The 57,268-nt window shown below is 71.5% G+C and carries 44 protein-coding genes (1 of these 44 only partly in view); 22 read left to right on the forward strand and 22 right to left on the reverse strand.

The genetic code is table 11. The features are described from left to right. Nucleotides 1–852: 852 nt before the first annotated feature. The 3 genes from ACH4SP_RS34950 to ACH4SP_RS34960 form a co-directional block, all read right to left on the reverse strand. Nucleotides 853–2,586, reverse strand: a complete 1,734-nt coding sequence (locus tag ACH4SP_RS34950) for a BCCT family transporter (protein ID WP_398421092.1) — start codon at nt 2,584–2,586, stop codon at nt 853–855. Nucleotides 2,587–2,657: 71 nt separating this feature from the next. Then, nucleotides 2,658–3,944, reverse strand: a complete 1,287-nt coding sequence (locus ACH4SP_RS34955) for a M14 family metallocarboxypeptidase (protein WP_398421094.1) — start codon at nt 3,942–3,944, stop codon at nt 2,658–2,660. Next, nucleotides 3,941–5,965 carry a Xaa-Pro dipeptidyl-peptidase gene (locus ACH4SP_RS34960; RefSeq protein WP_398421096.1) on the reverse strand — a complete coding sequence of 675 codons (2,025 nt, stop codon included), beginning with the start codon at nt 5,963–5,965 and terminating at the stop codon, nt 3,941–3,943. Before ACH4SP_RS34960 ends, ACH4SP_RS34955 begins: the two co-directional genes overlap by 4 nt. Nucleotides 5,966–6,215: 250 nt before the next feature. On the opposite strand from ACH4SP_RS34960, the gene ACH4SP_RS34965 reads away from it, so the two are divergent. The 3 genes from ACH4SP_RS34965 (at nt 6,216) to ACH4SP_RS34975 (ending at nt 9,942) form a co-directional block, all read left to right on the forward strand. Further along, on the forward strand, nt 6,216–7,733 hold the full coding sequence (locus ACH4SP_RS34965; RefSeq protein ID WP_398421097.1) for a M1 family metallopeptidase: 1,518 nt from the start codon (nt 6,216–6,218) through the stop codon (nt 7,731–7,733). A 235-nt stretch (nt 7,734–7,968) separates the two neighbouring features. Next, on the forward strand, nt 7,969–8,979 hold the full coding sequence (gene sph / locus ACH4SP_RS34970; RefSeq protein ID WP_398421225.1) for a sphingomyelin phosphodiesterase: 1,011 nt from the start codon (nt 7,969–7,971) through the stop codon (nt 8,977–8,979). Between the two features lie 192 nt (nt 8,980–9,171). Beyond that, nucleotides 9,172–9,942, forward strand: a complete 771-nt coding sequence (locus ACH4SP_RS34975; RefSeq protein WP_398421099.1) for an SDR family oxidoreductase — start codon at nt 9,172–9,174, stop codon at nt 9,940–9,942. Nucleotides 9,943–9,986: 44 nt separating this feature from the next. Here the strand turns inward: ACH4SP_RS34975 and ACH4SP_RS34980 are convergent, their stop codons facing one another. After that, entirely contained in the window at nt 9,987–10,871 is an 885-nt protein-coding gene (locus tag ACH4SP_RS34980) for a LysR family transcriptional regulator (protein ID WP_398421101.1), read from the reverse strand. Nucleotides 10,872–11,121: 250 nt separating this feature from the next. On the opposite strand from ACH4SP_RS34980, the gene ACH4SP_RS34985 reads away from it, so the two are divergent. Both ACH4SP_RS34985 and ACH4SP_RS34990 read left to right on the forward strand, forming a co-directional pair. Next, nucleotides 11,122–13,578 (forward strand): polysaccharide lyase 8 family protein, encoded by a 2,457-nt coding sequence (locus tag ACH4SP_RS34985; RefSeq protein ID WP_398421103.1) that lies wholly within the window; start codon nt 11,122–11,124, stop codon nt 13,576–13,578. Nucleotides 13,579–13,715: 137 nt separating this feature from the next. Further along, entirely contained in the window at nt 13,716–14,906 is a 1,191-nt protein-coding gene (locus ACH4SP_RS34990; RefSeq protein WP_398421105.1) for an NAD(P)-binding protein, read from the forward strand. Between the two features lie 377 nt (nt 14,907–15,283). Here the strand turns inward: ACH4SP_RS34990 and ACH4SP_RS34995 are convergent, their stop codons facing one another. Beyond that, complete coding sequence (locus tag ACH4SP_RS34995; RefSeq protein ID WP_398421226.1) at nt 15,284–16,189, reverse strand: GlxA family transcriptional regulator; 906 nt, start codon at nt 16,187–16,189, stop codon at nt 15,284–15,286. A 216-nt stretch (nt 16,190–16,405) separates the two neighbouring features. Here ACH4SP_RS34995 and ACH4SP_RS35000 point away from each other — a divergent pair, with 216 nt between their 5' ends. Next, the gene (locus tag ACH4SP_RS35000) at nt 16,406–16,999 is read left to right on the forward strand and encodes an MBL fold metallo-hydrolase (RefSeq protein WP_398421106.1); all 594 of its coding nucleotides are present in this window, start codon (nt 16,406–16,408) and stop codon (nt 16,997–16,999) included. A 45-nt stretch (nt 17,000–17,044) separates the two neighbouring features. Here ACH4SP_RS35000 and ACH4SP_RS35005 read toward each other — a convergent pair whose 3' ends face one another. Continuing rightward, on the reverse strand, nt 17,045–18,856 hold the full coding sequence (locus tag ACH4SP_RS35005) for an AMP-dependent synthetase/ligase (protein WP_398421108.1): 1,812 nt from the start codon (nt 18,854–18,856) through the stop codon (nt 17,045–17,047). A gap of 168 nt (nt 18,857–19,024) precedes the next feature. Between ACH4SP_RS35005 and ACH4SP_RS35010 the strand changes: the two genes are divergently transcribed. Further along, entirely contained in the window at nt 19,025–19,777 is a 753-nt protein-coding gene (locus tag ACH4SP_RS35010; protein ID WP_398421110.1) for a MerR family transcriptional regulator, read from the forward strand. Between the two features lie 68 nt (nt 19,778–19,845). On the opposite strand, the gene ACH4SP_RS35015 is transcribed toward ACH4SP_RS35010, so the two are convergent. The 6 genes from ACH4SP_RS35015 to ACH4SP_RS35040 all read right to left on the reverse strand — a co-directional run bounded on the left by ACH4SP_RS35015 (nt 19,846) and on the right by ACH4SP_RS35040 (nt 28,335). Next, nucleotides 19,846–21,357: a carotenoid oxygenase family protein gene (locus ACH4SP_RS35015; protein WP_398421112.1), complete on the reverse strand. Its 1,512-nt coding sequence runs from the start codon at nt 21,355–21,357 to the stop codon at nt 19,846–19,848. Between the two features lie 141 nt (nt 21,358–21,498). Continuing rightward, nucleotides 21,499–23,673, reverse strand: coding sequence for a 3-hydroxyacyl-CoA dehydrogenase NAD-binding domain-containing protein (locus ACH4SP_RS35020; RefSeq protein WP_398421113.1), 2,175 nt, complete (start codon nt 23,671–23,673; stop codon nt 21,499–21,501). A 43-nt stretch (nt 23,674–23,716) separates the two neighbouring features. Then, complete coding sequence (locus ACH4SP_RS35025) at nt 23,717–24,931, reverse strand: acetyl-CoA C-acetyltransferase (protein WP_398421115.1); 1,215 nt, start codon at nt 24,929–24,931, stop codon at nt 23,717–23,719. 46 nt (nt 24,932–24,977) lie between these two features. Further along, nucleotides 24,978–26,120 carry an acyl-CoA dehydrogenase family protein gene (locus tag ACH4SP_RS35030; RefSeq protein ID WP_398421117.1) on the reverse strand — a complete coding sequence of 381 codons (1,143 nt, stop codon included), beginning with the start codon at nt 26,118–26,120 and terminating at the stop codon, nt 24,978–24,980. A gap of 14 nt (nt 26,121–26,134) precedes the next feature. Then, a complete protein-coding gene (locus ACH4SP_RS35035; RefSeq protein WP_398421119.1) occupies nt 26,135–27,160 on the reverse strand; it encodes an LLM class F420-dependent oxidoreductase in 1,026 nt (341 codons plus the stop codon). Next, the gene (locus ACH4SP_RS35040) at nt 27,160–28,335 is read right to left on the reverse strand and encodes a CaiB/BaiF CoA transferase family protein (RefSeq protein WP_398421121.1); all 1,176 of its coding nucleotides are present in this window, start codon (nt 28,333–28,335) and stop codon (nt 27,160–27,162) included. Before ACH4SP_RS35040 ends, ACH4SP_RS35035 begins: the two co-directional genes overlap by 1 nt. 143 nt (nt 28,336–28,478) lie before the next feature. Here ACH4SP_RS35040 and ACH4SP_RS35045 point away from each other — a divergent pair, with 143 nt between their 5' ends. Further along, nucleotides 28,479–29,651 (forward strand): saccharopine dehydrogenase family protein, encoded by a 1,173-nt coding sequence (locus ACH4SP_RS35045; RefSeq protein ID WP_398421123.1) that lies wholly within the window; start codon nt 28,479–28,481, stop codon nt 29,649–29,651. Between the two features lie 53 nt (nt 29,652–29,704). Here the strand turns inward: ACH4SP_RS35045 and mmpA are convergent, their stop codons facing one another. Both mmpA and ACH4SP_RS35055 read right to left on the reverse strand, forming a co-directional pair. Then, nucleotides 29,705–29,878, reverse strand: coding sequence for a morphogenic membrane protein MmpA (gene mmpA / locus ACH4SP_RS35050; RefSeq protein ID WP_398421124.1), 174 nt, complete (start codon nt 29,876–29,878; stop codon nt 29,705–29,707). 51 nt (nt 29,879–29,929) lie between these two features. Further along, nucleotides 29,930–30,640 (reverse strand): endonuclease V, encoded by a 711-nt coding sequence (locus ACH4SP_RS35055; RefSeq protein WP_398421126.1) that lies wholly within the window; start codon nt 30,638–30,640, stop codon nt 29,930–29,932. Between the two features lie 74 nt (nt 30,641–30,714). On the opposite strand from ACH4SP_RS35055, the gene ACH4SP_RS35060 reads away from it, so the two are divergent. Then, on the forward strand, nt 30,715–31,014 hold the full coding sequence (locus tag ACH4SP_RS35060) for a YciI family protein (protein WP_398421128.1): 300 nt from the start codon (nt 30,715–30,717) through the stop codon (nt 31,012–31,014). Nucleotides 31,015–31,256: 242 nt separating this feature from the next. Here ACH4SP_RS35060 and ACH4SP_RS35065 read toward each other — a convergent pair whose 3' ends face one another. Further along, the gene (locus ACH4SP_RS35065; protein WP_398421130.1) at nt 31,257–32,360 is read right to left on the reverse strand and encodes a WD40/YVTN/BNR-like repeat-containing protein; all 1,104 of its coding nucleotides are present in this window, start codon (nt 32,358–32,360) and stop codon (nt 31,257–31,259) included. 159 nt (nt 32,361–32,519) lie between these two features. Between ACH4SP_RS35065 and ACH4SP_RS35070 the strand changes: the two genes are divergently transcribed. The 5 genes from ACH4SP_RS35070 (at nt 32,520) to ACH4SP_RS35090 (ending at nt 38,236) form a co-directional block, all read left to right on the forward strand. Beyond that, on the forward strand, nt 32,520–32,828 hold the full coding sequence (locus tag ACH4SP_RS35070; RefSeq protein ID WP_398421132.1) for a GNAT family N-acetyltransferase: 309 nt from the start codon (nt 32,520–32,522) through the stop codon (nt 32,826–32,828). 17 nt (nt 32,829–32,845) lie between these two features. Further along, entirely contained in the window at nt 32,846–33,304 is a 459-nt protein-coding gene (locus ACH4SP_RS35075) for a (4Fe-4S)-binding protein (protein ID WP_398421134.1), read from the forward strand. 159 nt (nt 33,305–33,463) lie between these two features. Continuing rightward, nucleotides 33,464–33,874 carry an SsgA family sporulation/cell division regulator gene (locus ACH4SP_RS35080; protein WP_398421136.1) on the forward strand — a complete coding sequence of 137 codons (411 nt, stop codon included), beginning with the start codon at nt 33,464–33,466 and terminating at the stop codon, nt 33,872–33,874. Between the two features lie 398 nt (nt 33,875–34,272). After that, the gene (locus tag ACH4SP_RS35085; RefSeq protein ID WP_398421228.1) at nt 34,273–35,910 is read left to right on the forward strand and encodes an ABC-F family ATP-binding cassette domain-containing protein; all 1,638 of its coding nucleotides are present in this window, start codon (nt 34,273–34,275) and stop codon (nt 35,908–35,910) included. 43 nt (nt 35,911–35,953) lie between these two features. Continuing rightward, a complete protein-coding gene (locus tag ACH4SP_RS35090; protein WP_398421138.1) occupies nt 35,954–38,236 on the forward strand; it encodes an excinuclease ABC subunit UvrA in 2,283 nt (760 codons plus the stop codon). A 124-nt stretch (nt 38,237–38,360) separates the two neighbouring features. Here the strand turns inward: ACH4SP_RS35090 and ACH4SP_RS35095 are convergent, their stop codons facing one another. Continuing rightward, the gene (locus tag ACH4SP_RS35095; protein ID WP_398421140.1) at nt 38,361–39,050 is read right to left on the reverse strand and encodes a FadR/GntR family transcriptional regulator; all 690 of its coding nucleotides are present in this window, start codon (nt 39,048–39,050) and stop codon (nt 38,361–38,363) included. Between the two features lie 219 nt (nt 39,051–39,269). Between ACH4SP_RS35095 and leuA the strand changes: the two genes are divergently transcribed. The 5 genes from leuA (at nt 39,270) to ACH4SP_RS35120 (ending at nt 45,359) form a co-directional block, all read left to right on the forward strand. Continuing rightward, nucleotides 39,270–40,976 (forward strand): 2-isopropylmalate synthase, encoded by a 1,707-nt coding sequence (gene leuA / locus ACH4SP_RS35100; RefSeq protein WP_398421230.1) that lies wholly within the window; start codon nt 39,270–39,272, stop codon nt 40,974–40,976. Then, entirely contained in the window at nt 40,973–41,800 is an 828-nt protein-coding gene (locus tag ACH4SP_RS35105; RefSeq protein WP_398421142.1) for an ABC transporter ATP-binding protein, read from the forward strand. Before leuA ends, ACH4SP_RS35105 begins: the two co-directional genes overlap by 4 nt. A gap of 109 nt (nt 41,801–41,909) precedes the next feature. After that, on the forward strand, nt 41,910–42,689 hold the full coding sequence (gene ddaH, locus ACH4SP_RS35110; protein ID WP_398421144.1) for a dimethylargininase: 780 nt from the start codon (nt 41,910–41,912) through the stop codon (nt 42,687–42,689). A gap of 122 nt (nt 42,690–42,811) precedes the next feature. After that, nucleotides 42,812–43,789, forward strand: a complete 978-nt coding sequence (locus ACH4SP_RS35115) for an acyl-ACP desaturase (RefSeq protein WP_398421146.1) — start codon at nt 42,812–42,814, stop codon at nt 43,787–43,789. Between the two features lie 643 nt (nt 43,790–44,432). Then, nucleotides 44,433–45,359, forward strand: a complete 927-nt coding sequence (locus ACH4SP_RS35120) for a chitosanase (RefSeq protein ID WP_398421148.1) — start codon at nt 44,433–44,435, stop codon at nt 45,357–45,359. A 100-nt stretch (nt 45,360–45,459) separates the two neighbouring features. Here the strand turns inward: ACH4SP_RS35120 and ACH4SP_RS35125 are convergent, their stop codons facing one another. The 3 genes from ACH4SP_RS35125 to ACH4SP_RS35135 all read right to left on the reverse strand — a co-directional run bounded on the left by ACH4SP_RS35125 (nt 45,460) and on the right by ACH4SP_RS35135 (nt 49,020). After that, nucleotides 45,460–46,749: an SDR family oxidoreductase gene (locus ACH4SP_RS35125; RefSeq protein ID WP_398421231.1), complete on the reverse strand. Its 1,290-nt coding sequence runs from the start codon at nt 46,747–46,749 to the stop codon at nt 45,460–45,462. Nucleotides 46,750–46,978: 229 nt separating this feature from the next. Then, nucleotides 46,979–48,631, reverse strand: a complete 1,653-nt coding sequence (locus ACH4SP_RS35130) for a GMC family oxidoreductase (RefSeq protein WP_398421150.1) — start codon at nt 48,629–48,631, stop codon at nt 46,979–46,981. 98 nt (nt 48,632–48,729) lie between these two features. Further along, nucleotides 48,730–49,020, reverse strand: a complete 291-nt coding sequence (locus tag ACH4SP_RS35135) for a WhiB family transcriptional regulator (protein ID WP_398421152.1) — start codon at nt 49,018–49,020, stop codon at nt 48,730–48,732. 115 nt (nt 49,021–49,135) lie between these two features. Between ACH4SP_RS35135 and ACH4SP_RS35140 the strand changes: the two genes are divergently transcribed. Then, nucleotides 49,136–49,873 carry a hypothetical protein gene (locus ACH4SP_RS35140; protein WP_398421154.1) on the forward strand — a complete coding sequence of 246 codons (738 nt, stop codon included), beginning with the start codon at nt 49,136–49,138 and terminating at the stop codon, nt 49,871–49,873. Nucleotides 49,874–49,916: 43 nt separating this feature from the next. Next, nucleotides 49,917–51,365: an NAD(P)/FAD-dependent oxidoreductase gene (locus ACH4SP_RS35145; RefSeq protein ID WP_398421156.1), complete on the forward strand. Its 1,449-nt coding sequence runs from the start codon at nt 49,917–49,919 to the stop codon at nt 51,363–51,365. Between the two features lie 75 nt (nt 51,366–51,440). On the opposite strand, the gene ACH4SP_RS35150 is transcribed toward ACH4SP_RS35145, so the two are convergent. Continuing rightward, the gene (locus ACH4SP_RS35150) at nt 51,441–52,511 is read right to left on the reverse strand and encodes an ATP-dependent DNA ligase (protein ID WP_398421158.1); all 1,071 of its coding nucleotides are present in this window, start codon (nt 52,509–52,511) and stop codon (nt 51,441–51,443) included. 150 nt (nt 52,512–52,661) lie between these two features. Between ACH4SP_RS35150 and ligD the strand changes: the two genes are divergently transcribed. Continuing rightward, nucleotides 52,662–53,696 (forward strand): non-homologous end-joining DNA ligase, encoded by a 1,035-nt coding sequence (gene ligD, locus ACH4SP_RS35155; RefSeq protein WP_398421160.1) that lies wholly within the window; start codon nt 52,662–52,664, stop codon nt 53,694–53,696. A gap of 129 nt (nt 53,697–53,825) precedes the next feature. Here ligD and ACH4SP_RS35160 read toward each other — a convergent pair whose 3' ends face one another. Beyond that, nucleotides 53,826–55,982 (reverse strand): OmpL47-type beta-barrel domain-containing protein, encoded by a 2,157-nt coding sequence (locus tag ACH4SP_RS35160; RefSeq protein WP_398421232.1) that lies wholly within the window; start codon nt 55,980–55,982, stop codon nt 53,826–53,828. Between the two features lie 69 nt (nt 55,983–56,051). Beyond that, nucleotides 56,052–57,268: the end of a ThuA domain-containing protein gene (locus ACH4SP_RS35165; RefSeq protein WP_398421162.1), read on the reverse strand. Its footprint extends 1,315 nt past the window's final position; only the last 1,217 of its 2,532 coding nucleotides appear in the window; its start codon lies off the right edge, out of view; the stop codon is at nt 56,052–56,054.

The following is a 57,268-nucleotide window of genomic DNA, read 5'->3' on the forward strand; positions in this document are numbered from 1 at the left end:
CTGGGGCAGAGCCGGAGCCGGGCCGGAGCGGAGCCGGGGCAGGAGCGGGGCCGGATCGGGGCCGGGGCCGGAGCTGGGGCTGGGGCTGGGGCGGGGGCGGGACGGGCTGGGGCGGGGCTGAGGCTCCGTAGGCGGGGCACGGCCGGGCGGATTCGTGGGTCTGCGCGGGTGGGTGGGGGCTGGCGCTGCCTGCGGCGCAGGCCCCTCCCCGCCCCTTCCCGAAACCGCTGCGCGGAGCGTCCTCAGTCGCCGGACGGCTCTTCAGAGCCGTCCGGCGACTGAGGGGTGGAGACCCGGAGACTGGGCCCGGGACCGGGACCAGGATCCGGGACCGGGGCCGGGGCCGGGGCCGGGGCCGGGGCCGGGGCCGGGGCCGGGGGCTGGGGCCGGGGGCTGGGGGCTGGGGGCTGGGGGCTGGGGGCTGGGGGCTGGGACCAGGATCCGAGGCCGAGGCCGGGGCCGGGGCCAGGGCCGAGGCCAGGGCCGAGGCCAGGGCCGGGGCCAGGGCCGGGGCCAGGGCCGGAGCCAGGGCCGAGGCCAGGGCCGGAGCCAGGGCCGAGGCCGAGGCCAGGGCCGGAGCCGGGGCCAGGGCCAGGGCCGGAGCCAGGGCCGGAGCCAGGGCCGAGGCCAGGGCCGGAGCCAGGGCCGGAGCCAGGGCCGAGGCCAGGGCCGGAGCCAGGGCCGAGGCCAGGGCCGGAGCCAGGGCCGAGGCCAGGGGCCAGGGCCAGGGCCAGGGCCAGAGGCGGATCCCAGGCCCCCGCGCAAAGCGGGCCCGCCCCCTCGGGGGCAGCCCACGTGCCCCCCTCGGGGCGCCCACACCTCCTCAGTGCGCCCCGCCAGCCCCGCGCCCCCTCACGGCGCCTTGGTCGCCCCCTCCGGCTCCGGGGTCGTGTCCGTGCCGTTGCCCGGGCCGATGCGGATTTCGAAGTCGCCGTCGTAGTGCTTGTGGCCTTCGATGACGGCTGCTTCGACCGCCTCGACTCCCATTTCGCCCCGGACGATCAGCGGGTCCTTGCGCAGGTCGCGCATCAGGGCCCAGCACATGCCGATCATGACTACCGCGAACGGTGCCGCGACGAGGATCGTCAGGTTCTGGAGGCCCTTGAGGGCGTCGTCGTCGCCGTCGCCGATGAGGAGCATGATCGCGGCGACCGCACCGGTCACGACGCCCCAGAAGATGACGACCATCCTGGTCGGCTCGAACGAGCCCTTCTGGGAGAGCGTGCCCATCACGATGGAGGCCGCGTCCGCGCCGGACACGAAGAAGATGCCGACCAGGATCATGACGAGGATGCTCGTCACCGTGGCGATCGGGAACTCCTTGAGGAGGCCGAAGAGTTGGCCCTCGGGGGTCGACTCGTCCGCCAGCCGGCCCGCGTCCTTCATCTTCATCGCCGTGCCGCCGAAGACCGCGAACCACAGCAGGCTGACCGTGCTCGGGACCAGGATGACGCCGCCGACGAACTGGCGGATCGTACGGCCGCGGCTGATGCGGGCGATGAACATGCCGACGAAGGGCGTCCAGGAGATCCACCACGCCCAGTAGAAGACCGTCCAGCTGCCCAGCCAGGTGGCGACCTCCTTGCCGCCGGTCGCCTCGGTGCGGCCGATGAGCTGCGGGAGGTCGCCGAGGTAGGCGCCGATGGAGGTGGGGAGGAGGTCCAGGACGATGACGGTGGGGCCGGCGATGAAGACGAAGACGACCAGCAGCAGGGCCAGCACCATGTTGGTGTTGGACAGCCACTGGATGCCCTTCTCGACGCCGGAGACGGCGGAGGCGACGAAGGCGACCGTCAGGACGGCGATGATGGAGATGAGGAGGCCGGTGCCGGCCTTCTCCATCCAGCCGAGCTCCTTCATTCCGCTGCCGATCTGGAGCGCGCCCAGGCCCAGCGAGGCCGCCGAGCCGAAGAGCGTCGCGAAGATGGCGAGGATGTCGATGAAGCGGCCGACGCCGCCGTTGGCGTGCTTCTCACCGATGAGCGGGGTGAAGACCGCGCTGATCGTCTGCCTGCGGCGACGGCGGAAGGTGCTGTACGCGATGGCCAGGCCGACCACCGCGTAGATCGCCCACGGGTGCAGCGTCCAGTGGAAGAGGGTGGTGGCCATGGCGGTCTGCATGGCCTCCGCCGGGTCGGCGGGGTGCGTGCCGGGGGGCGGGGAGGAGAAGTGGCCCAGGGGCTCGCTCACTCCGTAGAACATCAGGCCGATGCCCATGCCGGCGCTGAACATCATCGCGACCCAGGAGACCGTCTTGAATTCGGGCTTCTCGCCCTCCTCGCCGAGGGTGATCTTCCCGTACCTGCTCACCGCGAGCCACAGCGCGAAGACCACGAAGGCGGAAGCAGCCAGTATGAACGCCCAGCCACCGTTGTGGATCAGGCCGTTGAGCAACTTGCCGGAGACGTCCTCCAGGGACTTGGTCGCGAGGGCACCCCACAGGACGAACGCGAGCGTGAGCACGGCGGTGACGCCGAACACGATCCGGTCGGTCTGTGGCCTGTGTGTGGTGTGCGGGCTGCCGGGCAGGTCCGCCATGACTGGCGAATCTGTCCGGCCGCCCGGCGGCTGGTCGTCGTGGGACACGTGGTCACCTTTCGGGTAGGGAGGATTCCCTGCCGCTACCCGGTATCACAGGTGACGCACGTCACGGTCGGCTAACAGTGCGTGTCGGGTTGACCACTTGTGATCCGGTATGCGGCTTTCGGGTCGAGAAGGAGGGGGACCAAGTCCCGCTGGGACTGCCGCAAGGAGACGTACGCACCCCCTCGCGCAGGGGTGAATGTGACGCCGTGCAGGGCGAGTTCGTCCCGTACGTCAGCGAACTGAGCCTTCGTCAGCCGGTAGCCGCAGGGCGGGTCGGCGAGGACTTCGGAGGGCTCGGCGGGGTCGTTGTCGGCGCCACCCAGATAGACGGGTCCCCGGTCGGCGAAGCCGGCCAGTCTGGCGCGGGTGGTGGCCCTCTCGACGGGACCCCGCCGCTCCGCCACGTACCCGAGCGCACCGGTGAGGGACGTGGCGTGGGACGCGACCCTGCGCCGCTGGTTGAGGGCCTCGTCGCGCTGCTCGGCCTCGCTCAGCGCGTCGACCCTGCTCTCGATGAGCAGGCCGACGGAGTGCTTGATCCCGGCCGCGTTGCGCAGGATGCGCTCCTGCCCGTCGCCCGCGACCTGCTGGGTGGGTTCACCGGTGACCGGGTCCGTCCAGATGCCGTACGTGCCGGTGCTGAAGCCGGATTCGTGGGCGGCGGGGCGTACGTAGTCCTCGGAGAGCCTCTTCGACTCGGCGTGGACGTGGGCGTCCGTGTTGAGGTTGCGCGGCCACAGGTCGAAGAGGTCCTTGTCGTAGTAGGGGGGCGTGGCTCCGTACTCGTGGAGGTCGTAGATCAGGTCGGGCTTGTGGTCGCGGACCACGGCCGCCATGGCACGTCCCTCGGCGGTGGCCAGCGCGATGTGGTCGCGGTTGATGTCGACGCCTTCGGAGTTGCCGCGGGTGTTGGCGGCGCGGCCGTCCGGGTTGGCGGTCGGGACGACCAGGACGGTGGTCTTCCGGAGGAAGTCGCGGGTCCGGTGGTCCGTGGCGTACGCCAGGTCGCGGACCTTGCTGAGGCAGGCCTCGCGCCCGGCCGGTTCGTTGCCGTGCTGGCTGCAGACCAGGAGCACGGTGGAGGCGGTGCGCCGGCGCTCGCCGATCCGTACGAGCTGGAGCGGGCGGCCCTGCTTGGTGGTGGCGACGGTGGAGACGGAGACGCGGGAGCTGTCGCGGTCGACGGCCGCCAGGAACTCCTGCTCCTCGGGCTGGGTGGTCCAGCGGGCGCCCTGGGTGGTTTCGAATCCGGTACGGGGCGGGGTGCGGCCGGAGTCCCCCGCCTGGGCGGGCGCGGCCACCAGCGGGACCGCGAGGGCGGCCGCGCCGAGCAGCGCCCCCAGGACGCGGGGCCTCATCGCTGTGCTCCCGGCAGGTGGGATCCGGGCAGTTCGGCTCCCGGCAGCCGGGAGATGTCCTGCGGCACGGGGATCCCGTCACGGGCTCCCGGCGCCAGAGGCGCGGCCGCGGCGTTGCCGGAGGTCGCCCGCGCGAAGGCGCGGTCGCCGCCGACGACGGGCAGCTTCGCCGACGTTCCTGCGAGGTCGACGGCCAGGGTGGGGCGGGTGTCCGGGGCTTCGACCAGTCCCGCGTCCGTACCGCCGACGATCAGGGCGAGCCGGTGGCCGGCCGGGACGACGTGGTCGGAGGCGGCGAGGTCGATGGTGATCTCGTACTTCTTTCCGGGGGTGAGCTGGCGTGCCTTGCCGTCGCCCTTGTAGTGGGCGAGGCTCGCCCAGCCGCGGCTGAAGACGGTGAAGCCGACCTGGGCGGGGTTGGCCCTGGTCTCCTTGAAGCAGGAGCTGTCGCCGGGGGTGCTGGAGCCCCAGCAGGTGCGCTCGGGGAGGGTGGTGATGCCCTCACCGGCCGCCCCGTAGTTGCGGATGGTGTCGGGGCCGAGGTCGACGAGGACGGCGCTGAGGTGGGCGCTGGTGGTGGACGGCGTGACGCTCAGCGTGACCTTGCCCGAGCCGGAGAGGTGCAGGTCGCGGGAGAGCGGCTTGGTGGCGAAGCCGGACTTCTCCGGGGTGCCGGTGTCGATCTTCGCGGCCCAGTCTGCCTCGTCGAGCTTCGGGTCGTCCGTGAAGGTCTCCACCGTGCCGGGCTTCGCCGGTTTCCGGCCGAGGGTGCCGACACCGGGCGAACTGCCCTTCTGCGGGCGGAGTTCGGTGGTCTCGGTGGAGCGCGGCGGCCAGACCTTGTCGGTGGACCACTGGTCGGGGGCGCGCTCGATGTCGGCCATCGGCTCGTCGTCGATGCCGTTGTCGTAGCCCATGAGTTCGTGGTCGAACCAGCGGTGCAGGGTCTTGACCCACTCGGCCCGCCGGAAGTCGAACGGGTCGACGTGCCCGGTCTGCGACAGCCACACCTTGCGCTCGACGCCCTGCTCGGCGAGTGCGTCCCACCACTTGCCGAAATGGTTGGTGCGGACGTTGAGGTCCTGCATGCCGTGCACGGCGAAGACGCTGGCACGGACCTTGCGGGCGTCCGGCACGAAGTCGCGGTCCTCCCACATGTCGGTGCGGTTGCCGTTGAGGGGCGCACCGTCGGCGAGGTACTTCTTCATGGGCTTGCAGCGGGCGGTGGCCTCGGCGCTCTCGACGTATCCGGCGAGGTCGTCGGGGCCGCCGTCGTAGAGGTCCGCGCCCTGCTGGAAGTAGTAGTCGTACCAGGAGGAGATCGCGCCGATCGGCACGATGGTCCTGAGCCCTTCGACGCCGGTCGCGGCGGTGCCGTTGGCGACCGAGCCGTCCCAGCTCTTGCCGATCATGCCGGTGCTGCCGTTGGACCAGTTCGCCCGGGTGCGCTCGCTGCCGGTACGGGTGGTGTAGCCCTTGCCCCGGCCGTTCAGCCAGTCGACGACGGCCTTGGCGGAGGCGACCTCGGAGCTGCCGCCGATGTCGACGCAGCCGTCGGAGCGGTTCGTGCCGGTGAAGTCGACGGCGACGTAGCCGTAGCCGCGCGGCACGAAGTAGTTGTCGTAGAAGAGCGGGAACTGGACCGGGTCGCCCTTGGCGTCGTACGTCTTCTTCTGGCTCTCGTTGCCTCGCCCGCAGCAGGAGTAGTACGGGCTGGCGTCCATGATCACCGGGATGCGGCGGCCCGAGCGGTCGAGTTCGCGGGGGCGGACGATGTCGACGGCGACGCGGTCCGTGCGGCCGTCCTTGTCGCCGTCGACCCGGGTGTCGACCCAGACGGACTCACGGATGGCCTTGTCGTACGCGTACACGGGCTTGCTCTCGCGAGCGCGGCCGGCCGCCTGCGCGTCCGCGGCGGAGGTGCCCGGGGCGGCCGAAGCGGCTGAAGCCGTCGGGTCGTCCACCTCCGCCGCCGCACCCGAAGGGGCCAGCAGGACGGCCGTCATCGCGGCCACGGTCATGGGGACGAGCGTTCTCCATTTCGGGCGCCTGGCCCGCGCTGCTATCGGCATGGGCGACGGTAACCCGGTCAACTCCCGTGCAAAAGAGGGCAGGAGCGAGCCCCACGCGCCGCGAGAAGCCAAAAGGGATACGGGGTCACATGTCGGCCGTATGGCGATCGTGTGACAGTAGCGACCATGGACATGACTGGTGGCCGAGGGGCTGAATAGAGTGCCAACAGATCGTTCCACCAGACCACTTGGAGCACTCGTGCACCGCAGAATCATCGCCCCGGGCGTGCTCGCCGCGGCCACCCTGTTGCTGGCGATCCCGGCATCGGCCGCCTCGTTCTCCCCGGGCGCGCCGGGCATCGGCGACCCCTACTACCCGGCCAGCGGCAACGGTGGCTACGACGTGTCCCACTACGACCTGCGTCTGAAGTACCAGCCGAAGACGGACCTGTTGGAGGGCACGGCCACCCTCGTCGCCACCGCGACGCAGGACTTGTCGCGCTTCAATCTGGACCTGGGTCTCGCGGTCAGCGAGGTGCGGGTGAACGGCAAGAAGGCCACGTTCGCCAAGGAGGGCGAGCAGGAGCTGGTCGTCACGCCGGTCACGCCGCTGCAGAAGGGCAAGGCGCTCTCGGTCGTCGTCAAGTACGCGGGCAAGCCCTCCGAGGTGAAGATCGGCGGGTACACCGCCTGGGCCCGCACCCCGGACGGCGGCGTCGCCGCGCAGGAGCCGGAGTCGGCCTCCTGGTGGTTCCCGAGCAACGACCACCCGCTCGACAAGGCCACGTACGACGTGTCGGTCTCGGTGCCGGACGGTCACCAGGCGATCTCCAACGGCGTGCTGCAGTCGCAGAGTTCGAAGCTGGGCTGGACCCGCTTCGCCTGGCGCTCCAACAAGCCGCAGGCCCCTTACCTGACCACGCTCGCCGTCGGCAAGTTCGACATCACCACCGACAAGACCTCGTCGGGGCTGCCGGTCCTCAACGCGTACAGCAAGGACCTCGGCGAGAACGACGGTGCGGCGCGGGCGAGCATCGAGCGCTCGACGGAGGTCCTGGAGTATCTGGAGGGCGTCTTCGGTCCCTACCCGTTCAACTCGGTCGGCGGCTACGTCCCTAACGTGACCAGCGGTTTCGCGCTGGAGACGCAGACCCGCCCGTTCTACAGCCCCAAGCAGTTCGCCAACGGCGCCAACGTCTCGGTCGTCGTGCACGAGCTGGCCCACCAGTGGTACGGCGACAGCGTCTCCGTGCACCACTGGAAGGACATCTGGGTCAACGAGGGCTTCGCCCGCTTCAGCCAGTACCTGTGGTCGGAGAAGGAGGGCGAGGGCACGACGGCGGAGCTGGCCGACTACGCGTACGCCTCGCATCCGGCCGACGACCCGTTCTGGCAGGTCAAGCCGGGTGACCCGGGTGCGGACAAGCAGTTCGACGGCGCGGTGTACGACCGGGGTGCGATGGCCGTCCAGGCGCTGCGCAGCGAGGTCGGCGACGACGCGTTCTTCCAGATCCTCAAGGGCTGGCCGACCCAGTTCAAGTACGGCAACGCCAAGGTGTCCGACTTCGTGAAGTACGCGGAGAAGATCTCGAAGAAGCCCCTCGCGGAGCTCTTCGACACCTGGCTGTACCAGCCGGTGAAGCCTGCCGCCTCGCCCACGGCCACGGCGAAGGCCAAGACCGCTCGGTCGTACTCCGCCGCCGGTGCGCAGTCGAAGCCCGTGCAGCCGAAGTCGTGGAAGAAGATCGCCGCGACGAACACGGTCCACGACCACTGAGCGAGGGCCCGCCGAGGGCCGACCACCGCGCCGCCGTCCGCCGACCTCCGCTCCACGGGTCGGCGGGCGGCGGCGCTCTGCTGTGCCGCGTGTGGCGGAGTTGTGCTGCTTGTGGGCGGGAGGACAGGTGCACGGTGCGCATTGTCTACCGGGAAGTAACCCGTGCTGATTTGATGTGCGGCACCGGTGTTCCGCACCTCTCGCCCCACACTTCCCACGGGAGAACTCTGTGCCGATCCCCACACGTCGACGCGCCCTCACCGGCGCCGTCGCCACCGCCGTCGCCGCGGCGGCCACGCTGGCCGTCACCGCCCCGGGCGCCGTCGCGGCCCCGGCCGCACCGGCCGCCCAGGCCGCCTCCGCCGACGTGCCGAAGCTCCAGGTCCTCTCGTACAACGCCTTCATCTTCAGCAAGACCCTCTACCCCAACTGGGGTCAGGACTTCCGGGCGAAGGCGATACCGGCGGCGCCCTTCTTCCAGGGGCACGACGTCGTCGTCCTCCAGGAGGCCTTCGACAACGGGGCCTCGGACGAGCTGGGACGCAACGCCGCCGCCCAGTACCCGCACCAGACGCCCGTCGTCGGCCGCAGCAAGAGCGGCTGGGACGCGACCGGCGGTTCGTACTCGACGACGACCCCGGAGGACGGCGGGGTGACGGTCTACAGCAAGTGGCCGATCGTCCGCAAGGAGCAGTTCGTCTTCAAGGAGGCGTGCGGCGCGGACTGGCACTCCAACAAGGGCTTCGCGTACGTCGTCCTGGATGTCAACGGTGCGAAGGTGCACGTCGTCGGCACCCACCTCCAGTCGACCGACCCCGGCTGCAAGGCGGGCGAGGCGGCGGCCAAGCGGAGTGCGCAGTTCAAGCAGATCGACGCGTTCCTCGACGCGAAGAAGATCCCGGCGGGTGAACAGGTCCTGGTGGCAGGGGACTTCAACGTGGACTCGCACAGCCCCGAGTACACGTCGATGCTGAAGGACGGCGGGCTGGACGGCGCGGACGCCCGTACCGGGCACAAGTACTCCTTCGACACCGCCGACAACTCGATCGCCGCCGAGCGCTACCCGACCGACCCGCGCGAGGACCTCGACTACGTCCTCCCGCGCACGGGCCACGCCCGCCCGGCGGGCTGGACGAACGACGTCGTCAAGGAGCAGAGCGCGCCCTGGACGGTCTCCAGCTGGGGCAAGTCCTACACGTACACGAACCTGAGCGACCACTACCCGGTGGTGGCGTCCGCGAAGTGAGGTGACGTGACCACGGGTGGACGGCCGCGCCCGCGAGGGCGGTCCGGCCGGTGCCGGTGAGTTCCGGACGGCAGCAGGTGTCATAGGAATCCCCTATGGCACCTGCTGCCTTTTCGTCTTTGCCTCTCGTTCCTTTCCGATCGACTCTTATTCCGTCGAGCGGACGAATGCACAATCGAGAGGACCGGTGGCATGACCACTGCGGAGAACGGATCAGAAACACGGGAACTCGCGGGAAAGCGGGCCCTGGTCACCGGCGGTTCGCGCGGGATCGGAGCGGCCGTCGTGCGCCGGCTCCTGGACGCGGGCGCCGAGGTGCTCACGACCGCCAGGTCGGCGACGGGCACGGTGCCGGAAGGGGCCGCCTTCGTGGCGGCCGACGTACGGACGCGGGCCGGCGCGGAGGCGCTCGCCGCGGCCGCGCAGGAGATGCTCGGCGGGGTGGACGTCCTGGTCCACAACGCGGGCGGGGCGCGACCGCACACGGGCGCATCGGCCGTCCCCGACGAGGAGTGGCAGGACGCGCTGGACCTGAACTTCCTGGCGTCGGTACGGCTGGACTCGCTGCTGGCACCGGGCATGCGGGAACGGCGTTCGGGGATGATCGTGCACGTCTCCTCGGCCGCCGCCCGTCTCGCGCCGCCACCGTTCCTGCACTACACGGCGGCGAAGGCGGCGCTGGAGAACTACAGCCGGGGGCTGGCATCGGAGCTGGCCCCGTTCGGCATCCGGGTCAACACCGTGACGCCCGGCAGAGTCGCCACCCCCGGCGGCGATCTCACGCGGGAGCAGTGGGCGCGCCTGGACCCGGCGCGGGGCCGGAGCAACGCCACCGCGCCGCTGGGGCGCGACGGCCGGCCCGACGACATCGCCGAAGCGGTGCTGTTCCTCGTGTCCGACCGGGCGAGCTGGGTGACCGGGAGCAATCTCGTCGTGGACGGCGGCGAATTCGCCAGGGGCTAGCGCCGACGGAATTCCGGAAACCAGTTCTGAAGGAATTCCATTTCCTACGAGGGCGCGGGCTCGGACCAGGTTTCCTGACGCAGGAGTTCGAGCAGCGCCGTCTCCGCCGGGCCCGCGTCGTGCCGGAGCACGGCAATGACGGAATGGGAAACGGCCGGGAACACCGGGCGCACGAGGTGCTCGTGACCGTGGCACACCGCAGAGGCCGGGACGAGCGTCACTCCCAGACCGTGGGCGGCCCAGCGCACGGCTGTCGCCGTCCGGGACACGCGGGCGGCCGTGGTCGGGGTCGGATCGTTGTCCCGCAGCACGCTCAGCAGCACACCGTCGAGCGCGCTGTCCCGGTCGAACCTCACCCACGACTCCCCCGCCAGCTCGCGCAGCTCGACCCGGTCCGCGGCGAGCAGCCGGTGTCCGGCGGCAAGGACCACGACGAACTCCTCTTCGCCGAGGTGGTGGGCACCGGCGGGGCCCTGCTCGCCCGCGGCCATCAGGGCGAGGTCCAACACGCCCCGGCGCCCCAGCTGTTCGAGTTCGGCGGAGCTCGGCTCCTCGAAGACGGTGACCTCCAGCCGCGGGAAGCGGCGGCGCAGCGCGCCCAGCGCACGCGGCAGCTGCCGCGTGCCGAAGCCCATCTGCACCGCGACCAGCAGCTCGCCCACCAGCTCGTCGGCGCCGGCCCGCGCCGTCGCCCTCGCCCGCCGCGACGCGCTCACCGCGACCTCCGCCTCCCGCAGGAACGCGCGGCCGACCACGGTGGGCACAAGACCGGTCGGCGTGCGGGCGAACAGCTTCACGCCGAGCTCCCGCTCCAGGCCGCGGATCTGCTGGGACACCGACGGTTGAGCGACGTGCAGCAGCTCCGCAGCCGCCGTCACCGAGCCCTGCTCCGCGACGGCCAGGGCGTACTCGTACTGACGAAGACTCATCGGCTCCCGGCCCCTCGCTGTGGACCTCGGGCCACCCCGTTGTCATCGCCGTCATCGTAGGTGACCACCTCGCGGCGGCGCCCGGCCGGTGAACTGCGGGCGGCTCCGTTCCGTCGCTGTCGTGCACTTCCTCCGCCATAGAAAACAACAGAAACATTCCGGATCCCCTTGCGGCCGGACAGCAAGCGCTTACATGCTGGCGCGCAGCCCGTACGCACTTGAACCCCGCACCCCGCAGGGAGAGTTCCGCATGCGCACTTCCGCTTCCTTCAGCAACTCGGACGGCACGGTCTCCAGACGCGCCCTGCTCGCGGCCGGATCGGCCGCCGCGCTCCTCCCCGCGGTGTCCCTGGCCGGGGCCGCCCCGGCGCATGCCGCCGACCCCTTCGGGCCACCGGCCCCCGCACCTGCCGCCGACGCCTTCGAGCCGCTGCTCGCGCGGGCGCAGCAGCTCCTGACCGGCGGTGCGTTCGACCCTGCCGACCCGGACTTCCGTGCCGCGCTCACGGCGCTCGACGCCTCGGCCTCGGCCCTCTGGCAGCAGCTGGACCGCTCGGCCGGGCGCACCGCGCTCTGGCCGGACCTCTCCCCGGTCACCGCCCCCGGCAACTTCGGGCAGAGCTACACCCGGCTGCGTACTCTCGCCACCGCCTGGGCCACGCCGGGCGCCGCGCTCGGCGGGTCTGCGGAGGTCGCGTCCGCACTGGTGGCGGCGCTGCGCTTCCTCCACGACACCGCGTACAACGCCACGCGGCCCGAGACCGGGAACTGGTGGTTCTGGGAGATCGGCGCACCCCGGGCGCTCCTGGACTGCTGTGTGCTGCTGCGCGCGCTGCTCCCCGCCGCCGACCTCACCGGGTATCTGGCGGCGGTCGACCGCTTCTGCCCGGACGCGGACCGCCGTACCAACGCCCCCGCCCTCGCCGAGACCGGTGCCAACCGTGCCGACAAGGCGGTGATCGTGGCGCTGCGCGGACTGCTCGGCCGGGACGCGGCCAAGGTCGCCCTCGCCAGGGACGGCCTCTCCGACGTGCGGGACGGCGGACGCAACAGCCTGTTCCGGTACACCGCTTCGGGCGACGGCTTCTACCCGGACGGCTCGTTCGTCCAGCACGAGTCGGTGGCCTACACCGGGACGTACGGAAACGTGCTGCTCGGCGGCGCGGCCCACATGATCGCCCTGCTGACGGGGTCCGCCTGGGCGGTCGACGATCCGCAGGTGTCGGTGATCCACGAGGCGGTCGAGCGGTCCTTCGCCCCGGTGCTGTTCGACGGGCTGATGATGGACTCCGTGCGCGGCCGGGCGATTTCGCGCGAGCGGGCGGTGGACCACGTCGACGGCGCGGCGACGGTGTCGAGCATCGTCCTCCTCGCCACCGGGGCCCCCGCCCCGTACGCCGCACGCTGGCGCGCGCTGGCCAAGGGCTGGATCGCGCGCAACCGCACCACCCCGTACACCTCGCTGGCCTCCCTTCCCCAACTGGTGCGCGCCAAGGCACTGTTGGCGGACGATTCGGTGCCCGTCGGCGACCGCACCACCGGGCACTTCGCCTTCGCCGACATGGACCGGGTGGTGCACCGCCGCCCCGGCTGGGCGTGCACGCTCGCCCTGTCCTCCCGGCGCATCGCGGCGTACGAGGCGGGCAACGGCGAGAACCTGCACGGCTGGTACACCGGCGACGGCATGACGTACCTCTACAGCGGGGACGACCTCGGGCAGTTCGGCGACGGCTTCTGGCCGACCGTCGATCCGTACCGCCTGCCGGGCACCACGGTCGACACGCGCCCGCGCACGGACCTCGGCACCGGGGGCGGCACGAGAACCTACCGCCCGGCGAACGCCGTCGCGGGCGGCGCCGTCCTGGACGCCGAGTACGGCGCGGCCGCCATGGAACTCGTCGCCCAGGGCAGCACCCTGCGCGCCAGGAAGTCGTGGTTCTTCCTGGACAACGCGGTCGTCGCGCTCGGCTCCGGCATCACCGCGAGCGACGGCCGCACGGTCGAGACGGTCGTCGAGAACCGCAATCTGCACGCGGGCGGCACACCCCGGCTGCTGGTGGACGGCGTCCGTCAGCCCTCCGCACTCGACGGGCCCGCCGGCCTCCACCGCGCGGGCTGGGCACACATCGAGGGCGTGGGCGGTTACGTCTTCCCCGGCAGGACGCCGCTGCGCACTCTGCGCGAGGAGCGCACGGGCACCTGGCGCGACCTCAACACCGGTGCGGACACCGGGGGTTCCGCCACTCCCGTCACCCGCCGCTACCTCACCCTCTGGATCGACCACGGCACTTCCCCCTCCGCCGCCTCCTACGCGTACGTCCTTCTCCCGGGGGCGTCCCCGGCGGCCACCGCCGGCTGGCAGCTGTCCCGGCCGGTCCACATCGCCGCCAACGACGCGGGAGCCCAGGCCGTGGAGGCACGGCGGCTCGGGCTGACCGCCGTCATCTTCTGGCAGCCGGGCACCGCGGCCGGGATCACCTCGTCGGGCCCCGCGTCCGTCCTCGTCCGGCGCCGCAACGGCTCCGTCTCGGTGGCGGTCGCCGACCCCGGCCGCACCCAGTCCACTCTCACGCTCCAACTCCCCTTCTCCGTACGGTCGGTGGTCTCCGCTGACGACACCGTGCGGGTCGTCCCTGGCCGCCGCCCGGTCCTCACCGTCACGGTCGGCGGCTCCCGGGGACACACCCACCGGGCCGAGCTCCGCTGAGCCCGCATGCCGGGGCGCACGTGCACAAGGGCCGCACGCGTACGGGGCCGAAGTCCGTCCGCGGGCCGATGTCACATTCGGGAGGGCCCGCCACGTCCCTTCCGTGAGAGCACGCCACTGCTGCGAAGGAGCTGGTCATGACCGGGAACGTGTCTGTCGTCGGTGGGGGCATCGCCGGGCTGACCGCCGCGATCACCGCGGCGGAGGCCGGGGCGGATGTGGACCTGTACGAGGGGCACGGCTCCCTGGGCGGACGGGGCCGGGCGACTCCCGCCCCGTACACGGCGCATGAGGGCCCGCACGTCTTCTACGCCGACCTGGACCACTGGAAGTGGCTCACCGACCGCGACCTGGTCGGCCCGCTGGGGCGGCCGTCGGTGCGGGACCTGAGGTTCGGATTCGTACGGGACGGGCGGCTGCGGTCGGCGCCGCCGGCCGGTCTTGTACGGATGATGATGCCGGGGCGGCCGCGTACGGCGCCGGTGGACATGACGTTCCACGAGTGGGCCTCGCGGCGGTACGGCGAGGCGGCGGCACGGGCAGCGGCACGGGCGATCGGGGTCGTGACGTACGACGCGGACACCGGGCGGCTGTCGGCGGCGTTCGTGTGGGAGCTGTTCCGGCGGGTGTTCGCGCCGACGGTGCCGACCGTGCGGTGGGTGGTCGGCGGCTGGCAGGCGGTGCTCGGGCGGATGGAGGGGCGGGCGCGGGAGCTGGGCGTGCGCATCCACCTGGAGACCCGGTTGACGGAGCTGCCCGAGGACCGGCCGGTGGTCGTGGCGACCGAACTGGCAGCGGCGAAGCGGCTGTTGGGGGACGACTCGCTGGAGTGGGAGAGCGGGCACGTGGTGCTGCTCGACGTGGCCGTGCGGTCGGACCGGCGGGACCGGTTCATCGCCTTCGACCTGGACGGGGGCGGCTTCCACGAGTCGTACTCGATGCAGGACCCGACCGTCGCGCCGGCCGGCGAGTCGCTGTTCCAGCTGGACATGCCGGTACGGGCGGGCGAGAGCCTCGCGGAGGCGCGGGCGCGGCTGGAGGCGCTGGCGGACCTGACGGTTCCGCGGTGGCGGGACCGGACGACGTGGAGCAGGACGGCGACGGCGAAGGGGCGGACGGGAGCACTGGACCTGCCGGGCCGCACCTGGCGCGACCGTCCTGCGGTCGACCGGGGCGACGGGGTGTTCCTGGCGGGCGACATGGTGGCGGCGCCGGGGATGCGCGGCGAGATCTCGATCTTCAGCGGTATCGAGGCGGGGAGGGGCGCGGCTGCGGCGGCCAAAACGGGTACGGCACCGGGGAGTTCGGGGAACCGGCGTACGGCCTGAGGGGGTCGGGGCGGGGGCAGGGCCAGGGCCGGGGTCGGGGCCAGGGCCGGGGTCGGGGCCTGCGACGAGCACGGACACATGTGCGGGCACGGAGCCCAAGCACGGGGGCCGGGAATCGGGCCGGAACACGGGCTGAAGGCGTCGGCCGGGGCTGAGGCCAGGGGTCGACGCAGAGGGCTGAGGCAGGGGACCGAGGGCTGAATCCGAGGGCCGAGGGCTGAGGGCTGAGGGCCGGGGCCGTAAGCTGCGAGCCGAGGGCCGGAGGCCGGGGCCGGGGGCCGGGGCCGGGGGCCGGGGCCTGGGGCCGGGGCCTGGGGCCGGAGGCCGGGGCCTGGGGCATAGGCCGGGGCCCGCCCCACGCGGATGGCGCGAGGCTCCTACCGCCCCCTGGTGAAGGAGCGCCGGTAGGAGCGGGGCGGCACTCCTCTGCGTCGGACGAACTGTTCGCGCAGGACCGCCGCGCTGCCGTAGCCGACCCTGTGCGCTATCTCCTCGACGGGCAGGTCCGTCGTTTCGAGCAGTTCCTCGGCCGCGGTCAGCCGTAGGTTGACCAGCCAGGCGTGCGGCGTGGTGCCGGTCGCCGCGGCGAACCGGCGGGCGAAGGAGCGTCTGCTCATCAGGGCGCGCCGGGCCAGGTCCGACACGGAGAGGGGCTCCCGGAGGTTCTGGCGGGCCCAGGCGAGTACGTCGCCGAGCCGCTCGTCCTGGCCGTCCTCGGGCACGGGGGCCGCCAGGTACTGCGACTGGCCGCCCTCGCGGTGGGCGGGCAGGACCAGGTCGCGGGCCACGGCGTTGGCGATCGCCGCACCGTGCTCGCGGCGGACGAGGTGCAGGCACAGGTCGAACCCGGCGGCGGCACCCGCGCCCGTGACGACCGGCCCCTCGTCGACGTACAGGGCGTCGGCCTCCACGGTGACGCCGGGGTGACGGCCCGCGAGCAGGGCGGCGAACCTCCAGTGGGTGGTGGCCCGGCGGCCGTCGAGCAGCCCGGCCGCGGCGAGCGCGAACGTCCCCACGCAGTGCGCGGCGACGAGCGCGCCCCGCGCGTGGGCCGCCGCGAACGCATCGAGGACGGCGCCCGGCGGCGGGGTGCGGAAGTCGGCCCAGGGCAGGGCGAGTACGAGATCGGCTGTGGCGAGCCGTTCCAGCCCTTCGGCGACCGTGAGCGGCACGCCGAGGTCGGTACGGAGCCGGCCCGGCCGGTCCGTGCACAGCGCGAAGTCGAAGCGGGGCAGCCCGGGGCGCGGGTCGAAGACCTCGGCGACGACACCCACGGCGAGCATGCCGACGCCGGGCGGGGCGTACGCGGCGATGCGCGTGAACGGAGCTCCAGGAACGGGGTGTTGGGGCGGCTGCTGTCGGGATGCCATGCGCGCGAGTCTGGCACGATTCCCGCGATCGGTGGCAGAAGGGCCACTCGTGCGCTCCCCCGCCCGGACGGGATGCTTGCGGACATGACGACAACGACTGAAGCGACAGAAACGACAGAAGCAACGGCAATGACGGAAGCGCGGCTCACCCGTACCGCCTCCTACACCGTCCTGCACACCGGCTACACCCTCTCGACCGGCCCCGGCGTCGCGGCGACCGTCTCGTACGTCACCGACGGCGACCGGCACGTGATCTTCGACCCGGGCATGGTCCCCGACCGGGACAGCATCCTGGGCCCGCTGGCCGGGCTCGGGCTCGGCCCGGACGACATCACGGACGTGGTCCTCAGCCACCACCACCCGGACAACACGATCAACGTGGGTCTTTTCGGCAGGGCGCGGGTGCACGACCACAAGGCGGTGTACGAGGGCAACCAGTGGACGGACCGGGACGCGGAGGGCCACGCGCTCACGCCGGCGCTGCGGCTGATCCGTACCCCGGGGCACAGCGCGGAGGACGTGACGCTGCTGGCGGGAACGGCGTCGGGCGTGGTGGCGTTCGCGGGCGACCTGTGGTGGCGGCCGAACGGCCCGGTCGTCGACCCCGTGGCCCCCGACCAGTCGCTCCTGCGGGATTCCCGGCTGCGGGTGCTCGCGCTGGCGGACGTCATCGTGCCGGGCCACGGGGCGCCGTTCCCGGCGGACGAGAACGCACCTCTCTAGCGGAGGGGCGGACAGGCCTGGCGGAAGGACGGAGGGGCCGACGGCTCACCCGTACAGGCCGTCGATCTCCTCCCCGTACTTCTCCCGGATCACCCTCCGTCGCAACTTCAGCGAAGGGGTCAACTCCCCCGATTCCGGGCCCCATTCATCGGCCAGCAGCAGGTACCGCTTGACCTGTTCGGTGCGGTTGAGCCGGGCGTTCGCCGCCTCCACCGCCCGTGCGATCTCCTCCCGTACCGCAGGGTGGTCCGCCGTGACCCGGCCCTCGATGCCCCGCGCCGCCGCCCATGCCGGGACGCTCTCCAGGTCCAGGACCAGCAGTGCCACCACGTACGACCGGCCGTCGCCGTGCGCCAGGGCCTGGCCGATCAGGGGGTGTTCCTTGAGGGTGTTCTCGACCAGGGCCGGGGAGACGTTCTTGCCCGTCGACGTGACGATCATTTCCTTCTTGCGGTCGGTCAGCCAGAGGAAGCCGTCCTCGTCGACGCGGCCGATGTCGCCGGTCGCGAACCAGCCGTCCCCGTCCAGGGCCGGTTCGATCGTCCCGTCGGCGCGCAGATAGCCGGGGAAGACGGTCTCCCCGCGCACCAGGATCTCGCCGTCGGCGGCGACCTTCAGTTCCAGACCGTCCAGCGGGCGGCCCACCGAGCCGAGCCGGAACCCCGAGGTCGGGCTGTTGGCGGTGCAGACGCCGACCGTCTCCGTCAGCCCCCACGCGTCCATGATCGCGATGCCGAGGCCCGCCCAGAACCTGGTCACTTCGGGCGGCATCGGCGCGGACGCGCTCGCCGTCCACACCAGCCGGTCGAAGCCCGCGAGTGCCAGCAGCGGGTCGAGCTCCCGCCTGGCCGCCCGGTACGCGCCCTCCAGCTCCGGCGACGGCAGCTCACCGCGCTCGCGGGTGGCGAGGTGGGTCCTGGCCGTCTCTGCCACCTGCTCCAGGGCGGCCCGCCGCTCCTCGGGAAGACCGGCCAGCGCGGCCTGCACACCTGCCGCCATCTTCTCCCACACCCTCGGTACGCCGAAGAACTGCGCAGGTCGCAACTCCCTCACCGTCGGCGCGACTTGGGCGACATCGGTGCACAGGTGCACGTGCGAGGCACGGAAGACCGGAAGGTAGATGCCGAGCATGCGCTCCGCGATGTGCGCGAAGGGGAGGTAGCAGATGTGCTCGATGTGGTCGGGCAGGTCGACGACCCGGTCGAGGGAGAGCGCGTTGCTCACCACCATGCGGTGGGTGACGGGCACGGCCTTGGGGTCCCCGGTGGTGCCGGAGGTGTGGACGACGGTGAGGAGGTCCTCGGCCCGGCTCTCCCGCCAGGTCTTCTCGAAGGCGTCGGGCCGGTGGAGGCGTCCGCCGGACGCGTGCAGCGAGCCGTAGGTGCGGTGCGGCCCCGTCTGGGCCGCCTCCACCACGACCAGCTTCTCCAGGGTGTGCGAAGGGTCCGCCAACAGCGGTTCCCAGCGCGGGAGTTCGGCCGCCCCTTCGACGATCGCGAAGCGGGCCCCGCTGTGCCGGGCGATGTGCGCGACCTGTTCGGCGGCGGCCGTCCCGTACACCGAGACCGGGATCGCGCCGAGGTGCACGAGGGCGAGGTCGCTCAGCCAGTGCTCGGGCCGGTTGCCCATCATCATGAGCACCTGCTCGCCGCGCCGCACGCCCAGCGCCGCGTACCCGGTGGCCAGGACGGCGGCCTTCCTGCGGACCTCGCGCCAGGAGAGGGTGGTCCAGCCGTCGCCTTCCGCCGTGCGCCAGGAGAGGGCGGGCAGGTCGCCGTGGTCCTCGGTGTTGCGCAACAGCAGTGCGGGAAGGGTGAGTTCGGCCGGATCGGCGGGAAGTCGCAGGATCGTGGTCATGGCCACCTCGCGTCGTCATCGGCGTGTCGTCGTCGACCGGGCATTGCCTGAACGTGGAAGGGAGGCTTTCACAACAGTGGTGAGACAGCAATACTGTTGCACTGACTGCCGGCGGAGGATCAGCGGCACAGGAACGACAGAGGATCAGCAGAGGAACGGGGCACCGCCATGACGACGACCACCGGTACCGGGGAGCCGACGCTCACGGTCGACGAACTGGCCGCGCGCGCCGGCGTCACCGTCCGCACCATCCGCTTCTACAGCACCAAGGGCCTCCTGCCGCCCCCGGCGATCGGCCCCCGCAGGGTCGGCCACTACGGTCCCGAGCACCTCTCCCGGCTCGCCCTCATCGAGGAGCTGCAGCACCACGGGATGACCCTGTCCGCCATCGAGCGCTACCTGGAGCAGCTGCCGCCCGACCTGAGCGCGCACGACCTGGCCATCCACCGCGCGGTGGTGGCGTCCTGGGCGCCGGACTCGGCGGAGGACGCCACCCGGGCGGAGCTGGAACGCCGGGCGGGCCGCGCCCTGTCGGACGTGGACATCGACCGGCTGGCCGCGATGAACGTGCTGGAGCGGGCCGGCACCCCGGACACCTTCCGGGTGGATCCGGGGCTGCTGGCGCTCGGCGTGCAGCTCCTCGGCGTACCGATCGCGCACGAGACGATCCTCGCCGCCCGCACCATCCTCATGGAGCACACCCGCTCGGCCGCCCGTGCGCTGACGCACCTGTTCCGTGACGAGGTGTGGAGCCCGTACCGGGAGCGGGAGTCGGACCCCGCGCACGTGGAGGCGATGAAGTCGCTGTCCGCGCACATGCAGCCGATGGTGCTCCAGGCGCTGGTGACCGCGTTCCAGCGGTCGCTGAAGGAGGAGCTGCGGGCGGCGTTCGTCGACGGGGGCCGGGGCGACGGGGCCTGAGGCTACGGGGGCCGGGGCCGCCGGGCCGGACCCCGAGGGCGCCGAGACCCCCGAGGGCGCCGACCGAATCAGGCGTCCGCCACCCAGCTCCCGTGGAAGCCCAGCGGCACCCGTCCCGGCAGGTGGACCCGGGCGACGGGGCGTCCCGAGAAGTCCTGGGCGGAGAGGATCAGCAGGTCGGAGGCGCCCCGCTCGGGGTTGTGGACGTACGCCAACGTGTAGCCGTCGTCCTCCGCCGCCCTCGTGTCGCCCGCGTCCTTCGGTACGAACACCGCCTCCCCCGCCGCCGCGTCACGCGGCAGCCGGTGCACCTGGGAGGTGCCGCGCAGCAGGTCGTGCTTGATCAGGGCGCTGCTGAACGCCTTGTCCGGGGGCACGCCGTCGACGGACTCGTACGCGGCGAAGAAGGTGGCGGCCGCGGCCGAGTAGCCGTAGCGGTGCCGCCGGGACACCATCGCCTCGTTGACCCGCGGGAACTCCTGCGGCCGGTCGTCGAGCCGCCGCTGGGTCACCCGGCCGCGCTTCAGATCGATCGTCCACCGGTCGAGCGAGGGGGTGCCGCTCGCGCCGGGACCGCCCGAGCCCTGTCCCGCCGCGTGGAAGGGCGCGGGGTAGGTCGTGAGGTCGACGACGACCGACGACCCCTCGTCGTACGCGTTGAGGGTGTGCGAGTAGTAGCACGTCTCCGGTACCTCGAACCAGCGGACGGGGCCGCCCTCCCGCTTCATCACGCCGACGCGCGCCGGGTGCCGTTCGTTCCAGACGTACGGGACGAGGTCGCCGCGGGCGGCCCCTTCGGGGTCGAAGGTGATCGGGATGTCGAAGATCACGACGTGCCGCTCGGTGAGCCCGAAGTCGTGCACCATCGGGCCGCCGGAGAGGTCGATGCGCGTCGTGCGGGCGACCTTGCCCGTGCGGTCCACCACCAGGTGCCGGACGTGGTCGGGCTGCATGGGGTGGTAGGTGAGGGCGTGCAGTTCGTCGGCGCGGGCGTCGAACTTGGTGTGTGCGGTGAACGACCCCTTGTGCGTCCCGCCGAAGTCGTACGGGCCGACCGTGCCCAGCTCGTCGTCGAGCCGGTAGGGCAGCGGGCCGCTCTCCTGGAGGGCGAGGATGTGCCCCTTGTACCCCATCACATGGGTGTTGCAGGCATAGTCGTCGGGCGGTACGGGGCCCGGGTAGGGCTCGCCCAGTTTGGCGGCCACGGAGGAGGAGCGGACCCAGCGGTTGCGGTACCACTCCGCGCGCCCCTCACGCAGGCGCACCCCGTGCACCATGCCCTCGCCGCGCATCCAGTGGTGGGCGTTGGCGTCCTCAAGTCCCAGGACGTTGGGGCCGGTTCGGAGGTAGCGCCCGTTCAGCTCGCGGGGGATGCGGCCGGTGACGGGCAGGTCGAACGCGGTCAGTTCCTCGGTGGCGGGGGCGAACGCGCCCTCCAGGAAGGGGTGGTGGGCGGACGCCTTCCCGGCGGGACCCGGCGGCGGGCCTGCCGCTGCCTGCCCTCCGTACGCGCCCAGCGCGCCCGCCGCCGCCGTGACCGCCGCCCCTCGCAGCACGGTCCTTCGCGTCTGTCCGGTCATCGTGCGTCTCCGCTCTCGTCCGTGAATCTCTGTCACAAACGATGTTGGAGCAGGAGGGAGGCGGAAGCAGGAGAGGCAGGCCCCCTGAGGGGGTGGTGCCAGGCCCCCTGTCGGGGCAGGGACCCGGCACCACCGACCGGCTCAGCCGTCGCTGAACTTCTCGCCCTTCTCGGCCTTCTCGACCAGCAGCGCCGTCGGCTCGAACCGCTCGCCGTACGTCGCCGCCAGCTCGCGGGCGCGAGCCACGAAGCCGGGCAGGCCGCCCTCGTAACCGTTGATGTACTGGATGACGCCGCCCGTCCAGGCCGGGAAGCCGATGCCCATGATGGAGCCGATGTTGGCGTCGGCGACGGACGTCAGTACGCCCTCCTCGAAGAGCCGGACCGTGTCGATGGCCTCGGAGAAGAGCATCCGCTCCTGCATGTCGACGAAGGGGATCTCGACGCCCTGCCTGCCGAAGTGCTCGCGCAGCCCCGGCCACAGGCGCGTCCGCTTGCCGTCCTCCCCGTACTCGTAGAAGCCGCCGCCACCGCTGCGGCCGGGGCGACCGAACTCGTCCACCATCCGGTCGATGACCGCGTCCGAGGGGTGACCTGGCCAGACGCCGCCCGCTTCCTCCACCGCCTTCTTCGTCTCGTTGCGGATCTTGCGCGGCAGGGTGAGGGTCAGCTCGTCCATGAGCGAGAGGACCTTCGCCGGGTAGCCGGCCTGGGCGGCGGCCTGCTCGATCGAGGCGGGTTCGATGCCCTCGCCGACCATCGCGACGCCCTCGTTGATGAAGTGGCCGATGACGCGCGAGGTGAAGAAGCCGCGGCTGTCGTTGACGACGATCGGCGTCTTCTTGATCTGCCGGACCAGGTCGAAGGCGCGGGCCAGGGCCTCGTCGCCGGTCCGGTCGCCCTTGATGATCTCGACAAGCGGCATCTTGTCGACCGGCGAGAAGAAGTGCAGTCCGATGAAGTCGACGGGGCGCGAGACGCCCTCCGCGAGACCGGTGATGGGCAGGGTGGAGGTGTTGGAGCACAGGAGCGCGTCGGGCTCGACGACGCCCTGGATCTCCTGGAACACCTTGTGCTTGAGGCCGGTGTCCTCGAAGACCGCCTCGATCACCGCGTCGCAGCCCGCCAGGTCGGCGGGGTCGGCGGTGGGGGTGATGCGGGCGAGGAGTTCGTCCCGCTTGGCCTCGGTGGTACGGCCGCGGCTCAGCGCCTTCGCGAGGAGCTTCTCCGAGTACGCCTTGCCCTTGGCGGCGGCCTCCGGGGTGACGTCCTTCAGGACGACCTCGATGCCGGCGCGGGCGCAGGAGTACGCGATTCCGGCGCCCATCATGCCCGCGCCGAGGACGGCGACCTTGCGGACCTTGCGCGGCTCGATGCCCTTCGGGCGGTTCGCGCCGGAGTTGACGGCCTGGAGGTCGAAGAAGAACGCCTGGATCATGTTCTTGGCGACCTGGCCCGTCACCAGCTCGGTGAAGTAGCGGGCCTCGATGGTCAGCGCGGTGTCGAAGTCGACCTGCGAGCCTTCGACGGCGGCGGCGAGGATGTTGCGCGGGGCGGGGTAGTTGGCGCCGCCCGTCTGCTTCTTGAGGTTCGCGGGGAACGCCGGGAGGTTCGCGGCGAAGCGCGGGTTGGACGGGGTGCCGCCGGGGATCTTGTAACCCTTGACGTCCCAGGGCTGCTGCGACTCGGGGTGGGCGTCGATGAAGGCGCGCGCCTTGGCCAGCATCTCCTCGCGCGTCGCCGCGATCTCGTGGACGAGCCCGTTCTCCAGGGCGCGCTGCGGGCTGTACTGGGTGCCCTGGAGGAGCACCTTCAGGAGGGCGTCGGCGATGCCCATGAGCCGTACGGTACGGGTGACGCCGCCGCCCGCCGGGAGCAGGCCGAGGGTGACCTCGGGGAGGCCGATCTTGGAGCCCGGCGCGTCGAGCGCGATGCGGTGGTGGGAGGCGAGCGCGATCTCGTAACCGCCGCCCAGGGCCGCCCCGTTGACGGCGGCGACGACGGGCTTGCCGAGGGTCTCGATGCGGCGCAGCGAGTTCTTGATCGCGGTGCCGGTGTCGAAGGCCTGCTGGGCGTTCTCCGGGCCGACCTTGATCATGTCCTTGAGGTCGCCGCCCGCGAAGAAGGTCTTCTTCGCGGAGGTGTAGATGATGCCCCGGATGGAGTCCTTCTCGGCCTCGGCGCGGTCGGCGACCGCAGCGATGGAGGCCTTGAAGGCGGCGTTCATGGTGTTCGCGGACTGGTTGGGGTCGTCGAGGACGAGGGTGACGACGCCGGTCTCGTCCTGTTCCCAGCGGATGGTGGTGGGCTCGCTCATGTTCTGGCTTCTCCGTAAGAAGGGGTGGCGGGGACGAGACGGGTCAGACGCGCTCGACGACGGTGGCGACGCCCATGCCGCCGCCGACGCACAGTGTGGCGAGGCCGTAGCGCTTGTCCTGGCGCTCCAGCTCGTCGACGAGGGTGCCGAGGATCATCGCGCCGGTGGCGCCCAGCGGGTGGCCCATGGCGATGGCGCCGCCGTTGACGTTGATCTTGTCGAGGGAGAGGCCCATGTCCTTGGCGAAGCGCAGCACGACGCCCGCGAACGCCTCGTTGATCTCGACGAGGTCGATGTCGTCGATGGTCAGGCCCGCCTTGGCGAGTGCCTTGCGGGTGGCGGGGGCCGGGCCGGTGAGCATGATGGTCGGCTCGGACCCGGAGACGGCGGCCGAGACGATACGGGCGCGAGGAGTGAGCCCGTGGCGTTCGCCGGCCTCCTTGGTGCCGAGGGCGACGAGGGCGGCGCCGTCGACGATGCCGGAGGAGTTGCCCGCGTGGTGGACGTGGTTGATCGATTCCACCCAGTGGTACTTCTGGAGCGCCACCGCGTCGAAGCCGCCCATGTCGCCGATCGCGGCGAAGGAGGGCTTGAGGGCGGCGAGCGAGTCGGCGGTGGTGCCGGGGCGCATGTGCTCGTCGTGGTCGAGGACCAGCAGGCCGTTGCGGTCGCGGACGGGGACGACGGAGCGGTGGAAGCGGCCGTCCTTCCAGGCTGCGGCGGCCCGCTCCTGGGAGAGCGCGGCGTACTCGTCGACGTCGCGGCGCGAGAAGCCCTCGATGGTGGCGATGAGGTCGGCGCCGATGCCCTGGGGGACGAAGCCGTTCTCGAAGTTGGTCATCGGGTCGTTGAACCAGGCGCCGCCGTCGGAGCCCATCGGGACGCGCGACATCGACTCGACGCCGCCCGCCAGGACCAGGTCCTCCCAGCCCGAACGGATCTTCATGGCGGCCAGGTTGACGGCTTCGAGGCCGGAGGCACAGAAGCGGTTCTCCTGGACGCCCGCGACGCTGTCGGGGAGTCCGGCGGCGATCGCGGCGGTGCGGGCGATGTCGGAGCCCTGGTCGCCGACCGGGCCGACGACGCCGAGGACGATGTCGTCGATGGCTGCCGGGTCGAGGTCCGGGAAGCGGTTCCTGACCTCGTGGATGAGGCCGACGACGAGGTCGATCGGCTTGGTGCCGTGCAGGGCCCCGTTGGCCTTGCCGCGTCCGCGCGGGGTGCGGATCGCGTCGAACACAAACGCTTCGGTAGTCAAGACACTTGCCTTTCAGGAAGAGCTTTCAAAGAGGGGAGGGGTGGTGCTAGCCGAGGAGCGAGCGGCCGATGATTTCCTTCATGATCTCGGTCGTGCCGCCGTAGATCGTCTGGATGCGGCCGTCCGTGAAGGCCTTGGCGACCCGGTACTCGGTCATGTACCCGTAGCCGCCGTGCAGCTGGAGGCACCGGTCGGCGACGCGCTTCTGCAGTTCGGTGGCCCACCACTTGGCCATGGAGGCGTGGACCGCGTCGAGTTCCCCGTCCCTGTGATCGACGATGCAGCGGTCGAGGAACGTCCGGGTGACGGCGCACTCGGTGGCCATCTCGGCGATCTCGAAGCGGATGTGCTGGAGCTTGGCCAGCGGCCGGCCGAACGCCTCGCGCTCCTTGACGTAGGTCGTGGTGATCTCCAGGAGGTGCTCGGCGGCGGCGATCCCGGCGACCGCGATGCCCATGCGTTCCTGGGCGAGGTTGGTCATCAGGTGGACGAACGCGCCGTTGAGTTCACCCAGGAGATTCTGCTTGGGAACCTTCACGTCGTGGAAGAAGAGCTCGGCCGTGTCCTGCGCCTTCTGGCCGATCTTGTCGAGGTTCCGGCCCCGTTCGAAGCCCTCCGCGCCGCGCTCGACGACCAGCAGGGAGAGGCCGTGCGCGCCGCCCTCCGGGGTGGTCTTCGCGACGACGATCACCAGGTCGGCGAGGATCCCGTTGGAGATGAACGTCTTGGAGCCGTTGAGCAGCCAGTGGTCGCCCTTGTCCTCGGCGGAGGTACGGATCCCCTGGAGGTCCGAGCCCGCGCCCGGCTCCGTCATCGCGATGGCGGTGATCGTCTCGCCGGAGCAGAAGCCGGGCAGCCAGCGCCGCTTCTGCTCTTCGGTGGCGAGGCCGGTGAGGTACGGGCCGATGATGTCGTTGTGCAGTCCGACCGCGAGTCCGGCCGCCCCCGCCCGGGTGAACTCCTCGGCCAGTACGGCGCTGTAGACGAAGTCGGCGTTGCCGCCGCCCCCGTACTCCTCGGGCACGGCGAGGCCGAGGAGTCCCTGCCGTCCGGCGGCGAGCCAGGCGTCGCGGCTGACGATGCCGTCCTTCTCCCACTGCTCGTAGTGCGGCAGGACCTCCTTGGTGAGGAAGGTGCGGACGGTCTCACGGAAGGCCTCGTGCTCCGCGTTGAATATCTGACGCTTCATCAATCCTCAGTCCCCTACAGCCAGTTCTTCACGGTCTCGATGAGCCTGGCCGGTTCCCGGCCGACCGGAACGACGTTGAGCATGGTGACGCCCGCCGCCCGGAACGCCTCGACGCGCTCCCGGACGTAACTCTCCGGCCCGCACAGCGACATGAGCTCGCAGAACTCGTCGGGGACGGCGGCCTCCGCCTCCTTCTTCCGGCCCGCGAGGTAGAGGTCCTGGATCCTGGCGGCCTCCTCCTCGTAGCCGTAGGCGACGGCGAGGTCGTTGTAGAAGTTCTTCCCCTTCGCCCCCATCCCGCCGACGTACAGGGCGATCTGCGGGCGCGCCAAGTCCCGTGCGGCCGCGGCGTCCTCGCCGATGGCCAGGAGTCCGCCGGCGACGGTTTCCAGCGGGCCGAGGGCGGGGTCGCGGTGCGCCGCGCCCTGCGCGAGGGCGCTGCCCCACACCCGGTCCGCCTTCTCGGGCAGGAAGAGGGTGGGCAGCCAGCCGTCGGCGATCTCGGCGGTGAGCCGCACGTTGGCGGGGCCGAGCGAGGCCACGTACACCGGGATGTTGTCGCGCACCGGGCGGGTGAGGATCTTCAGCGGCTTGCCGAGCCTGCCGCCCTTCTCCTTCGGGAGCGGCATGTCGGTGATGCCGTGGTGGTCGATGACCTCGCGCCGCCAGATCCGGCGGCACAGCTCGACCGTCTCGCGGGTGCGGCCGAGGGGCTTGTCGTACGGCTTGCCGTGCCAGCCCTCGACGACCTGCGGTCCTGACGCGCCGAGGCCGAGGAGCGCCCGCCCGCCGGAGATCGCGTCGAGTCCGGCGGCGGTCTGGGCGATGAGGGCGGGGGTGCGCGAGTAGACGTTGAGGATGCCCGCGCCGATCTTCATCCGGGTCGTACGGGCGGCCAGATAGCCCATGACCGTGGGCGAGTCGAAGCCGTACGCCTCGGCCACCCAGACGGCGTCGAGCCCGGCGGACTCCAGTTCGGCGACCTGGTCGCAGGCCTCGCGGGGATCGGCCGCGTAGCTCAACGGGACGGAGATCTCCATCAGTTGACCTCTCCCTCTGTTCCGTCCGGGTGCCCCTTCGCGAGGCTCGGTACGCCCCACTCGTCGGCCACATCGGCCGTGTCGGCGCCCGGCAGCGCGGGCCCCCGGTGGATCCCGCCAGGGGTTCCGGAGAAGCGCGGTGCGGGTGCGGGCTGGATGACGCCGTCGTGCTCGACGTACGTGGAGCGGGCCGCGAGGTGCGGGTGGTGCGGGGCCTCGCGCATGGAGAGCACCGGCGCCACGCAGGCGTCGGACGCCTCGAAGACCGCCGTCCACTCCTGACGGGTGCGCTCCTTGAAGCGGGCGGCGATGGTCTCGCGCAGGTCGCCCCAGCGGGCGAGGTCGCCGCGCTCGGGTGCGGTGCCGGTGATGCCGAGCAGTTCGGTGAACTCCGCGTAGAACTGCGGCTCCAGCGCCCCCACCGCCATGTGCTGCCCGTCGGAGGTCTCGTACGTCCCGTAGAACGGGCAGCCCCCGTCGAGGAGGTTCGAGCCGCGCCGGTCCTGCCAGCCGCCGGCCGCGAGCATGGCGTGCAGCATGGTCGCGAGGTGGCTGGCGCCGTCCACGATCGCCGCGTCGACGACCTGGCCCGCACCCTCGGGCGTACGGGCGTGCTGGAGCGCGGCGAGGAGGCCGATGACCAGGTAGAGCGAGCCGCCCGCGTAGTCGCCGACCAGGTTGACGGGGACGGTCGGCGGCTCGTCCGGCTTGCCGATCATGCCGAGAGTGCCGGTGAGAGCGAGGTACGAGATGTCGTGTCCGGCCCGCTGGGCGAGCGGCCCCTCCTGGCCCCAGCCGGTCATCCGCCCGTAGACCAGCTTCGGGTTGCGGGCGAGGCAGGCGTCGGGGCCGACGCCGAGGCGTTCGGCGACGCCGGGGCGGTAGCCCTCGATGAGGATGTCGGCGCGCTCGACGAGGTCGAGGACCTGTCCCGGCCCCGCCGGATCCTTGAGGTTGACGAGGACGGAGCGCTTGTTGCGGTTGGTGAGGTCGTGCGCGGGGTCGACGCCGAGCCCCGCGCCGCCCGGCCGGTCCACCCGTACGACATCGGCGCCCAGGTCCGCGAGGCACATCGCGGCGAACGGGCCGGGGCCGATGCCGGCCAGCTCCACCACGCGCACTCCGGCGAGGGGTCCCCGCGGGGCCCCGTTGTCCGTGCCTGCTGTCCTTGCCATCAAGCCCCCAGCACTGTGACACAACTGATGTAACAGCAGTGATGCTAAGAACGTGTTCCACTCTGCACAAGCCCCTTGGCCGAGCAAGCGCTTAGTCTTTCGCCTACCTTTCCCGAGCTGCACCCGACGACTGGAGGAACCGCATGCCGCGTCCGTACGACATCGTGCTCTTCGGAGCGACCGGCTTCGTGGGCGAACTGACGGCGGAGTACCTGGCCGCACACGCTCCGGCGGGCTGCCGCTGGGCTCTCGCCGGCCGCTCGCCCGCCAAGCTGGAGCGGCTGCGGGAGCGACTGAGCAAGATCGACCCGGCCTGCGCCGAACTGCCGCTGCTGCGCGCGGACTCCGACGACCCGGCGTCGCTCCGCGAACTCGCCCGCAGCACAAGGGTGTTGGCGACGACGGTCGGCCCCTACCTGCAGTACGGGGAGGGCCTGGTCGCGGCGTGCGCGGAGGCGGGCACGGACTACGCGGACCTGTGCGGGGAGCCGGAGTTCCTGGACCGGATGTACGTGGCGTACGACGGGGTGGCCCGGCGGAGCGGGTCCCGGATGGTGCACGCGTGCGGCTTCGACTCCGTACCGCACGACCTGGGTGCGTACTTCACGGTGCGTCAGCTGCCGGAGGGCGTGCCGCTGCGGGTCGACGGATACGTGACGACCGGGGCGCGCTTCTCCGGGGGTACGTTCGCCTCGGCGCTGGGGGCGATGGGGCGCGGGCGGCAGATGCTACGGGCGGCGCAGCAGCGGCGTGCGGCGGAACCCCGGCCGGAGGGGCGCCGGGTACGGGCCCCGCTCGGCGTACCGCACCGCAGCGGCGAACTGGCCGCCTGGGCAGTCCCCCTGCCGACCATCGACGCGCAGGTGGTGGAACGGTCGGCGGCGGCGCTGGAGCGGTACGGGCCCGACTTCCGCTACCGGCACTTCGCAGCGGTGAAGTGGCTGCCGGTCGCGGTGGGCGGGGCGCTCGCGGCGGGCTCGGTGGTGGCGGCGGCCCAGGTGCCGGCGGTGCGGCGGCGGCTGGGTGCGCTGGTCGCGCCGGGTACCGGTCCTGACGAGGCGCGGCGGGAGCGGAGCTGGTTCACCGTGCGGTTCGTCGGGGAGGGCGGCGGACGGCGGGTGTTCACCGAGGTGTCGGGCGGCGACCCCGGGTACGGCGAAACGGCGAAGATCCTCGCGGAGTCACTGCTCTGCCTCGCCTTCGACGAACTGCCCGGGACGGCGGGGCAGGTGACGTCGACGGTGGCGATGGGCGATGCGCTGCTGGAGCGGCTGCGGGAAGCGGGAATCCGGTTCCGGGTGGCGGCCGTCCGCTGATCGAGAGTGTCCGCGGACCGCTGGGGGTTCGCGGACCGCTGGGTGTTCGCTGGTCAGCCGGATATCCAGCCCGAGATCGTGTAGATCATGCCGCCGGTCCAGCCCAGCATCGCCAGCACGCCGACGAGCACGGTCACCGCCATCCGTCGGCCCGCCCGGTGGACGGTGACGGACTCGAAGTAGTCGGGGCCTGCGGGCGTGGTGCGTGCGCTCATGTTCATGCTCATGTGATCACCCTGTCCCGAAAGTTTGCTTTCATCATTCGTACGCCTACTCGGTTACGTGCCTGTTGCATCGGCCTCGGCCGTCGCCTCCGCCAGGGCCCGTCTGCACAGCGAGTCCGCGCGGCGGGTGGTCTCCGGCTGGCGGAAGGCGGCGGCCAGTCGCAGCGTGTGCGCACACGCGTTGTCGAGGGTGACTCGGTGGCCGACGGACACGAAGACGGGCTTCACGCCTGCCTGGGTGCGCAGGGCGCGGCCGACCTCCGTGCCGTCGGCCTCGTCGCGGAGGGGCGAGGAGTCCCCACGCCGCAGGCCCGGTTGCTCGTACACGAACGTGAAGGGGTTCTTCGCGACGCCGAGGGTGGGGAGCCCGGTCAGTACGCCGAGGTGGCTGGCCAGTCCGAAGCGGCGCGGGTGGGCCAGTCCGTACCCGTCGCAGACGATCAGGCCGGGGTCCGTGCGGAGCCTGCCGAGGGCGGCCAGCACCGTCGGCATCTCGCGGAACGCCAACAGGCCCGGTACGTAGGGGAACGCGACCCGTCCGGTGGCCGTGGTCTCCTCCACCACCGCGAGGGTCTCGGCGTCGAGGACGACGGCAGCGGCGACGACGAGGTCACGGGCGTCGTCGTACGCGACGTCGACACCGGTGACGTGGCCGGTGCCTGGCGGCGGTCCCGGCTCGTCCAGGACGACCCTGGTGCGGAGTTCGTCCTGGACGGCGCGGGCGGCGGCCTCGTCCGTCGGGGTGGTGTGGGGCGTGTGGTTCATCGTGTTCGCCACTGTAGGACGTGGGTCTGACAGTGGTGTGTGGAGGGGCTGGCGCGGTCGGTACGCTGGCGATCATGTTCGTACTTGAGTTGACCTATACCGCGCCCGTCGAGCAGGTGGACGCGCTGATGACCGATCACGTGGCGTGGCTGGACGCGCAGTACGCGGCGGGGGTCTTCCTGGCCTCCGGCCGGAAGCAGCCGCGGGACGGCGGGGTGATCCTGGCGGTCGCGGGGTCGCGGGCGGAGATCGAGGTGCTGGCGGCGTCGGACCCGTTCACCCTGGGTGGGGTGTGTGAGTACCGGATCACGGAGTTCGTGGCGACGAAGACGGCGGAGGGGCTGGCTCCTTACCGGCAAGCACCGGTCGCTTAGGCGCGTGCGGTCGGGGTGGGGCGTGCCGCAGTTGGGGGCCGCCCCCTTGCCCACCCGTCCCGCCCCCGGGGGGCGGCCCCGCTGCCCAAGAGGGCTAGGGGGCTAAGGGGGCAGGCAGTTAGGGGCGCGGGGAACTGCGCGATCAGCCACGACGCACCCGCACAACGCCCACCGGCCCTGCGGCCAGCCACGACGCAGCCGCACGAAGACCACGCGCCCGCCCCGGCGGACCCGTCACCCCCTCAGAACTCCAGCCGTGCCACGCGGCCCTTCTCTCCGGACGCCCAGCACCCGAAGTCCGCCGCGCAGTTCACCGTGTCGTACGAGCCGGCGTCGATCTTCCGCCACGAGCGCCCCGCGTTCAGCGTCACGTCCGTGCCCGTCGGGCCGACGGAGAGGGCCACCGACCGGCTGTGCGGCAGCCAGGCGACACCGGAGCGGTACTCCGTCGGCGGAGTCGTGGACCGTTGCCACGTCCGACCGCCGTCGGCCGTGATCGCCGCCGCGTCCGGCGACGCCTGCCCCGCCCGGTAGTCGCCGCCGACCGCGATCCCGTGCGTACGGTCCCGGAAGGCGACTCCGAAGACGCCCCGCGCCGGATCCCCCGCCGGGATCGAGAGGTCCGTCGCCCGCCAGGTCAGACCGCGGTCCGCCGAGTGCAGCACCCGGCCCCGCGAGGCCCCGCCCGTGGCCAGCCACACGTCCCGCGGCCCGTTGCTGACCAGACACTGCCCGCTCGCCGCGAATCCGGCCTCGCCGGGCAGCGCCTCCGGCATCCCCTTGTCCGGGAGGACCTTCCAGGACTTGCCGCCGTCCGCGGTGGACAGGATGCGGTACTTGCCGTCGACCGGGTCGCTCATCGCGAGACCGTTGCGCCGGTCGAAGAAGGTCAGGCAGTCGTAGAAGGCCTTGGGGTCGGGGTTGCGGAAGGTCTCCTTCCAGGTCCGCCCGGCGTCCTCCGTGCGGTACGTCCGGGACGCCTCGCCCTCGCCGATGGCGAGCACCACCGCGCGCCGCCCGTCGAACGCCTCGATGTCCCGGAACTCCAGTTCGCCCGCTCCGGGCGGCGACACGTTCGCCCAGCTGCGGCCCCCGTCGGCGGTGCGCAGCACGGTGCCCTTGGAGCCGGCCACCCACGCGGTGTGCCGGTTCACCGCCGCGAGGCCCCGGAAACGTACGTCCGTCACGCCTGTGTCCTTGAGCCGCCACCCGGAAGGAGTGTGCGCACTCCCCTCGGCCGGAACCGGCACCGCGACCGGCGCGGCAATCGGCACTGATCCCGCCGCCTGTGCCGGAGCCGCGCCCAGTGCCGCCGCCACCGCCCCCGCGCTCAGTCCCACGGCCATCACACGTCTCGTCTTCCCCATACCCCTCATGGCGCTGGAAGCTAGCGGACCGGACTGCTGTCGTCCAGAGTGCGGCCAGGGTCACCCGTTCCTATGGTGGGCACAGACCGTGGGCCCCGATGATGGGCCCGGTGGGTCCAGAGCCGAGGAGGCGACGGGATGGCAGTCGAGATCATCGACGCGCAGGACGCGGGCCGCTACGAGGCCCGGGTGGACGGATCGGACCGCACGGCGGGCATCTCTCAGTACATCCGTACGCCCGAACTCGTCGCCTTCGTGCACACCGAGGTCGTACCCGACTTCGAGGGGAAGGGCGTCGGCGCCTCGCTCGTCCGGCAGTCGCTGGACGAGGCGCGGGCCTCGGGGCTGCGGGTGCTGGCGGTCTGCCCGTTCTACTCGGGCTGGATCCAGCGCCACCCGGAGTACCAGGACCTGCTCTACCAGGCCCGCAGCTCGGTCACGGACTGACGGCGGGGAGCCCGGCCATGAACACGAGCGACAGCGGCGAACGGCCGAAGGACAGTGACAGCAGCGAACGGCCGAAGGTCAAGGAGTACCCGGGCGAGCAGGTCGACGTGACCTTCGACCCCGGTCGTTGTCTGCACGCGGCCGAGTGCGTACGGGGCCTCCCGGAGGTCTTCGATCTGAAGAAGCGTCCCTGGATCGCCCCGGACGCCGCCCCGCCCGAGCGGGTCTCCGAGGTGATCGGACGCTGCCCGAGCGGCGCCCTGCAGTACCGGCTGCGGGACGGGCCGGCCGAGACCGGCGAGAGCCCGACGGTGGTCGTCCGCAATGCGGCGGGCCAGTTGCTGCTCCGGGGAGAACTGAGGGTCGACGGTTCACACGGTCCGCACCATGAGACACGGGTGATCCTGTGTGGCTGCGGTGCCAGCGGGAACCAGCCGTACTGCGACCACTCGGGCACCGAGTGCGGGGCCGGGTAGGACGCGCCGTGCTGCGAACACGCAGGTGTCCGCGGCTCGACGTGAGTGCGGCCCGAGCCGGGTGATGCAGCTCACGCCCGGTTCGTGTGCACGGAATCGCGCGTTCCTACGTCTTCCGGGGCGGCAGGACGCATCCACCGAGCATGAGAGGTGCTGGCCTTGTCCACCGTCATCGAGCAGGCCGTGCAGGCCCGTCTGATCTCTACCGCGCCGCAGCTGGAGAACGTCCCCGCGACGCTGAGCTACGACCGCACGGACCCCTTCGCCGTCCACATGACCTTCCCTCCCCCGGCGACCCTGGAGGGCATCGAGGTGGTGTGGACCTTCGCCCGGGACCTGCTCGCCACCGGTCTTGAGGAGGAGGCCGGCGTCGGTGACGTACAGCTGCGGCCGTACGGATTCGGGCGGACCGTGCTGGAGCTGCATGCCGCGGAGGGGGTGGCGATGGTGCACATCAGGACCTCCGAGCTGCGGCGCTTCCTGCGCCAGACGCAGGAGCTGGTGCCGCAGGGGACCGAGCACCGGTTCCTGGACGTCGACCAGGACCTGGTGCAGCTGCTCAGCAGCTGAGGGGCGGGGCCGGGCTCCGCACCCCGGGCTCCGCACCCCGCACTCCGCGCCGACAGAAGATCGAAAAACATTTGCGTCCGTCGGATCGGCGGGCGTAACGTTCCTCTCGCCCTGTTGTCGTCGAATGGAGAAGGACGTTGCTCGTCTGAGGTCCGGGACACCGTGCCGCGAGGCAGCCACCCATGAGTGGTCTGCGACTTTCCGCGTGCCGTGTGCGACCTCGGCGTTCGAGCCGTCTTCTGCCGCTCGGGGCTTCTCTTCTCCGCCGTCATTGCCCTGACACGAGTGTCATCGCCCTGACGCGAGGTCCGCACGTCTTCGGTGTCTCCACCAGTTGCCCAAGAACCACTCACCGCAACCTGGAGGCCCTTATGTCTACCCACCCCTCTGCACAGCCCCTGAGCACGTCGCTCACCTGCACCGCCCTCTCCTTCGCCTGGCCCGACGGCACCCCCGTGTTCGAGGACTTCCAGATCGCCGTGGGACCCGGCCGCACCGGCCTCATCGGGGTCAACGGATCGGGGAAGTCGACCCTGCTGAAGCTCTTCGCCGGGGAGCTCGCCCCGACCGGCGGCAAGGTGAAGGCCGCGGGCAGCATCGGGTACCTGCCGCAGAACCTGGTGCTCGACACCGGCCTGCGCGTCGACGAGGCCCTGGAGATCGCCGACAAGCGCGCCGCGCTGCACGCCATCGAGGCCGGGGACGCCAGCGAGGAGAACTTCACCGCGATCGGCGACGACTGGGACGTGGAGGAGCGCGCACTGGCCACGCTCGGCGAGCTCGGCCTCGGCCACATCGGTCTGGACCGCACCATCGGAGAGGTGTCCGGCGGTGAGTCCGTACTGCTGCGGCTGGCCGCCCTGCTGCTGCGCCGGCCCGACGTACTGCTGCTCGACGAGCCGACGAACAACCTCGACCTGTATGCCCGACAGCGGCTGTACGACGCCGTGTCGGCCTGGTCCGGAGTGCTCGTCCTGGTCAGTCACGACCGGGAGCTCCTGGAGCGGGTCGACCAGATCGCCGATCTGCGCGACGGCGAGGTCCGCTGGTACGGCGGGACCTTCTCCGAGTACGAGGCGGCGCTGGCCGTCGAGCAGGAGGCCGCGACACGCATGGTGCGCGTCGCCGAGGCCGATGTGCAGAAGCAGAAGCGCGAACTGTCCGAGGCCCGGATCAAGTTGGCGAAGCGCAAGAAGTACGGGCAGAAGATGAACGACCAGAAGCGCGAGCCGAAGATCGTGATGGGACTGCGCAAGCGCGCCGCCCAGGAGTCGGCGGGCAAGCACCGGATCATGCACACCGAGCGGCTGAAGGAGGCGCGCGAACGGCTCGGCGAGGCCGAGGAGTTGGTGCGCGAGGACGCGGAGGTCCGCATCGAGCTGCCGTACACCACGGTCCATCCCGGGCGCGAGGTGCTGTACGTACGGAACCTGGAAATGCCGTACGGGGCGCGCCTGGACGGGGAGTTCGAGCTGCGCGGACCCGAGCGGGTCGCGCTGACCGGGCGCAACGGGGCGGGCAAGACCACCCTGCTGCGCACGGTCGCCGGGCAGCTTGAGCCGGTGTCGGGACTGGTGGAGACGAAGGTCACGACGCGTTTCCTGCCGCAGCGGCTCGACGTCCTGGACGACTCCCTGACCGTCGCGCAGAACGTGGCGCTGCTCGCGCCTTCGGCGACGAACAACCTGATCAGGGCGCGGCTGGCGCGCTTCCTGTTCAAGGGCGCCAAGGCGGACCAGGCGGTGGGCACCCTGTCGGGCGGCGAGCGCTTCCGGGCGACCCTGGCGGCGCTGCTGCTCGCGGATCCCGCGCCGCAGCTGCTGATGCTGGACGAGCCGACGAACAACCTCGACATGGCGAGCGTGCGGCAGCTGACCGAGGCGCTGCAGGCGTACGAGGGGGCGCTGATCGTGGCGAGCCACGACGAGCCGTTCCTGGAGTCGATCGGCATCACGCGGCGGCTGGTTCTGGGGGCGGAGCCGGAGCCTTCCGCGGAGGCCGAAGAGGAGTCGACGGAGGTCGAGAACGTGGGCTAATACCCGACAGGAGGTGTCTGGTATCGCTTCTACCGTCGATGTCATGGCATCGAACATCGTGGTCACGGGCGCGCGGGAGAACAACCTCCGGGATGTCTCCCTCGCCCTCCCCAAAGGCAGGATCACCGTCTTCACCGGCGTTTCGGGCTCCGGCAAGTCCTCCGTCGTCTTCGACACCATCGCGGTCGAGTCGCAGCGCCAGCTCAACGAGACCTTCACCTGGTTCCTCCGCAACCGGCTGCCGAAGTACGAACGGCCGCTGGTGGACGCGATCGACGACCTGTCGGTGGCGATCGTCGTCGACCAGAAGCCGATCGGCGGCAACGTCCGCTCCACCGTCGGCACGATGACCGACATCTACTCGGTGATCCGGGTGCTGTTCTCCCGGTACGGGGTCCCGAGCGCCGGGCCCGCGACGGCGTACTCGTTCAACGACCCCAGCGGCATGTGCACCACCTGCGACGGGGTCGGCCGTACGGTCCGTCTCGACCTCGACCGGGCGATCGACTGGTCGAAGTCGCTCAACGGCGGCGCACTGCGGGTGCCGGGCTCGTCCGTGGGCAGCTGGCAGTGGAAGCTCTACGCCCACAGCGACCTCTTCGACCCGGACAAGCCGCTGTGCGAGTACGGACCCGAGGAGCGTGCCCGGCTACTGTACGGGGCGCGGGGCGCGGACGGCACCAAGGTGGCGCTGCGGATGAGGTCCGGCACGGTGGAGGTGGACTCCGAGGGGCTGGTCAACCGCTTCGAGCGGCTCTTCCTGAAGCGGGACACCGGCTCCCTGTCCGCCAAGTCGCGTGAGGCGGCTGCCGAGTTGACCGTCGAGGGCGTATGCGGGAGCTGCGCGGGGGCACGGCTGAACGAGGCCGCCCTGAAGTCCAGGATCGACGGTCTCTCGGTACGGGACTACGTCTCCATGGAGGTCGTCGACCTGGTGCAGGTGCTGGGCCGGATCGACGACCCGGTGGCGGCACCGATCGCGGCCGCCGCGCGGGAGCGGCTTGAGCGCCTGGTGGGGATCGGGCTCGGGTATCTGAGCCTGGACCGGGAGACCACGACGCTGTCCGGCGGCGAGGGCCAGCGGCTCAAGATGGTGCGGCACCTGGGGAGTTCGCTGACCGGGCTGACGTACATCTTCGACGAACCGAGCGTGGGCCTGCACCCGCGGGACGTGGGGCGGCTGAACGATCTGCTGGTGCGTCTGCGGGACAAGGGCAACACGGTGCTGGTGGTGGAGCACGACCCGGACGTGATGGCCATCGCCGACCATGTGGTGGACATCGGCCCCGGCGCGGGCACGGACGGCGGTCTCGTCGTCTTCGAGGGTCCTGTGGACCGGCTGCGCGCGGCGGACACCCCGACCGGGCGGTGTCTGCGCCGGCGCACCCCGCTCAAGGAGGCGTTCCGCTCCCCCACCGGGTGGCTGCCGGTCACCGGGGCCGACCTGCACAACCTCAAGGGCGTCGACACCGCCTTCCCGACCGGGGTGCTCACGGTGGTGACGGGGGTGGCGGGCTCGGGAAAGTCGACGCTGGTGTCGGAGGTGTTCACCGCCGCGCACCCGGAGGCGATCGTCATCGACCAGGGGGCGATCGGGGTGTCGTCGCGGTCCACCCCGGCGACGTACGTCGGCGTCATGGACGTGATCCGCCGGACGTTCGCCAGGGAGAACGGGGTGGACGTGTCCCTCTTCTCCTTCAACTCGGCCGGTGCGTGCGGGAGTTGTTCCGGCCGGGGCATTCTCTGCACCGACCTCGCCTTCATGGACCCGGTGACGACGGTGTGCCCGGTGTGCGAGGGCCGGCGCTTCCAGGACGAGGTGCTGGAGCACCGGGTGGACGGGATGTCGATCGTGGACGTGCTGGAGATGCCGGTGGCGCGGGCTCTCGCATTCTTCGAAGATCCGTTGATCGTGGGGAAGCTGGCGACCCTGCACGAGGTCGGCCTTGGCTATCTGACCCTCGGTCAGCCGTTGAGCTCGCTGTCCGGCGGCGAGCGGCAGCGCATCAAGCTGGCCACCCGACTGCACCGGACGGGCAGCGTCTACGTCCTGGACGAGCCGACGACGGGGCTGCACATGGCTGACGTCGACACCCTGGTGGCGCTGCTCGACCGGCTGGTGGACGCCGGGAACTCGGTGATCTGCGTCGAGCACAACCTGGACGTGGTCAAGCGTGCGGACTGGGTGATCGACCTGGGCCCCGACGGCGGGAAGCACGGTGGCGAGGTCATGTTCGAGGGAACACCGAGCGACCTGATGCAACATCAGAAATCATTCACCGCAGAGCACTTGCGCCAACACCTCCACTCCCCGACGGCCCACTGACGCCCCCCATAGGGGCGCGGGGCCGTACTGGATCTGCGGCTCCGCCGCGCGGGCGCGACCAGCCACGACGGCGCCGCAGCTGAACAACGGCACCTCGCGGCACATCCAGCGGAGCGCTAGAGCGCTAGAGCGCCCGAAGCCGGGCCTGCGTGCCCTCCAGTTCGGCCTGGAGGGCGCTCCCGGCGGCGTCGGCATCCCCCCGCACCACCGCTTCCACCAGCTCCTCATGACCCGCCTCCCCGCAGCCTCGGTCCTGCGTGCGCAGCCCGGTCAGTTCGACCATGTCGATCAATCCGGCCCGCAGCACCGGGCGGAACTCCGCGAACAGCGAGCTGAGGACGGGGTTGTGCGCGGCGTCGACGACCACGGCGTGCAGGGCGATGTCCGCGTCGACGAATGCGGCGTCTCCCCCGCCCACCGCCGCACGCCGTGCCGCCATGGCCGCCCGGAGCGCGGTGACGTCGTCCTCGGTGCGGCGTTCGGCGGCGAGCCCGGCCGCCTGGACCTCGACCAGCATCCGCACCTCGTACACATCGGTGATCGCAGCCCTGCGCAGGCGGGTCGGCCAGTCCTCCTCGGGTTCGGTGGCGATGACGAAGACGCCGGAGCCCTGGCGGGCCCGCAGCAGCCCTGCCTCGGACAGGGCGCGCAGCGCCTCGCGGACGGTGGAGCGGCCGACACCCAGGGTCTTGGCGAGGGTCGTCTCGCCGGGGATCTTGGTGCCGACCGGCCAGTGGCCCCCGGTGATCTGCGCGCGCAGCTGCGCAATGGCCTGTTCCACCAAGGGGGTTGGGCGGAGGGCGCCGAGCGTCATGGATTTCACCTGTCAGGTTGTCTGAGGACTTGAGTGTGGTTAGTGTAGCCGCCATGCGATTTCGCGGGCTTCTTCTTCTCGGTTGCCGCGGCGGGGCCTGAACGACCGGCACCCCGCCGCGGGGTGCCGTGCTGCCGGTCGGCCGACCTGGACGACCGAAGGAATCTCCCGACCGTGAGCGTGACCGTGCACACCTGGAATCCGCAACAGCCCAGTCCCATGCCGTCCCACCGCTATCGTCCGGCCCACGAGCGCGTTTGTGTACCGCTGGCCGACGCCGACCGTTCCTGGCCCACCCGCCGCATCGAGCGGGCCCCGCTGTGGGTTCCGGTCGATCTGCGCGACGGCAACCAGGCCCTGGCCGAACCGATGGACACCGGCCGCAAGCGCAAGCTCTTCGATCTGCTCGTCGCCATGGGCTACAAGGAGATCGAGATCGGCTACCCGTCCGCGAGCCGCACCGACTTCGATTTCGTACGACACCTGGCGACCAGCGGCGCCGTGCCCGACGACGTGACCACGGTGGTCTTCACACCGGCCCGCCGCGACCTCATCGAGCGCACCTTCGAGTCGGTCGAGGGGCTGCCGCACACGGTCGTCCACCTCTACACGGCCACCGCTCCGACCTGGCGCGACACCGTCCTGGGCCGGTCCAGGGCCGAGGTCCACGCGCTGATCCGGGAGGGCGCGACGGATGTGCTGCGGCTCGCGGAACAGCGGCCCGGCGCCGACATCCGGTTCCAGTTCTCGCCCGAGGTCTTCAACCTCACCGAGCCGGACTTCGTCCTGGAGGTCTGCAACGGGCTCTCCGAACTGTGGGACGCCTCCCCCGACCGCCCGGTCGTCCACAACCTCCCGGCCACGGTCGAGATCGCCACCCCGAACGTGTACGCCGATCAGATCGAGTACATGCACCGGCACTTGGCGCGACGCGACTCGGTGATCCTCTCCGTGCACCCGCACAACGACCGCGGTACGGGCGTGGCCTGTGCCGAACTCGCCGTGCTGGCGGGGGCGCAGCGCGTCGAGGGCTGCCTGTTCGGCAACGGCGAGCGCACCGGCAACGTCGACCTGGTCACGCTCGCCCTCAACCTGCACACCCAGGGCGTCGATCCGGGCGTCGACCTCTCCGACATCGACGCGGTACGGGAGGTGGTCGAGCACTGCAACCGGCTGCCGGTCCCGGTCCGCCACCCGTACGCCGGCGACCTCGTGCACACCGCGTTCTCCGGCACCCACCAGGACGCCATCAGCAAAGGGCTGGCCGAGCACTCCCGGCGGGCCGCGGCCGAGGGCGTCCCGGAATCCGAACTGCCGTGGTCCGTACCGTACTTGCCGATCGATCCGGCCGACATCGGGCGGTCGTACGAGGCGGTGATCCGGGTCAACAGCCAGTCCGGCAAGGGCGGCATCGCGTACCTGCTGCAGGCCGGTCACGGAGTCGACCTGCCGCGCGGGATGCGGCCCGACTTCTCGAAGGCGGTGCAGCGGGCCACCGACGACAGCGGGCGGGAGGCGAGCACGGAGGAGCTGTGGGAGCTGTTCCGTGCGACGTACCTCTCCCCCGGGGTCGCCGGGGCCGTGTCCGTGCCGTGGTGGGAGACGGCCGAAGTCGGTCCTGGCAGGCACGATTTGGTGTGCGACATCGGCTTCGACGGCGCACCGCCGACCTGCTTCAAGGGTTCCGGGAACGGACCCGTCGCCGCCTTCACCGCAGCCCTCGCGGAGGCGGGCGTCGAGGTCGACATCCTCGGATACGCCGAGCACTCCACCGGCAGCGGCCCCGGCAGCCCGGCCGTGGCGTACGCGGAGTGCCGGATCGACGGGGCCGTGTGGTGGGGTGCGGGGCAGGACACCTCGGTGCTGACGGCGACAATTCGGGCAGTGCTGTCTGCCGTCAACAGGCAGTGGACGGTGCACAAATGACGGAGCATGAGCCCGGCGGACCTGATTCCTCCGAGGTCCTGCGGGTGCGTTCCGTGGATTTCGTCCGGGACGGCCGTCTGCTGCTGGACGGCATCTCGCTGACCGTCCGCCCCGGCGAGCACTGGGCACTGCTCGGGGCCAACGGGGCGGGAAAGACCACCCTGTTGAAGCTGCTCGGCGCGCTGGCCCATCCGACACACGGCAGCGTCGAGGTCCTGGGGCACGAGCTCGGCAGGATCGACCTGCGCCAGCTGCGGACGTACGTCGGCCATGTCGACCCGCGCCACCCGCTGCGCTCGCCGCTGCGGGTGCGGGACGTCGTACTGACGGGCCTCACCAACTCCGTCGAACCGGTGCCCCGTTGGACTCCGACCGATGTCCAGGTGAAGGAGGCCGACCGGCTGATCGCACTCCTCGGCCTGGAGACACGGAGCGAGGCGCGCTGGCCGACGCTGTCGCAGGGCGAGCGGGGCCGGACGCTGGTCGCGCGGGCACTGATGCCCAGCCCGCGCCTGCTGCTGCTCGACGAGCCCGCGACGGGTCTCGACGTGGCGGGACGCGAGCAACTCGTGGACCGGCTCGACGCGTTGGGCGACGCACACCCGGAACTGGCGTCGGTCCTGGTCACCCACCACCTGGAGGAGCTGCCCGCCGGGACGACGCACGCGATGCTGCTGCGCGACGGGAAGTGCCTGGCGTCCGGACCCGTCGCCGATTCCCTGACGAGCGAGCTGGTGGGCGACTGCTTCGCGCGCCCGGTCCGGCTGACGCGGGACGAAGGCAGGTGGAGCGTGCGGACGCGAAGGAGCCGGGTCCTGCTCTGAGTTGTGCCGCTGGGGCGGGCCCGTCGTTCGATACGTTCGAGCGGCGGGCCCGTTCGCATGTGCACCAGGCCCGTTTCGTCGACGTACGTACACGTATCGGAGAAATCGCATGCCCAGCAGGAAAGCCCTGGTCCGCCGCCCGAGCCCGCGTCTCGCCGAGGGGCTGGTGACGCATCTCGAACGGACGCCGGTGGACGTGGAGTTGGCCCACGCGCAGTGGGAGTCGTACGTCGGGGTACTGCGGGCGCACGGCTGGGAGACGGTGGAGGTGGAACCGGCCGACGGCTGCCCGGACGGGGTGTTCGTCGAGGACTCGGTGGTGATGTTCCGCAATGTCGCGCTGATGGGCCGGTCGGGGGCGGCGTCCCGGCGCCCGGAGACGGCAGCCGTGGAGTCGGTGCTGGCGGAGCGGCTCGGGTGTTCGGTGAACCGGGTGCGGGGGCCGGGGACGCTGGACGGCGGGGACGTGCTGAAGGTCGGCTCCACCGTGTACGTGGGGCGGGGCGGGCGGACCAACGCGGAGGGGGTCCGGCAGCTGCGGGCGGCGTTCGAGCCGCTCGGGGCGCAGGTCGTGGTGGTGCCGGTGAGCCGGGTGCTGCATCTGAAGTCGGCCGTGACGGCGCTGCCGGACGGGACGGTCGTGGGGTACGAGCCGCTGGTGGACAGCGTGACGGCGTTTCCGCGCTTCCTCTCCGTGCCGGAGGAGGCGGGCGCGCATGTCGTCGTGCTGGACGGGAACACGGTCCTGATGGCGGCGAGCGCGCCGAAGTCGGCGGAGCTGTTCGCGGATCTCGGCCTCGTACCCGTTCCGGTGGACATCAGCGAGTTCGAAAAGCTGGAGGGCTGCGTGACTTGTCTCTCGGTGCGCCTGCGTGACCTGCATACATAACGGTAGGTAGCGGGACGGAACGGAAGGGGACTTGGCTCCGCGCTCACACCGCGCTTAACCTACGGTCTCGTAACCTACGAAGCCGTAGGTAACCGCCTCGTCCCCATCCCCCTGGAGTACCCGTGACGATCACCTCTCCCCACCTCGGCAGCTCGGAGGCGTGGACCGACGCCAAGCTGCTGTTCGCGCTGGAAGAGGTGGTGGAAAAGGAACTCAACCGCCACCTGAAGGTCACCAAGGACTGGATGCCGCACGAGTACGTGCCCTGGTCGGACGGCCGGAACTTCCCCGGCTTCTTCGAGGACGGCCAGGCCTGGGAGCCCGAGCAGTCCAAGGTCACGGAGATCGGCAAGATCGCGCTCGTCGTGAACCTGCTGACCGAGGACAACCTCCCGAGCTACCACCACGAGATCGCGTCCCTGTTCGGCCGGGACGGCGCGTGGGGCACCTGGGTGCACCGCTGGACCGCCGAGGAGGGCCGGCACGGCATCGTGATGCGCGACTACCTGCTCGCCTCGCGGGCGGTGGACCCGGACAAGCTGGAGCAGTTCCGGATGCAGCACATGAGCGAGGGCTTCGAGTCCGACAACCGGCACTCGATGCTCCACTCGGTGGCGTACGTCGCCTTCCAGGAGCTGGCGACCCGGATCTCGCACCGGAACACCGGCCACCAGTCCGGCGACCCGGTCTGCGACCGGATGCTGGCGCGGATCGCCACGGACGAGAACCTGCACATGGTCTTCTACCGGAACCTGCTGGGCGCCGCCTTCCAGCTCGCCCCCGACCTGACCATGCAGGCCGTGCGGGACGTGGTCGTGAACTTCCGGATGCCGGGACACGGCATGCCGGGCTTCGAGCGGGCCGCGGCGCAGATGGCGATCGGCGGGGTCTACAACATCCGGATCCACCACGACGACGTGATCCAGCCGGTGCTGCGCTTCCTCAAGGTCCTCGACATCGACGGGCTCGGCCCCGAGGGCCTGAGGGCCCAGGAGGAGCTGGGGCTCTACATGGGCGGGCTGGACTCGGAGGCGACGAAGTTCGACGAGAAGCTGGCGGCACGGCTGGCGCGGAAGGCGGCGCGGGCGGCCGGGGCGTAGGGGCTCCGCAGCGGGACGGGCTGCGACACCCGCCTACTCGGTGGGAATCTCCCCGCCTACCCGGTGGGAATCTCCCTCTCGGGCGCCGCGCCCCGGAGGTCCGGATCCGGGTGGTCGCGCAGAGCGGCCACGCGGGCCCGCCACGGGGCCGGCCAGGACGTACGCACTCCGCACGCGCGTGAGGGCCGGCGCCGACAGTCCGGCGCAAGGGCCGCCGTCCGCGGTCGGGCGCTCGGCCTCGGCCTCGGCGGCGCGGACCGATTCGCCGAGCCGGGTCGGCGAGCACGGTCCGCCGCCCGCGCACGTAACGATCCGGGTCGCCGAGGCGGGCAGTGATCCACTTCGCGCCCCGGCCCGCCGAGGCCGCGACGGAGGCGGGGCCGCGCCCGTACGGGCCGCGCCCGGCGAGCCCCTCCAGGAGCGGCCTCAGCCCACCCTCCACCGCCAACTCCCTTACGACCAGGGCACATTGATGCATCCGGGCGGGGTGCGGCAGCGGGTCGAGCGCATCGCGGAGCCGACCGGTCCGGCTCGCCCCGGTGGAGGACATGTGGCGATTGTGCCTGCCGGGCGAGGAGAGCCGTAGTGATTCGGAGGGGGATCTCGGCGCAGAGGCCGTGCCGCGCCACGTAATCTGTCGGGCGTGAAACCTCTCACCCGTCTAGTCCTCATCGGCGCCCCGGTCGCCATCGTTGCCACCGCAGTGTTCGGCGGCAGCCCCAAGGGGGACGACCCGATCTATGTCGACCCGTACGAGAACGCGGAAGCGTCCGGTGAGGCCGACTCGGCCCCCGAGGCAAAGAAGCCCAAGACCGACCAGGAGGTGATAGCCAAGCTGCCGCCCGGTCTCGCGGCACCCGCCGCCAAGGAGATGGCCGCGCAGATCATCTCCACCGCGGAGAACTCGACGACCAACTGGCGCGGCCAGTACTCGTCGATCCGCGACGTCGGCGACGGCAACGGTTACACCGCCGGTGTCATCGGCTTCACCTCGGGCACGCACGACATGCTCCAGCTGATCCAGGACTACACCAAGTCCCACCCGGACAACCCCCTCGCGGTGTTCATCCCCGCGCTGGAGGAGGTCGACGGCACCGCCTCGCACAAGGGTCTCGACCCCGGCTTCACCAAGGCGTGGAAGCAGGCGGCGAAGGAGCCCGACTTCATCAAGGCGCAGGACGACGCCCGCGACAAGTACTACTTCAAGCCCGCGGTCGACCTCGCCAAGATGGACGGTCTGGGCACGCTCGGCCAGTTCATCTACTACGACGCGATGGTGCTGCACGGCCCCGGCATCGACCCGCGCGGCTTCTACGGCATCCGCGACCTGGCCCGCAAGAAGGCCAAGGCGCCCTCCGAGACGGAGGCCAAGGACAAGAAGAAGGCCGAGAAGGACTACCTGAACGCGTTCCTGCACGAGACGCGCGAGGTGCTCCGGACGAAGAAGAAGCTCAACGACACGTCCCGCATCGACACCGCCCAGAAGGTCTTCCTCCAGAAGAACAACATGGACCTGAAGCCCCCGCTGGAGTGGAAGATGTACGAGGAGCCCTTCCGCATCACCGGCTGACCCGCACCACCTGCCGTCCCGCACCGCCGTCCCGCACCGGCAGCACCTGCTCCGGCATCACCTGCTGACGAAGGCCCGACCACCGGGTGTCACCCGGGTGTCACCACTCCGCCTCCCGGTAGTCCTTCAGGAAGACCCCCGACACCGGGTGGCCGGCCTCGCCCCGGACGATCGGGTCGTACACCCTGGCCGCCCCGTCCACGATGTCGAGCGGGGTGCGGCGGCCGCGCGCCGCAATCCGCGCCTTGAGGGGTGCCGGGTTCTCGTCGGTGATCCAGCCCGTGTCGACGCTGCACATGTGGACGCCCTGGACGGCGAGCTCGGCGGCGCTGGTGCGGGTGAGCATGTTGAGGGCCGCCTTGGCCATGTTGGTGTGCGGGTGGCCGCCGGTCTTGTTCCGTACGGCGAACCGCCCTTCGACCGCCGTCACGTTGATCACGTACCGGCGCGGCCGCGGCGAGGCGAGCAGCAGCGGGAGCAGCCGGTCGCAGAGCAGGGCGGGGGCGAGGGCATTGACGAGCTGGGTCTCCAGGAGCTCGGCCGGGTCGACGGAGCCGAGCCGGGCCGACCAGGAGTTCGCGGGGGCAAGGTCGGCCAACAGCCCTGCCTCGTCCGTCTCTTCGGGCAGTACGAGGGCCAACGCACCGCGCGCCGGGGAGAGTTCGGCGCTCATCGGCGCGTACCCGGGGGCCCGGAGCACCTCGGCGGGCAGCGCCCCGCGCTCCCCCGCCGCCAGCACGGCATAGGACTCGGGCGGACGGCGCACCGTCTGGGCCGCGTTGTTCACCAGGATGTCCAGCGGTTCGCCCGCGTCCCTCAACTGCTCGCACAGACCGAGCACTTGACGCGGATCGCGCAGGTCGACGGCGACGACGATGAGCCGGTCGAGCCACTTCTCGCTGCCCTGCGCGGCCCGGAAACGGGACAGCGTGTCGTGCGGGAAGCGAGAGGTGACCAGGAGTTCGGCACCGTCGCGGAGCATCATCAGGGCGAGCTGGAAACCGATCTTGACCCGGCCGCCGGTGAGCAGAACGCGCCGCCCGGAGAGGTCGGTGGTCAGGGCGCGGCGGGCGGCGTTGTCGGCGGCACAGTCCGGGCAGAGCGCGTGGTAGAAGGCGTCGACCAGCCGGTAGGGCTGCTTGCAGACGTAGCAGCGGCGCGGGCGGACGAAGGCGCCGGGCTTTCCGGGCCGTGCCAGCGGGGCGTCCTCGCGCCGGTCGGCGGCCCCGGTCGTGGTGGCGGCCGCGGTCGCGTCGTCGGCCAGCTTGTCGGCCTGCTTGCGGGCCTTGCGCCGGCGGTGCCGGCCTTCGCGGACGTACGTTCCGGCGACCTGCTCGGTACGCAGCCGGACAGGGTCGTCGACGGGGAGGGTACGCAGCTTCGCGACCATGCGGTCGAAGGCGGCGATCTCCTCGTCGGAGATCGCGTCGCGGGACGCTTCCGGTATCGGCCCGTGTGCTTCCGTCTTCGGCCCGCGCGCCTCCGGCATCGGAGGTGTCGGACCGTGCGCCCCGTCGGCCGTGTGCTGCATGTGCTCCCCGCCCCCGTACGAACTTCCCAGGTCGGACCGGGCCGACCTGCGGTGATCCTAACGGGTGGCTGCCGGGACCCTCCGGGAATTACCCGGGCGCACCCGGCGCCTGCCGGGCGTCCTCCCGCACCAGTTCCGCCGCCTTCTCCGCGAGGGCGACGGTCGGCGCGTGGGTGTGCCCCCTGGTGATCTGCGGCATGACGGAGGCGTCGACGACGCGGAGCCCCTCGACCCCCCTGACCCGCAGCCGGGGGTCGGTGACCGACCCGGCGTCGCGGCCCATCCGGCAGGTGCCGGTGGGGTGGTAGAGGGTTTCGAGCGAGCCGCGCAGGGCGCGGTGGAGTTCCTCGTCGCCGACGACGCCCGGGTAGTGGCCCATGGGGCCGCCGGTGTACGGGGCGAGCGCGCGGCCCGCGAAGAGTTCCTCGGCTCGCCGTACGCCCGCCACGATGCGGCGCAGGTCGGACTCGTCGGTGAGGTAGCCGGGGTCGATACGGGGTCCGGCCCCCGTGTCGGGCCCGGTGAGGGTGATGCGGCCGTGGCTGCCTGGCTGGAGGAGGACGACGCCGATGGTGAGGCCGTGTTCGGCGGGCGGGGTGAGCCCGTGCTCGATGAACGGCACCGGTGCGAATATCAACTCCAGGTCCGGGGCTGCCAGTTGGGGCGTGCTGCGGATGAAGGCGACGGCCTCGGCGACGTTGGAGGTGAGCGGTCCGCGGCCGGCCACGAGGTACCGGGCGAGGTTCGCGGGGGTGTCGGCCCCGGTGAGGGTGATCGGGTCCGGGCAGCACAGGGTGACGGCCGTCGACAGGTGGTCCTGGAGGTGCCGCCCCACCTCGGGCGAGGCCACGCGCGGGGTGATTCCGGCGGCGCGCAGCTCGTCCGGGTCGCCGATGCCGGAGTGCAGGAGGAGGTACGGGGAACCGACGGCCCCGGCACAGAGGATCACCTCGCGGCGGGCGGTGAGCATGCCGGGCACGCCGTCGGCCTCGACGCCGACCACGCGGCTGCTGTCGCCGTCGAAGCGCAGCCGCCGTACCCGGGCTCCGGTGAGGACGTCCAGGTTGGGGCGGGTGCGCGCGGGTCTGAGGTAGCCGTCGGCGGCGCTCCAGCGGCTGCCGCGCCGCTGGTTGAGCGGGGTGATCGCGCAGCCGCTGTGGTCGGGGCCGTTCAGCTCGGGCAGTTCGTCGATGCCCGCTTCGCGGCAGGCGTCCATGAAGGCGAAGGTCAGCGGGCTGGGGTCGCGCGGCGGCGAGATGAACAGCGGCCCCTCGGTGCCGTACACGGTGTGCGCGGGGGTGTGTCCCGTCCATCGCTCCGCGCGCCGGAAGTACCGTACGAACTCGTCGTAGGACCACTCGTGGCCCGCCACCTCGCCCCATGCGTCGTAGTCGGCGCGGTGGCCGCGCACCCACATCATCGCGTTCATGGAGGAGCTGCCGCCGAGCAGGTGGCCGCGCGGCCAGTAGAGCTCGCGCCCGTCGAGGGCCTCCTGCTTGGTGGTGGCGAAGTCCCAGTCGTACGCGGTCCTGAAGAGCTTCGGGAACGCCGCCGGGATCCGGATCTCCGGCTTGCTGCGCCGGTCGGGACCGCCGGACTCGATGAGCGCGACGCGCACGGTGGGGTCCTGGGAGAGACGGGCCGCGAGCACGCTCCCCGCCGATCCGGCGCCGACCACGAGGTAGTCGTACGCGAACGTGCTCCCGGTCCCCTGCGGGTGCTGGTGTCTGCGGCGGCTCAACTCGACTCCCCTGGAAGGCTGTTGGGCGTGGTGTCGACTGCTGGGGACCAGCATGACCGCCCGGAAGCCGGGTTACCAGTGCGTACGCGACGGTGGATTCACCGGCTGAGACGCTCGTCGGCGCGCTCGCGCCGCAGCGTGTACCGCTCCCTCTCCGAGAGCCCGCCCCAGACACCGAACCGCTCGTCGTGGGTGAGGGCGTACTCCAGGCAGGCGGTCCGCATGTCGCACGCGCCGCACAGCTGCTTGGCCTCGCGGGTCGAGCTGCCGGGCTCGGGGAAGAAGAACTCCGGGCCGGTCTGGGCACAGAGAGCGCCCTCCCGCCAGGAGGGCTCGCTGTCGGCGCAAAGGGTCGTGCTGTCGGTAGGGAAGGTGTTCTTGATCGGCATGCGGCACATGCTGCCCGGCGGCGATCAACGTTTGATCAACGTGTGTTCAACGGCAGCATTGCACCGCGCCCGCCCATCATGGAGGATGCCTCCATGACCATGAACCGAAAGGCCGATGCCGCGTAGGCATCGCAGGCGCGCACACCGCCGCGCCCACCCTCCCGCTTTCGACGTCCACACGCTGTCCGTCCGCATCACCGCCGGTTGGCGCGACGGCGAATACGCGGACGAGCGCGCCGCCCAGGCCCTCTTCGCGGTCGACGGCGAACCGCTCATCGACCCGCGGCAGAAGACCGTCGAAGGCCTGGACCCCTGGATCCTCTTCGGCCCCGGCAGCACTCTGTGGCCGACCCGCACACCCCACCTCACCCACATCGCCTGCGGCTTCCGCTGTGTGGTCGAGTGCTGCGGACTCTACGTCTTGGTCTCGACGCCCGTACCGGGTTACGTCGACTGGGACGTGACCCTGCGCCGCGACATGTACGGCCCGCCCGCCGCCCCCCACCACTTCCGCTTCGAGCGCGAGCAGTACCTGTACGTCCTGGAGACGACCAGGGACGACCACTCGTGGGAGTGGCCGACCCGCACCGTCATGCGGCTGGTCGGCGAACGCCTCGAAGAGGAGCGCCTGTTCACCGGGCTGGGCTGCATCGACCACTCCTACTGGTGGCGCGAGGACCCCGTGGTCGGCGTCTGCCTCCGGTTCCCCGGCGACGACCCCTCCGACCCGTCCTGCCGGAAGACCTTCACCCACTCCCGCCCCGTGACGTCGGCACCCCCGCACGAGCAGGCCGAGGAGTTCCTCCGTACCCTCCAGGAGTCGTTTCGAAGCTGGGCCGACCGGGGGAAGTGACAGGGGTCCAGGATCAGATCAACTTCCCCGAGGAGTACGCGACATGACCGACTTCGCAGTGATCGGCGGCGGTGTCGCCGGACTGGCCACCGCACTGCTCCTGGCCAGGCGCGGGCATCCCGTCACGCTCTTCGAGCGGGACTCCCGCGCGCCCTGCGGCGACCTCGACGCGGACTTCTTCGACTGGCCGCGTCCCGTCACCGTGCCGCAGGCCGTCCAGCCGCACACCCTGCTGGGCTCGGCCCGCGCCGTACTGAAGGAGGAACTGCCCGACGTGTACGCGGAGTTGCTGCGGCGCGGCGCGAGCGAGTACCACGAGCTGGCCGGTCTCGCGGAGCCGGCGGAGGTGCGCGAGGGAGACGAGCACCTGGTACTGGTGCAGACGCGGCGCATCCTCGTGGAGACGGTCCTCCACTACGCCCTGCGGGCCGAGCCGACCGCGACCGTACGGTACGGGGAGCCGGTCACCGGGCTGGTCTTCGGCCAGGGCGGCGGGGGTGACGAGCGTGACGGGGACGACCACAGCGGCCAGGACGGCGTCCCCCGGGTGACAGGCGTGCGCACCGAGCGCGGTGCCTTCCCTGCGGACGTCGTCGTCGACTCCGGCGGGCGGCGGGTCAGGACCGCCGAATGGCTGGCCGGGGCCGGGTGCCGACCACCGGTCGTGGAGCGGCACCGTACCGGGATCGCGTACTACTGCCGCTGGTACCGGCTGCCGGAGGGGCGGGCCGAGGGGCCGCGCGGGCCGCTCGGCCTGACCGCGGGTGCCTTCGGCGGGTGTGCGGCGTTCCCGTGCGACAACCGCGTGTTCGGCATCGCGCTCTTCCTGCACACCGACGACCCGACGCGTACGGCGCTGCGCGACCCGGCCGTCTTCGAGTCGGCGGCCAGGACCTTCTCGTCGGGTGCCGCCTGGCTCTCCCTCGGCGCGGAGCCCCTGTCCGAGGTGCTGCCGCTGGCCGGCCTTGAGAACCGGTGGAGCGCGCTGGTCGACGAACGGGGTCCGGTCGTCACGGGTCTGCTCGCCGTCGGGGACAGCTTCGCACACACCAACCCGACGATGGCGCAGGGGATTTCGCTCTCCCTGTGGTCCGCCCGGTGGCTGGCCGACCACGTGGACGGGGGCGTGGATCCGGCGGGCGCGCTGTTCGCCGCCGCGTACCACTCGTGGGCCGTGCGCACGCTCAGGCCGTGGTTCGACGTACAGGTGCAGACGGACGAGGCGATCGGGCAGCGTTACGCCGAACGGTCGACGAAGCCGCAGGACAGGTTCGCCAGGCAGAGCGCCGCGATGCTGGAGTGCGGTCTCGCCGACCCGGTGGTGGGCCGGGCGCGCGCCCGGGTGCGGCACCTGCGGGAGCTGCCCCGGGCGGCGTACGAGGACCCGGAGGTGCAGCGGCACCTGGCGGACTGGCTGGCGGCCCGCCCGGAGTGGGAGCCGCGCACGGCGGGCCCGAGCCGGGCGGAGTGGGAGAAGCTCACTTCGCGGTAGGTCCGGCACGCGGGGCCCGGGAGATCGGACCGTGGTTTCGGGGGCCTCGTTCAGGCCGTGGCTCGGGGGCCTCGTTCAGGCCGTGGTTCCCAGCACCTCGCCCAGGTCGTAGCTCACCGGCTCCTCCAGCTGGTCGTACGTGCAGGACTCCGGCGTGCGGTCCGGCCGCCATCTGCGGAACTGGGTGGTGTGCCGGAACCGGGTGCCCTGCATGTGGTCGTACCCCACTTCGCAGACCCTGGAGGGGGCGAGGGCCACCCACGACTGGTCCTTGCCGCTGTTCCAGCGGTTCTGGCTGCCCGGCAGCCGGTTCGCCTCGTGCGCCGACTGATCCTCCCAGGCCGCCCACGGGTGGTCGGCGCCCGGGGCCAGGCGCAGCGGTTCCAGCTCGTCGACGAGTTCCTTGCGGCGCTGCATGGTGAAGGCGGAGGAGGCGCCGACGTGCTGGAGCCGACCTTCCGCGTCGTACAGGCCGAGCAGCAGCGAGCCGACGGCCGGGCCCGCCGTCTTGTGCAGCCGGTAGCCCGCGACGACGCAGTCCGCGGTCCGCTCGTGCTTGATCTTGTACATGAGGCGGGCGTCCGGCCGGTACGGCAGCGTCAGGGGCTTCGCGATCACCCCGTCCAGGCCCGCCCCCTCGAACCGCTCGAACCACACCTGCGCGACCTGCGGATCGGTCGTCGCGGGCGCCAGGTGCACGGGCGGACCCACCCCCTCCAGCACCTCGGCGAGGGCCTTGCGGCGCTGCGCGAGGGGTACGTCGAGGAGCGCCAGGTCCTCCAGGGCGAGCAGGTCGAAGGCGACGAAGCTCGCCGGGGTCTGCTCCGCCAGGAGCTTGATGCGGGAGTCGGCGGGGTGGATGCGGTCGGAGAGCCGCTCGAAGTCGAGGCGGCCGTCCCGCGCGATCACGATCTCGCCGTCGACGACGCAGCGGGGCGGGAGCTGGGCGAGCAGTCCTGCCACGAGTTCCGGGAAGTAGCGGGTCAGGGGCTTGCCGGTGCGGCTGCCGATGACCAGCGCGGGGCCGTCCCGGTGCACGATCGCCCGGAAGCCGTCCCACTTCGCCTCGTACTGCATGCCGGGCGGGATCTTCTTCACCGCCTTGGCCAGCATCGGCTTCACCGGTGGCATGACGGGGAGGTTCATCGGAACCGGCGGTGGTGACGGGACCGGCGGTGACGGGTCAGGTGGTGACGGGACCCGTCCCGGCGGCGGTGACGCGTTCGTGGCCATGGGTCCGACCCTGCCCGAAACTCCGATATGCGGCATATGTGGGCTCGGCCTACCGTGGCGCACATGGGCACATCGGGCGAGGCGATCGAGCTGGACGCGGGAGGGCGGACGGTACGGCTGTCCAGCCCGGAGAAGGTGTACTTCCCGGAGCGCGGCTTCACCAAGCTGGACGTGGCCCGCTACTACCTGGCCGTCGGCCCCGGCATCCTGCGGGCCCTGAGCGAGCGCCCGACCACCCTGGAGCGGTTCCCGGACGGCGTCGCGGGCGAGTCCTTCTACCAGAAGCGGGCCCCGAAGAACGTGCCCGACTGGCTGCCCACGGCCACCGTCTCCTTCCCCAGCGGGCGCACCGCCGACGAGCTCTGCCCGACCGAACTGGCGGCGGTCCTCTGGGCGGCGAACCTGGGCACGCTGACCTTCCACCCCTGGGCGGTGCGCCGCGCGCACCCCGACCACCCGGACGAGCTGCGCATCGATCTGGACCCGCAGCCCGGCACCGACTTCTCCGACGCGGTACGGGCCGCCCACGAGCTGCGCGCCGTGCTGGACGAGCACGGGCTGCGGGGCTGGCCCAAGACGTCCGGCGGGCGCGGGCTGCACGTCTTCGTGCCGATCGAGCCGCGCTGGGACTTCACGGCCGTACGGCGCGCGGCGATCGCGGTCGGGCGGGAGCTGGAGCGGCGGATGCCGGACGCGGTGACGACGGCGTGGTGGAAGGAGGAGCGGGGGTCGCGGATCTTCGTGGACTTCAACCAGACCGCCCGCGACCGGACCATGGCGTCCGCCTACTCGATCCGCCCGAAACCGCACGCCCCGGTGTCGGCGCCGCTGCGCTGGGACGAGCTGGACGAGGTGCGCCCCGAGGACTTCGACGTGGCGACCATGCCGGCCAGGTTCGCCGAACTGGGCGATGTGCACGGGGACTTGGCGGACCACGCCTTCGTACTGGACTCGCTCCTGGAGCTGGCGGACCGGGACGCGACCGACCGGGGGCTCGGCGATCTGCCGTACCCGCCGGACTATCCGAAGATGCCGGGCGAACCGAAGCGGGTCGCGCCGAGCCGCGCGAAGCACGACGAGCACGAGGGACGGGAATGAGCAGCTCGGCAACCCGTCGTCGGGCGGCACCTGCACCCGGGAGGGCGCGACAGGTCCCCCGCCCACGCGGGACGGGGGACCGTTGCGGCGGACGCGCCGGCCGGGTTGTGACTTCCCGGTGCTGTGCGGCTACAGCTCCTTGATGCGGATGTCGCGGTACGAGACGACGTCGGTCGTCCCGTGCACCTGGAGCCCGATGTAGCCGGAGGCGAACCTGCGGCCGTCCGTGCCGGGGTCGTCGCCGCGCGGCGGCTCGAAGACCTGACCGCCGTTGTTGTCGAACTCGTTGATCAGCACGCCGTTGCGGAGGATCGAGTAGTGCTGGCCCTGCACCCGGATCTCGTAGTCGTTCCAGGTGCCCTTGGGGGTGACGCCCGCACCGCCGAGGCCGACCCGGTCGAAGCCGTAGACCGAGCCGGTCTTGTACATGTCGCCGTCGGGCCGGTCGAGGATCTGCACCTCGTGCCCGTACTTGATGGCGACCCACTCGGGCCTGGGCTCCTCCGGGTGGTCGTGGACGTTCGGGAAGCGCACGAAGACACCGGAGTTGGCGAAGTTGGTGTCTCCGGGCGCGTCGTCACGGAACTGGAGCTTCAGTGAGAAGTCCTCGTACTTCCGGGACGGGAACCACAGCATGCCCATGCCGGGAACGGTCGTACTGCTGGTGATCGTCCCGTCGGCGTTCAGTCCGAAGGAACCCCCGCCCACCTGCTGCCACTTCGCGAAGGAGGCGGCGGTGCCGTCGAACAGCGGGCGGTAGCCCTCGGTCTGGCCCGGCTTGCCGATGCCGGACTGCTTGGCGGCCGCGTAGATCTTCTTGTGCTCGCGCTGGTCGATCACGCCGTCGGCGAGGAGCTTGTCGAGCACCTTGTCGACGTGCTTGAGGAAGAGGGCGTGCGAGGTCCACTCCTTCTCGTCCTCGATCAGCTCGCCGATGGTGCAGCGGCCGCGGGTGAGGCGGTTCGGCACACCGGTGTCGACGGTGCCGACGAAGACGGTCAACCGCTCGTCGAATTCGGGGCAGTTGGGGGCGGGGACGCCGCCGCCCGGCACGACGTCGAAGGACGCCTTCTTCGGCGCCGACGTGTTGCCCGCCTTGTCGGTGGCCCGGTGCAGGAAGGCGTGGTGGCCGACCCGGTCGACCACGACGGGGGCGGTGTACGCGAGGTAGGGCCCGCCGTCGAGCGAGTACTCGACCTTGTCGACCCCCGATCCCCCGGTGTCGGTCGCGGTGACCGTCGCTTTCGCACTGCCGAGGTAGGCGCCGTCGGAGTTCTTGGCGCCGGTCACGGCCGCTGCCGTCTCGGGCGGGGTCCTGTCCTCGACCGGTGGGACGACGACGGTGAAGTCGACGGCCTTCTCGGCGGCGGTGTTGCCCGCCCTGTCGGTGGCCCGGTAGCGGACCTTGTGCGTACCGGCCTCGTGGACCATCACCGGTGCGGTGTACGGGGTCCAGGCGCCGCCCGCGCCGAGCGCGTACTCGATTCTGTTGACGCCCGAGCCGGTGTCGGAGGCGGTCACGGTGACCGTGGCCATGTTCAGGTAGCGGCCCTGGTCGTCCTTCTCGCCGGTCACGGTCGCCGAGGTCTCCGGCGGGGTCTTGTCGTCGGTGGACGGTGGGGCGATCTTGAAGTCGACGGCCTTCTCGGCGGCGGTGTTGCCCGCCTTGTCGGTGGCCCGGTACCGGACCTTGTGGGTGCCGACCTCGTGGATCATCACGGGTGCGGTGTACGGGGTCCAGGCGCCGGCCGCCCCGAGCGCGTACTCGATCTTCTCGACGCCGGAGCCGCCCTCGTCCGTGGCGGTCACGGTCACCGTGGCGTGGCCGAGGTAGTCGCCGTCCGCGTTCGTCTCGCCGTCGACCTTCGCGGAGGTCGCGGGCGCGGTGGTGTCGGGGCCGCCCTCGGTGACGGTGAGGATGCCCTGCATCGCCCCGTGGCCGGGGATGGTGCAGTGGAAGCGGTAGCGGCCGGGGGTGAGGGTGACTTCGGCGGTGTACTTGCCGCCCTGGGCGTCACCGGGGTTGGCGAGGATGTTGAGCGGTACGTCGTTGTTGTACTCGGGGTCCGACACGTCGAAGGTGAGCGTGTGCGGCATGCTCGTGGTGTTGCCGGTCGCGGTGCTGTTCTCGAAGACGATCGTGGTGGGTCCCGCGACCGCCGTAGTGGGGAAGGTCAGATAGCGGTCGATGGGGTCGCCCGCGGTCCAGGTGAGGGTCTGCGCGGCGTTCTTCGCACCGCTGCCCGTGCCCCCGTACGCGGCCGTGGACGCCAGCCCGAGCACCATCAGCAGTGCGGCGAGAACTGCCGTCCACACAGGGGGAGTCGAGCGTCTCGCGGTTCTCCTGACGGCCACTCACCCCACCTCCTTCTTGACCACGTCCGCGGCGGCCGGGGTCGGCCCGCCGCCCTTGTACGTCACGCGCCACAGCGCGGACTTGTCGTCGAGGGTGAAGAAGCCCCGCCCGTAGTCGAGGACGTAGAGCGAGCCGTCGGGGGCGAACTTCCAGTCCATGAGGTTGCGGATGCCCGCGGCCCCCACCGGGATGATCTTCTTCAGGGACTCGGCGTGCGTCGGCAGTCCGCCCCTGCCGACCGTCTTCGGGTCGGTGAGAACGGCGTGCCGGGGCTGGTCGCCGTCGTAGAAGTCGCCGACGAACCACTTGCCGTCCCAGTAGGAGGGCCAGGCGTCCTTGCCCGCGCCCGTCGCGTCGTAGCGGTAGACCGGGCCGTTCATGGTGGCCTGGCCGCCGCCCTTGAGCCAGGGCAGCAGCAGCTTCTGCTCGGAGAGCTTGTAGCTCGGTACGCCGTTGGCGTCGCGGGGGAAGTCGGGTCCGCCGCCCTGCGGGGAGTACCAGATGGTGTTGGGGGTGACGGGCGGCAGGTTGACCAGTCCGTCGTTGTTCGGGGACTCGTTCTTGGGCTTGGCGCAGTCGTACCAGCCGAGCGGCTTGTCCGGGTCGGGCAGGTTGCGGTCGCGGTAGGGCTGGTTGTTGCCCATGCAGTAGGGCCAGCCGTGGTTGCCGGGCTTGGTGATCGCGGCGAAGGTGTCGTACTTGGCGGGGCCCCAGGTGGTGCTGGGTTCTCCGGCGTCCGGGCCCACCCAACCGGCGTACAGCACATCGGTCTTGGGGTCGATGGAGATCCGTGCGGGGTTGCGTACGCCCATCACGTAGATCTCGCCGCGGGTCTTGCCGCCGCCCTCGTCGGGTTCCTGGCCGGTGAAGAGGTTTCCGGCGGGGAGGGTGTAGGTGCCGTCGTCCTCGGGGTGGATGCGGAGGATCTTGCCGTTGAGGTTGTGGGTGTTTCCCGAGGTGCGGCGGGCGTCGGCGAAGGAGACGCCCTTGAAGTTCGGCTTGGGGTTGTTTCCCGAGTAACCCCCGGTGAACTGCGAGGAGTTGTTGTCCCCGGTCGCGATGTAGAGGTTCTGCTTGGAGTCCCAGGCCATGCCGCCGCCCGCGTGGCAGCAACTGTGGATCTGCACGGGCCAGTTCAGCAGCACCTTCTCGCTCGCGAGGTCGAGCTTGTTGGTGGCCGGGTCGAGGGTGAAGCGGGAGACGCGGCGCTCGCCCA

It is taken from the genome of Streptomyces sp. NPDC021093, from assembly GCF_044333135.1.
Taxonomy (GTDB): domain Bacteria; phylum Actinomycetota; class Actinomycetes; order Streptomycetales; family Streptomycetaceae; genus Streptomyces.

Excerpts from the sequence above, each read along its gene's own strand:
- ACH4SP_RS34955 (WP_398421094.1), bottom strand. The coding sequence starts at position 3,944 with ATGAGGCCCCGCGTCCTGGGGGCGCTGCTCGGCGCGGCCGCCCTCGCG.
- ACH4SP_RS34960 (WP_398421096.1), bottom strand. The coding sequence starts at position 5,965 with ATGACCGTGGCCGCGATGACGGCCGTCCTGCTGGCCCCTTCGGGTGCG.
- ACH4SP_RS34975 (WP_398421099.1), top strand. The coding sequence starts at position 9,172 with ATGACCACTGCGGAGAACGGATCAGAAACACGGGAACTCGCGGGAAAG.
- ACH4SP_RS34980 (WP_398421101.1), bottom strand. The coding sequence starts at position 10,871 with ATGAGTCTTCGTCAGTACGAGTACGCCCTGGCCGTCGCGGAGCAGGGC.
- ACH4SP_RS34985 (WP_398421103.1), top strand. The coding sequence starts at position 11,122 with ATGCGCACTTCCGCTTCCTTCAGCAACTCGGACGGCACGGTCTCCAGA.
- ACH4SP_RS34990 (WP_398421105.1), top strand. The coding sequence starts at position 13,716 with ATGACCGGGAACGTGTCTGTCGTCGGTGGGGGCATCGCCGGGCTGACC.
- ACH4SP_RS34995 (WP_398421226.1), bottom strand. The coding sequence starts at position 16,189 with ATGCTCGCCGTGGGTGTCGTCGCCGAGGTCTTCGACCCGCGCCCCGGG.
- ACH4SP_RS35000 (WP_398421106.1), top strand. The coding sequence starts at position 16,406 with ATGACGGAAGCGCGGCTCACCCGTACCGCCTCCTACACCGTCCTGCAC.
- ACH4SP_RS35005 (WP_398421108.1), bottom strand. The coding sequence starts at position 18,856 with ATGACCACGATCCTGCGACTTCCCGCCGATCCGGCCGAACTCACCCTT.
- ACH4SP_RS35010 (WP_398421110.1), top strand. The coding sequence starts at position 19,025 with ATGACGACGACCACCGGTACCGGGGAGCCGACGCTCACGGTCGACGAA.
- ACH4SP_RS35015 (WP_398421112.1), bottom strand. The coding sequence starts at position 21,357 with ATGACCGGACAGACGCGAAGGACCGTGCTGCGAGGGGCGGCGGTCACG.
- ACH4SP_RS35020 (WP_398421113.1), bottom strand. The coding sequence starts at position 23,673 with ATGAGCGAGCCCACCACCATCCGCTGGGAACAGGACGAGACCGGCGTC.
- ACH4SP_RS35030 (WP_398421117.1), bottom strand. The coding sequence starts at position 26,120 with ATGAAGCGTCAGATATTCAACGCGGAGCACGAGGCCTTCCGTGAGACC.
- ACH4SP_RS35035 (WP_398421119.1), bottom strand. The coding sequence starts at position 27,160 with ATGGAGATCTCCGTCCCGTTGAGCTACGCGGCCGATCCCCGCGAGGCC.
- ACH4SP_RS35040 (WP_398421121.1), bottom strand. The coding sequence starts at position 28,335 with ATGGCAAGGACAGCAGGCACGGACAACGGGGCCCCGCGGGGACCCCTC.
- ACH4SP_RS35045 (WP_398421123.1), top strand. The coding sequence starts at position 28,479 with ATGCCGCGTCCGTACGACATCGTGCTCTTCGGAGCGACCGGCTTCGTG.
- mmpA (WP_398421124.1), bottom strand. The coding sequence starts at position 29,878 with ATGAGCATGAACATGAGCGCACGCACCACGCCCGCAGGCCCCGACTAC.
- ACH4SP_RS35055 (WP_398421126.1), bottom strand. The coding sequence starts at position 30,640 with ATGAACCACACGCCCCACACCACCCCGACGGACGAGGCCGCCGCCCGC.
- ACH4SP_RS35060 (WP_398421128.1), top strand. The coding sequence starts at position 30,715 with ATGTTCGTACTTGAGTTGACCTATACCGCGCCCGTCGAGCAGGTGGAC.
- ACH4SP_RS35065 (WP_398421130.1), bottom strand. The coding sequence starts at position 32,360 with ATGGCCGTGGGACTGAGCGCGGGGGCGGTGGCGGCGGCACTGGGCGCG.
- ACH4SP_RS35070 (WP_398421132.1), top strand. The coding sequence starts at position 32,520 with ATGGCAGTCGAGATCATCGACGCGCAGGACGCGGGCCGCTACGAGGCC.
- ACH4SP_RS35075 (WP_398421134.1), top strand. The coding sequence starts at position 32,846 with ATGAACACGAGCGACAGCGGCGAACGGCCGAAGGACAGTGACAGCAGC.
- ACH4SP_RS35090 (WP_398421138.1), top strand. The coding sequence starts at position 35,954 with ATGGCATCGAACATCGTGGTCACGGGCGCGCGGGAGAACAACCTCCGG.
- ACH4SP_RS35095 (WP_398421140.1), bottom strand. The coding sequence starts at position 39,050 with ATGACGCTCGGCGCCCTCCGCCCAACCCCCTTGGTGGAACAGGCCATT.
- leuA (WP_398421230.1), top strand. The coding sequence starts at position 39,270 with ATGCCGTCCCACCGCTATCGTCCGGCCCACGAGCGCGTTTGTGTACCG.
- ACH4SP_RS35105 (WP_398421142.1), top strand. The coding sequence starts at position 40,973 with ATGACGGAGCATGAGCCCGGCGGACCTGATTCCTCCGAGGTCCTGCGG.
- ddaH (WP_398421144.1), top strand. The coding sequence starts at position 41,910 with ATGCCCAGCAGGAAAGCCCTGGTCCGCCGCCCGAGCCCGCGTCTCGCC.
- ACH4SP_RS35125 (WP_398421231.1), bottom strand. The coding sequence starts at position 46,749 with ATGGTCGCGAAGCTGCGTACCCTCCCCGTCGACGACCCTGTCCGGCTG.
- ACH4SP_RS35135 (WP_398421152.1), bottom strand. The coding sequence starts at position 49,020 with ATGCCGATCAAGAACACCTTCCCTACCGACAGCACGACCCTTTGCGCC.
- ACH4SP_RS35140 (WP_398421154.1), top strand. The coding sequence starts at position 49,136 with ATGCCGCGTAGGCATCGCAGGCGCGCACACCGCCGCGCCCACCCTCCC.
- ACH4SP_RS35145 (WP_398421156.1), top strand. The coding sequence starts at position 49,917 with ATGACCGACTTCGCAGTGATCGGCGGCGGTGTCGCCGGACTGGCCACC.
- ACH4SP_RS35150 (WP_398421158.1), bottom strand. The coding sequence starts at position 52,511 with ATGAACCTCCCCGTCATGCCACCGGTGAAGCCGATGCTGGCCAAGGCG.
- ligD (WP_398421160.1), top strand. The coding sequence starts at position 52,662 with ATGGGCACATCGGGCGAGGCGATCGAGCTGGACGCGGGAGGGCGGACG.
- ACH4SP_RS35160 (WP_398421232.1), bottom strand. The coding sequence starts at position 55,982 with ATGGTGCTCGGGCTGGCGTCCACGGCCGCGTACGGGGGCACGGGCAGC.